Source organism: Mycobacteroides franklinii (assembly GCF_002013895.1).
Taxonomy (GTDB): domain Bacteria; phylum Actinomycetota; class Actinomycetes; order Mycobacteriales; family Mycobacteriaceae; genus Mycobacterium; species Mycobacterium franklinii.
In genome coordinates, this window is sequence record NZ_MAFQ01000001.1 from 390,536 (window position 1) to 448,206 (window position 57,671).

General features: G+C 63.8%; 51 protein-coding genes, 1 tRNA gene and 3 rRNA genes (2 of these 55 running past the window's edge). 40 read left to right on the top strand and 15 right to left on the bottom strand.

Annotated features, from left to right (window positions below):
- Positions 1-631, top strand: the 3' portion of a protein-coding gene (locus B4393_RS02140; RefSeq protein WP_078332728.1) for an MFS transporter. Its footprint begins 587 nt before the window's first position; only the last 631 of its 1,218 coding nucleotides appear in the window; the start codon falls outside the window, past its left edge; it ends in the stop codon at positions 629-631.
- An 8-nt stretch (positions 632-639) separates the two neighbouring features.
- Here B4393_RS02140 and B4393_RS02145 read toward each other — a convergent pair whose 3' ends face one another.
- Positions 640-1,230: a TetR/AcrR family transcriptional regulator C-terminal domain-containing protein gene (locus tag B4393_RS02145; RefSeq protein WP_078332729.1), complete on the bottom strand. Its 591-nt coding sequence runs from the start codon at positions 1,228-1,230 to the stop codon at positions 640-642.
- Between the two features lie 79 nt (positions 1,231-1,309).
- Here B4393_RS02145 and B4393_RS02150 point away from each other — a divergent pair, with 79 nt between their 5' ends.
- Positions 1,310-2,509 carry an FAD-dependent monooxygenase gene (locus B4393_RS02150; RefSeq protein ID WP_078332730.1) on the top strand — a complete coding sequence of 400 codons (1,200 nt, stop codon included), beginning with the start codon at positions 1,310-1,312 and terminating at the stop codon, positions 2,507-2,509.
- 23 nt (positions 2,510-2,532) lie between these two features.
- A complete protein-coding gene (locus tag B4393_RS02155) occupies positions 2,533-3,108 on the top strand; it encodes a permease (protein ID WP_078278675.1) in 576 nt (191 codons plus the stop codon).
- 7 nt (positions 3,109-3,115) lie between these two features.
- On the opposite strand, the gene B4393_RS02160 is transcribed toward B4393_RS02155, so the two are convergent.
- Positions 3,116-3,188, bottom strand: a tRNA-Arg gene (locus B4393_RS02160).
- A 121-nt stretch (positions 3,189-3,309) separates the two neighbouring features.
- Here B4393_RS02160 and argS point away from each other — a divergent pair.
- From argS to rho, 6 genes are all read left to right on the top strand, one after another.
- Positions 3,310-4,962 (top strand): arginine--tRNA ligase, encoded by a 1,653-nt coding sequence (argS, locus tag B4393_RS02165; RefSeq protein ID WP_078332994.1) that lies wholly within the window; start codon positions 3,310-3,312, stop codon positions 4,960-4,962.
- Positions 4,959-6,380, top strand: a complete 1,422-nt coding sequence (gene lysA / locus B4393_RS02170; protein WP_078332731.1) for a diaminopimelate decarboxylase — start codon at positions 4,959-4,961, stop codon at positions 6,378-6,380. The genes argS and lysA overlap by 4 nt, the downstream gene beginning before the upstream one ends.
- Positions 6,377-7,681, top strand: a complete 1,305-nt coding sequence (locus B4393_RS02175; protein WP_078332732.1) for a homoserine dehydrogenase — start codon at positions 6,377-6,379, stop codon at positions 7,679-7,681. The genes lysA and B4393_RS02175 overlap by 4 nt, the downstream gene beginning before the upstream one ends.
- A complete protein-coding gene (gene thrC, locus B4393_RS02180) occupies positions 7,678-8,745 on the top strand; it encodes a threonine synthase (protein ID WP_078332733.1) in 1,068 nt (355 codons plus the stop codon). Before B4393_RS02175 ends, thrC begins: the two co-directional genes overlap by 4 nt.
- Positions 8,742-9,761 (top strand): homoserine kinase, encoded by a 1,020-nt coding sequence (gene thrB / locus B4393_RS02185; RefSeq protein ID WP_078332734.1) that lies wholly within the window; start codon positions 8,742-8,744, stop codon positions 9,759-9,761. The genes thrC and thrB overlap by 4 nt, the downstream gene beginning before the upstream one ends.
- Before the next feature lie 328 nt (positions 9,762-10,089).
- Complete coding sequence (gene rho / locus B4393_RS02190) at positions 10,090-12,021, top strand: transcription termination factor Rho (RefSeq protein WP_078332735.1); 1,932 nt, start codon at positions 10,090-10,092, stop codon at positions 12,019-12,021.
- Between the two features lie 221 nt (positions 12,022-12,242).
- Here rho and B4393_RS02195 read toward each other — a convergent pair whose 3' ends face one another.
- Together B4393_RS02195 and B4393_RS02200 are read right to left on the bottom strand one after the other, a co-directional pair.
- Positions 12,243-12,458, bottom strand: coding sequence for a hypothetical protein (locus B4393_RS02195; RefSeq protein ID WP_078278665.1), 216 nt, complete (start codon positions 12,456-12,458; stop codon positions 12,243-12,245).
- Between the two features lie 165 nt (positions 12,459-12,623).
- Positions 12,624-13,031: a hypothetical protein gene (locus B4393_RS02200; protein WP_078332736.1), complete on the bottom strand. Its 408-nt coding sequence runs from the start codon at positions 13,029-13,031 to the stop codon at positions 12,624-12,626.
- 253 nt (positions 13,032-13,284) lie between these two features.
- Here B4393_RS02200 and rpmE point away from each other — a divergent pair, with 253 nt between their 5' ends.
- The 15 genes from rpmE to B4393_RS02275 all read left to right on the top strand — a co-directional run bounded on the left by rpmE (position 13,285) and on the right by B4393_RS02275 (position 26,069).
- The gene (rpmE, locus tag B4393_RS02205) at positions 13,285-13,509 is read left to right on the top strand and encodes a 50S ribosomal protein L31 (protein WP_043077146.1); all 225 of its coding nucleotides are present in this window, start codon (positions 13,285-13,287) and stop codon (positions 13,507-13,509) included.
- A 94-nt stretch (positions 13,510-13,603) separates the two neighbouring features.
- Entirely contained in the window at positions 13,604-14,674 is a 1,071-nt protein-coding gene (gene prfA / locus B4393_RS02210; protein ID WP_070935825.1) for a peptide chain release factor 1, read from the top strand.
- Entirely contained in the window at positions 14,674-15,516 is an 843-nt protein-coding gene (gene prmC, locus B4393_RS02215; RefSeq protein WP_078332737.1) for a peptide chain release factor N(5)-glutamine methyltransferase, read from the top strand. Before prfA ends, prmC begins: the two co-directional genes overlap by 1 nt.
- Positions 15,517-15,525: 9 nt before the next feature.
- Positions 15,526-16,206, top strand: a complete 681-nt coding sequence (locus B4393_RS02220; RefSeq protein WP_078332738.1) for an L-threonylcarbamoyladenylate synthase — start codon at positions 15,526-15,528, stop codon at positions 16,204-16,206.
- Between the two features lie 15 nt (positions 16,207-16,221).
- Positions 16,222-17,439, top strand: coding sequence for a glycosyltransferase family 4 protein (locus tag B4393_RS02225; RefSeq protein ID WP_078332739.1), 1,218 nt, complete (start codon positions 16,222-16,224; stop codon positions 17,437-17,439).
- A 261-nt stretch (positions 17,440-17,700) separates the two neighbouring features.
- Positions 17,701-18,126, top strand: coding sequence for an ATP synthase subunit I (locus B4393_RS02230; protein ID WP_070936824.1), 426 nt, complete (start codon positions 17,701-17,703; stop codon positions 18,124-18,126).
- A 7-nt stretch (positions 18,127-18,133) separates the two neighbouring features.
- Positions 18,134-18,907, top strand: a complete 774-nt coding sequence (atpB, locus tag B4393_RS02235) for a F0F1 ATP synthase subunit A (protein WP_078332740.1) — start codon at positions 18,134-18,136, stop codon at positions 18,905-18,907.
- A gap of 62 nt (positions 18,908-18,969) precedes the next feature.
- Positions 18,970-19,221 carry a F0F1 ATP synthase subunit C gene (locus B4393_RS02240; RefSeq protein WP_070935815.1) on the top strand — a complete coding sequence of 84 codons (252 nt, stop codon included), beginning with the start codon at positions 18,970-18,972 and terminating at the stop codon, positions 19,219-19,221.
- Between the two features lie 5 nt (positions 19,222-19,226).
- Complete coding sequence (locus tag B4393_RS02245) at positions 19,227-19,760, top strand: F0F1 ATP synthase subunit B (protein WP_070935813.1); 534 nt, start codon at positions 19,227-19,229, stop codon at positions 19,758-19,760.
- Positions 19,761-19,766: 6 nt separating this feature from the next.
- Positions 19,767-21,113, top strand: coding sequence for a F0F1 ATP synthase subunit B/delta (locus tag B4393_RS02250; RefSeq protein WP_078332741.1), 1,347 nt, complete (start codon positions 19,767-19,769; stop codon positions 21,111-21,113).
- A gap of 56 nt (positions 21,114-21,169) precedes the next feature.
- Positions 21,170-22,816, top strand: coding sequence for a F0F1 ATP synthase subunit alpha (gene atpA / locus B4393_RS02255; RefSeq protein ID WP_064628663.1), 1,647 nt, complete (start codon positions 21,170-21,172; stop codon positions 22,814-22,816).
- Between the two features lie 6 nt (positions 22,817-22,822).
- On the top strand, positions 22,823-23,755 hold the full coding sequence (locus tag B4393_RS02260; RefSeq protein WP_064628665.1) for a F0F1 ATP synthase subunit gamma: 933 nt from the start codon (positions 22,823-22,825) through the stop codon (positions 23,753-23,755).
- A 14-nt stretch (positions 23,756-23,769) separates the two neighbouring features.
- Positions 23,770-25,200 (top strand): F0F1 ATP synthase subunit beta, encoded by a 1,431-nt coding sequence (gene atpD / locus B4393_RS02265; RefSeq protein ID WP_064628667.1) that lies wholly within the window; start codon positions 23,770-23,772, stop codon positions 25,198-25,200.
- A gap of 34 nt (positions 25,201-25,234) precedes the next feature.
- Positions 25,235-25,600, top strand: a complete 366-nt coding sequence (locus B4393_RS02270) for a F0F1 ATP synthase subunit epsilon (RefSeq protein WP_070935807.1) — start codon at positions 25,235-25,237, stop codon at positions 25,598-25,600.
- Positions 25,601-25,652: 52 nt separating this feature from the next.
- Positions 25,653-26,069, top strand: a complete 417-nt coding sequence (locus B4393_RS02275) for a DUF2550 domain-containing protein (protein ID WP_070936823.1) — start codon at positions 25,653-25,655, stop codon at positions 26,067-26,069.
- A gap of 25 nt (positions 26,070-26,094) precedes the next feature.
- On the opposite strand, the gene B4393_RS02280 is transcribed toward B4393_RS02275, so the two are convergent.
- Positions 26,095-26,670, bottom strand: a complete 576-nt coding sequence (locus tag B4393_RS02280) for a cob(I)yrinic acid a,c-diamide adenosyltransferase (protein ID WP_191987141.1) — start codon at positions 26,668-26,670, stop codon at positions 26,095-26,097.
- A 96-nt stretch (positions 26,671-26,766) separates the two neighbouring features.
- Between B4393_RS02280 and murA the strand changes: the two genes are divergently transcribed.
- The 5 genes from murA to B4393_RS02315 all read left to right on the top strand — a co-directional run bounded on the left by murA (position 26,767) and on the right by B4393_RS02315 (position 34,808).
- On the top strand, positions 26,767-28,020 hold the full coding sequence (gene murA, locus B4393_RS02285; RefSeq protein WP_070935805.1) for a UDP-N-acetylglucosamine 1-carboxyvinyltransferase: 1,254 nt from the start codon (positions 26,767-26,769) through the stop codon (positions 28,018-28,020).
- A 734-nt stretch (positions 28,021-28,754) separates the two neighbouring features.
- Positions 28,755-30,270: ribosomal RNA gene (locus B4393_RS02300) — 16S ribosomal RNA — on the top strand.
- A 298-nt stretch (positions 30,271-30,568) separates the two neighbouring features.
- Positions 30,569-33,682: ribosomal RNA gene (locus B4393_RS02305) — 23S ribosomal RNA — on the top strand.
- Between the two features lie 81 nt (positions 33,683-33,763).
- Positions 33,764-33,880: ribosomal RNA gene (rrf, locus tag B4393_RS02310) — 5S ribosomal RNA — on the top strand.
- Together the 16S, 23S and 5S rRNA genes form the textbook arrangement of a ribosomal RNA operon.
- Before the next feature lie 58 nt (positions 33,881-33,938).
- Positions 33,939-34,808, top strand: a complete 870-nt coding sequence (locus tag B4393_RS02315; RefSeq protein ID WP_078332745.1) for a DUF4436 domain-containing protein — start codon at positions 33,939-33,941, stop codon at positions 34,806-34,808.
- A 5-nt stretch (positions 34,809-34,813) separates the two neighbouring features.
- On the opposite strand, the gene B4393_RS02320 is transcribed toward B4393_RS02315, so the two are convergent.
- The gene (locus B4393_RS02320; protein WP_070935801.1) at positions 34,814-36,436 is read right to left on the bottom strand and encodes an adenylate/guanylate cyclase domain-containing protein; all 1,623 of its coding nucleotides are present in this window, start codon (positions 36,434-36,436) and stop codon (positions 34,814-34,816) included.
- 36 nt (positions 36,437-36,472) lie between these two features.
- Between B4393_RS02320 and nucS the strand changes: the two genes are divergently transcribed.
- Positions 36,473-37,171 (top strand): endonuclease NucS, encoded by a 699-nt coding sequence (gene nucS, locus B4393_RS02325; RefSeq protein WP_078332746.1) that lies wholly within the window; start codon positions 36,473-36,475, stop codon positions 37,169-37,171.
- Position 37,172: 1 nt separating this feature from the next.
- Entirely contained in the window at positions 37,173-37,481 is a 309-nt protein-coding gene (locus B4393_RS02330) for a hypothetical protein (RefSeq protein WP_078332747.1), read from the top strand.
- A gap of 6 nt (positions 37,482-37,487) precedes the next feature.
- Here B4393_RS02330 and mce read toward each other — a convergent pair whose 3' ends face one another.
- Entirely contained in the window at positions 37,488-37,961 is a 474-nt protein-coding gene (mce, locus tag B4393_RS02335; RefSeq protein ID WP_070935795.1) for a methylmalonyl-CoA epimerase, read from the bottom strand.
- A gap of 60 nt (positions 37,962-38,021) precedes the next feature.
- Between mce and B4393_RS02340 the strand changes: the two genes are divergently transcribed.
- The 3 genes from B4393_RS02340 (at position 38,022) to B4393_RS02350 (ending at position 40,580) form a co-directional block, all read left to right on the top strand.
- A complete protein-coding gene (locus B4393_RS02340; RefSeq protein WP_078332748.1) occupies positions 38,022-39,200 on the top strand; it encodes an acetyl-CoA C-acetyltransferase in 1,179 nt (392 codons plus the stop codon).
- A 62-nt stretch (positions 39,201-39,262) separates the two neighbouring features.
- On the top strand, positions 39,263-39,616 hold the full coding sequence (locus B4393_RS02345; protein ID WP_078332749.1) for a DUF3817 domain-containing protein: 354 nt from the start codon (positions 39,263-39,265) through the stop codon (positions 39,614-39,616).
- A gap of 34 nt (positions 39,617-39,650) precedes the next feature.
- Positions 39,651-40,580: a tetratricopeptide repeat protein gene (locus tag B4393_RS02350; protein WP_078332995.1), complete on the top strand. Its 930-nt coding sequence runs from the start codon at positions 39,651-39,653 to the stop codon at positions 40,578-40,580.
- Between the two features lie 19 nt (positions 40,581-40,599).
- Here the strand turns inward: B4393_RS02350 and B4393_RS02355 are convergent, their stop codons facing one another.
- Genes B4393_RS02355 through B4393_RS02365 form a run of 3 tightly spaced genes read right to left on the bottom strand, consistent with a single transcriptional unit; the run spans position 40,600 to position 46,393 of the window.
- Positions 40,600-42,054, bottom strand: coding sequence for a neutral zinc metallopeptidase (locus B4393_RS02355; RefSeq protein ID WP_078332750.1), 1,455 nt, complete (start codon positions 42,052-42,054; stop codon positions 40,600-40,602).
- A 53-nt stretch (positions 42,055-42,107) separates the two neighbouring features.
- Positions 42,108-44,315 (bottom strand): 1,4-alpha-glucan branching protein GlgB, encoded by a 2,208-nt coding sequence (gene glgB / locus B4393_RS02360; protein WP_078332751.1) that lies wholly within the window; start codon positions 44,313-44,315, stop codon positions 42,108-42,110.
- Entirely contained in the window at positions 44,312-46,393 is a 2,082-nt protein-coding gene (locus tag B4393_RS02365) for an alpha-1,4-glucan--maltose-1-phosphate maltosyltransferase (RefSeq protein ID WP_078332996.1), read from the bottom strand. The genes glgB and B4393_RS02365 overlap by 4 nt, the downstream gene beginning before the upstream one ends.
- A gap of 75 nt (positions 46,394-46,468) precedes the next feature.
- Here B4393_RS02365 and glgP point away from each other — a divergent pair, with 75 nt between their 5' ends.
- Entirely contained in the window at positions 46,469-49,096 is a 2,628-nt protein-coding gene (gene glgP, locus B4393_RS02370; RefSeq protein ID WP_078332752.1) for an alpha-glucan family phosphorylase, read from the top strand.
- Positions 49,097-49,104: 8 nt separating this feature from the next.
- Here glgP and B4393_RS02375 read toward each other — a convergent pair whose 3' ends face one another.
- The 5 genes from B4393_RS02375 to B4393_RS02395 are packed head-to-tail and all read right to left on the bottom strand — an operon-like array spanning position 49,105 to position 55,135.
- Positions 49,105-50,553, bottom strand: a complete 1,449-nt coding sequence (locus tag B4393_RS02375; protein ID WP_078332753.1) for a neutral zinc metallopeptidase — start codon at positions 50,551-50,553, stop codon at positions 49,105-49,107.
- A gap of 19 nt (positions 50,554-50,572) precedes the next feature.
- Positions 50,573-52,630, bottom strand: a complete 2,058-nt coding sequence (locus B4393_RS02380; RefSeq protein WP_078278630.1) for an ATP-dependent DNA helicase — start codon at positions 52,628-52,630, stop codon at positions 50,573-50,575.
- Between the two features lie 8 nt (positions 52,631-52,638).
- The gene (locus B4393_RS02385) at positions 52,639-53,193 is read right to left on the bottom strand and encodes a nicotinamidase (RefSeq protein WP_078332754.1); all 555 of its coding nucleotides are present in this window, start codon (positions 53,191-53,193) and stop codon (positions 52,639-52,641) included.
- A gap of 25 nt (positions 53,194-53,218) precedes the next feature.
- Complete coding sequence (locus tag B4393_RS02390) at positions 53,219-53,812, bottom strand: TetR/AcrR family transcriptional regulator (RefSeq protein ID WP_078278628.1); 594 nt, start codon at positions 53,810-53,812, stop codon at positions 53,219-53,221.
- An 18-nt stretch (positions 53,813-53,830) separates the two neighbouring features.
- Positions 53,831-55,135: a nicotinate phosphoribosyltransferase gene (locus B4393_RS02395; protein WP_078332755.1), complete on the bottom strand. Its 1,305-nt coding sequence runs from the start codon at positions 55,133-55,135 to the stop codon at positions 53,831-53,833.
- A gap of 117 nt (positions 55,136-55,252) precedes the next feature.
- On the opposite strand from B4393_RS02395, the gene clpS reads away from it, so the two are divergent.
- The 5 genes in view from clpS to B4393_RS02420 are tightly spaced (at most 37 nt apart) and all read left to right on the top strand, a layout consistent with a single transcriptional unit that may run on beyond the window.
- On the top strand, positions 55,253-55,555 hold the full coding sequence (gene clpS / locus B4393_RS02400) for an ATP-dependent Clp protease adapter ClpS (protein WP_070935777.1): 303 nt from the start codon (positions 55,253-55,255) through the stop codon (positions 55,553-55,555).
- Positions 55,556-55,566: 11 nt separating this feature from the next.
- A complete protein-coding gene (gene aosR, locus B4393_RS02405; RefSeq protein ID WP_078332756.1) occupies positions 55,567-56,151 on the top strand; it encodes an oxidative stress transcriptional regulator AosR in 585 nt (194 codons plus the stop codon).
- Positions 56,152-56,170: 19 nt separating this feature from the next.
- Positions 56,171-57,163, top strand: coding sequence for a P1 family peptidase (locus B4393_RS02410; protein ID WP_078332757.1), 993 nt, complete (start codon positions 56,171-56,173; stop codon positions 57,161-57,163).
- 37 nt (positions 57,164-57,200) lie between these two features.
- The gene (locus B4393_RS02415) at positions 57,201-57,614 is read left to right on the top strand and encodes a M67 family metallopeptidase (RefSeq protein ID WP_078332758.1); all 414 of its coding nucleotides are present in this window, start codon (positions 57,201-57,203) and stop codon (positions 57,612-57,614) included.
- 18 nt (positions 57,615-57,632) lie between these two features.
- Positions 57,633-57,671 carry the 5' end (the start) of a MoaD/ThiS family protein gene (locus B4393_RS02420; RefSeq protein WP_070935767.1) on the top strand. The gene runs 234 nt beyond the window's last position, so only the first 39 of its 273 coding nucleotides appear in the window; its start codon is at positions 57,633-57,635; its stop codon lies off the right edge, out of view.

Genomic DNA, 57,671 nt, shown 5'->3' on the forward strand with positions numbered 1-57,671 from the left:
CCTGCCGGGGTTGACGGATATGAAGATCACCAATCCGTTGACCGAGCTGGGTGCGTTGCGCCGCGTGCAGGTGTGGTTCACCCTGCTCATCGGCATCGTGGGCTTCGGTGGCATGTTCGCCTTCTACACCTACATCAGCACCACCCTCACCAGCGTCTCCGGACTGCCCAAGGCTCTCGTTCCGCTCGCGTTATCGCTGTACGGAATCGGCATGGTCACCGGAAATGTGCTGGGCGGCTGGATGGCAGACCGCAGTGTGGTCAGGGCCATCACCATCGGCTTGGTACTGGTCGCTGTGATGCTGGTGATTTTCGCGGCAGTATCCAGAAATCCTTGGGCCGCGCTGGTGCTGGTGTTCGCCGTGGGAGTCGCGGGAACGTCACTGGTCCCCGCCCTGCAGACTCGGCTCATGGATGTGGCCGATGACGCGCAGACGCTGGCCGCCGCGCTGAATCACTCGGCGCTCAACATCGCCAATGCCGGCGGGGCCTGGCTCGGCGGCCTGGTCATCACCGCCGGATATGGCTATCGGGCCCCGTCTCTGGTTGGGGCGGCGCTTGCCGCGGCGGGCCTGGTGGTGTTGGCGCTCTCGCTGCTGTATGCCCGGTTCAGGACTGTGGGCACCGCCTGACCGGTGGGCTAAGTTCTCAAAAGCCGTCGTAGGCCGTAGTCAAATTGCTTGTCCTGCGCGGTGTTTCGAAGGGTGTCTAGTCCAGCCTTAACTAGCGGGAAACGTGTCTCGTCGATGTCGGTCCGCTTTGGGGCGTACTCGAGTTGTTGGGCGGCCTGTTCTTCGATCGCAAACCCGGTGACGTAATACTGCACCGAGAATGCGAGCAGTACCGCATCCCGCTCGGGCACAGCCGCGCTGCGGGCGGCTCCGATTGCGGCCTCGCCGAAGGCCAGCGTATGTGATTCGCGGACAAAGGTTCCCGCAAGAATTCGCGCGCCATCTCGATGCGAGAGTAGTGCCGCGCGTAGGCGGTGTGCCAGTTCGGCGAGTCGCTCCATGCCGACCGCGTTGCTGTGCGGGTCATCGGCGACGCCTGCCAAGAGATCATCGGCGAGTGCGTCGATCAAGGCGTGTTTGTTCTCGACATGCCAGTACAGCGTGCCGTGGTTTACCCCGAGCGAGGCCGCGAGCTTGCGCATCGTAAGCGCGTCCACGCCGTGGATCTCGATGTAGGCCCATGCACCATTCAGCACTGCTGCTCTGTCCAGACGTGCCATTGCGTCCTTCCTGACTCGCGAGCACGATAGCAAAAGAGCATACTTGACCAATGGTCAAGTATGCTCTTAACCTGTGGCTATGCGGCCAACTCGGAGAGATGACGCCAGCACCGTGCTGATCTGCGGTGCCGGCATCGCAGGCACGGTGCTGGCCTACCGGCTGGCTTGCGCGGGCTTGCGACCGACGGTGGTGGAACGGTCCGCGGGTCTGCGCCAGGCCGGAAATGCTGTCGATCTGCGCGGCCCCGCCGTCGAGGTCGTGGCCGACATGGGTGTACTCGTCGAGCTGGAAGCGCGCGCGACGCAATTAGGCGAGTTCTTCCGTATCGATTCGTCGGGCAAACGTGTCTTCACCATGGCGCCGGAGGTAATCGGTGGCGAGATCGAGCTGCTGCGAACAGAACTCAACGCGGTGCTGTTCGATGCCGCCCAAACCGGCGTCGAATACCGCTTTGGTGAATCGATTCGCTCGCTCCACGATCGGGGAGACGTCGTGGCCGTCACGTTCGACAGCGGCCGGCGCGGCGATTTCGACCTTGTCATCGGAGCCGACGGACTACATTCACGCACACGCGCACTGGCTTTTGGGCCCGAGACCGAGTTCGTTCGCCATCTCGGCTGTTATCAGGCGCATTTCACCACCGACAACATTCTCGGTCTGCACAATGCCGGGTTGTTGTTCAACCGCCCGGGGCGCAGCCTCGGGTGCTACACCGTGCACCAGAACAGGGAGCTGGTGATCGGACTGTTTTTCGAGTCGGCCCAACGTGTCTACGACCGCGCAGACGTGGCGGCGCAGCGGCATTGGATCAACCGCACGTTTGACGGCATGGGCTGGCGCGCCGCGGAACTGCTCGAGGCCATGCAGGTGTGCGATGACTTCTATTTCGACGCCATTGCGCAGGTTGCGCTTGCCAGTCCGTACCGGGGCCGGGTGGCCCTTGTCGGGGACGCCGCGTACGGACCTTCGCTGCTCTCTGGGATGGGGGCAACCCTGGCTATCGTGGGTGCAGCCGTTCTGGCCGACGAACTCTCATGCCGTTCCGGTGATCACCGGCAAGCCTTCGCGCGGTATGAGGCACGTATCCGCGATATGACCAGGCTGAGCCAGGAACTCGCGCGGGCGTCTCTGGGCTGGTTCATCCAGCCCGATGGCGCAGACGGCATCCCGCCGGACACCCAACTCGCGGCCGACACGGAATCCGATGTTCTTCGTGACCGCACGCTGGCCGCCGTGCGAGCGGCCTTGGGCAATCGGCCTTCCTGTGCGCGAAAGTAGTTTTGTTGGAATAGCCTTTCCGCATGGCTGGAAGCGGCGAAGCAAAAGTTGCGGGCAAAGAGTCTCTCTGGGCGCGATGGCGTGGGCGTGTCTTCGCCGGCGTCGGATTGCTGCTGGTGTTGGTGGCCGTGTACTTCGCGCTGTCGGCCTTCATCCCGCGATGGTGGGCGCAGCGCATCGCCGACATGTCCGGCCACGGCAGCTTCACCAAGGGGATTGGCAGTGGGCTCACACTCGGCCTGTTATGCACCGGAATTCCGCTGTTGCTGGCCTTGTGGGCGTTTCTGCTGCGCGGTCGCCGCGGCGGGAAATTCTTCGCGGGGGTATTGACGTTGCTGGCCGTCATTGTGGCGGTACCCAACCTGATGACGCTGACAATTGTGCTCGGGACCAGCAATTCCGCCCACGCTGGCGAGCGAGTTCTGGATGTCGAAGCACCCGGTTTCCGGGGGGCGACGGCCATCGGGGCGACCGTGGCGCTGTTGATCTTCCTGCTCATCACGTTCTTCGTCGTACGCAAGTGGCGGCGGCGAGTGAAATCCGAGAAGCAGCAGGTCCGAGACGCTGCCGCCGCGGCAGTTGATACCGCAACAGAATGATCGTGTGTGCCCTCGGCAGGAATCGAACCTGCGGCCTTCTGCTCCGGAGGCAGACGCTCTATCCCCTGAGCTACGAGGGCGTCAGGGCTTGGTAAGACTAGCTGGGACAGCCTAGCGCATCCAGACGCGCACCCCGAACACCGTTTCGGTCGCGGGTAAAGGATTCGGGGCCTGGATACCCCAGCCCATAGGATGATCGCCGTGACTCCCGCCGACCTCGCCGACCTGCTACGTTCCACCGCTACCACGGTGCTGGACGAGCGAGGTCTGGACACGTCGGCGATACCGGCCACGGTGACCGTTGAGCGGCCCCGTAATCCCGAGCACGGCGACTATGCCACCAACGTGGCCCTGCAGGTCGCCAAGAAGGTCGGCGTCACCCCTCGCGACCTCGCGACCTGGCTCGCCGAGGCCCTTACCTCCAATGAGGCCATCGCCGCCGCCGAGATCGCCGGACCCGGGTTCGTGAACCTGCGGATCGCCGCGGACGCGCAGGGCACCATCGTCGCGAACATCCTGGAGGCGGGGGAGACCTACGGTAATTCCGAGGCGCAGGGCACGCACACCATCAACCTGGAATTCGTCTCGGCCAACCCGACGGGGCCCATTCACATCGGCGGTACCCGCTGGGCCGCTGTGGGGGATGCCCTGGGGCGCCTGCTGACCCGTCAGGGCGCCAAGGTCACCCGCGAGTACTACTTCAACGACCACGGCGCGCAGATCGACCGGTTTGTCCGCTCGCTCATCGCCTCGGCCGAGGGCAACGAAGCACCCGAGGATGGGTACGCCGGCGACTACATCGCCGACATCGCCCAGCAGGTCCTGGCCCAGCGTCCCGAAGCGCTCTCGCTGCCCGACGATGAGAAGGCCGAGGCGTTCCGCGCGGTCGGCGTGGACCTGATGTTCACGCACATCAAGGAGTCGCTGCACGAGTTCGGTACGGACTTTGACGTTTTCACCCACGAGGACTCGATGCATACCTCCGGCCGGGTGCAGGAGGCCATCGCGCAGCTGCGTAAGACCGGCAACATCTACGAGAAGGACGGTGCGTCCTGGCTGCGGTCGAGCAACTTCGGTGACGACAAGGACCGCGTCGTGATCAAGAGCGACGGCAACCCCGCCTATATCGCCGGTGACATCGCCTACTACCTCGACAAGCGCGAGCGCGGTTTCGACCTGTGCATCTACATGCTCGGCGCCGATCACCACGGATACATCGCTCGGCTGAAAGCCGTTGCGGCGGCGCTGGGTTACGACGCCGACAGCGTCGAGGTGCTCATCGGTCAGATGGTCAATCTGGTGCGCGACGGCCAGCCGGTCCGGATGTCCAAGCGTGCGGGCACCGTCATCACCCTCGACGACCTGGTCGACGCCATCGGAGTCGATGCCGCCCGCTACGCGTTGATCCGGTCCTCGGTGGACACCTCGATCGATATCGACCTGGAGCTATGGGCCTCCGCATCGAGTGAGAACCCGGTCTACTACGTCCAATACGCCCACGCGCGGCTCTGCGCACTGGCACGCAACGCTGCCGATCTCGGCCTGCAGCACTCGATCGATCATCTCGAACTGCTCACCCATGAGAAGGAGGGTGCGCTCATCCGGGGTCTCGGCGAGTTCGGCAGGATCCTGCAGAACGCCGCGGTGCTCCGCGAACCACACCGCGTCGCGCGGTATTTGGAAGACATCGCCGGTGATTACCACCGGTTCTACGATTCGTGCCGGGTGCTTCCGCAGGGAGATGAGACACCCGGACCCCTCAACCAGGCGCGGCTCGCGCTGTGTCTGGCCACTCGCCAAGTCATCGCCAACGGCCTGGACATTCTCGGCGTGAGCGCACCGGAGCGGATGTGAGCGCACACCCGGCAGGCCCCCGCCACGCAGAAGGGGAGAAGAACGGCACCATGGCAGGACACCTCGCATCGGCCCCGGTCAACCCGACCGAGCTAGCGCCAAATGTATGGCCCCGCAATGCTTCCCGGGGCGCCAACGGTGAGGTTACCCTCGCGGGCCTTTCCGTCTCCTCGCTCGCCGAGCAGTACGGCACTCCGCTGTTCGTCATCGACGAAGACGATTTCCGGTCGCGCTGCCGCGACATGGCGGCGGCGTTCGGTGGCGCCGCGCGCGTGCATTACGCGTCGAAGGCGTTCCTGTGCACCGAGATCGCACGCTGGATCAAGGACGAAGGGCTGGGACTGGACGTCTGCTCGGCTGGAGAACTGGCTGTCGCGCTGCGGGCCGATTTCCCGCCGGAGCGAATCGCGCTGCACGGCAACAACAAATCCGAGGCAGAGCTCGCACTTGCGGTTGAGGCGGGTGTCGGCCACATCGTCGTCGACTCGATGATCGAGATCGACCGCCTGGACGCCATCGCGGGCAAGGCCGGTGTGGTGCAAGACGTTCTGGTGCGGGTCACCGTCGGCGTCGAGGCGCACACCCACGAGTTCATCTCCACCGCACACGAGGACCAGAAGTTCGGGTTGTCGCTCGCGGGCGGGCAGGCACTGGAGGCTGTGCGGCGCGTCTTCGCCACCGACAACCTGCGACTCGTCGGATTGCACAGCCACATCGGCTCGCAGATCTTCGATGTCGACGGGTTCGAGGTCGCTGCACACCGGGTGATCGGACTGCTGCGTGATGTGGTCGCCGAGTTCGGTACCGAGAAGACGGCCCAGCTCAAGATCATCGATCTCGGTGGCGGCCTCGGCATCAGCTATGTGCCCTCCGACGACCCGCCGCCCATCGAGGACCTGGCCGCCAAGCTCGGTGTCATCGTGCGCACCGAGTCGGCGCTCGCCGGTCTGCCCGAGCCGCGTTTGGTGATCGAGCCGGGTCGCGCCATCGCCGGTCCCGGCACCGTCACGCTGTATCGCGTGGGCACCACCAAGGACGTGATTCTCTCGAACGGTCAGCGTCGCTACGTGAGCGTCGACGGCGGGATGAGCGACAACATTCGCACCTCGCTCTACCAGGCCGAGTATCACCCGCAGCTTGTTTCCCGCGATAGCGATGTCGCGCCGGTGCTGTCCCGAGTGGTCGGAAAGCACTGCGAAAGCGGCGATATCGTGGTCCGGGACGCATGGCTGCCCGAGGATGTGGCCCCGGGCGATCTGGTGGCGGTCGCCGCGACCGGTGCGTATTGCTACTCGATGTCCAGCCGGTACAACCTGCTGACCCGTCCGGCGGTCATCGCCGTGAAGGACGGAAAGGCGCGATTGATTCTGCGGCGTGAGACTGTCGAGGATTTGGTGAGTTTGGAGGTAAGTGAATGAGTGACGCGATAGGCGTAGCGATCCTGGGCCTGGGCAATGTCGGCAGCGAGGTAGCGCGCATCATCGAGAGCAGCGCAAGTGACCTCGCTGCCCGCATCGGTGCCCCGCTGGAGATTCGGGGTATCGGCGTGCGCCGTGTCGCCGATGACCGCGGTATTCCGGTGGAGCTGCTCACCGACGATATTGACGCCCTGGTCGCGCGTGAGGACGTGGACATCGTCGTCGAACTCATGGGTCCTGTCGAGCCCGCGCGGCGCGGCATCCTGGGTGCGCTCAACGCAGGCAAGTCAGTGGTGACCGCCAATAAAGCGCTATTGGCGCAGTCCGCCGGCGAGCTCGCCGAGGCTGCCGAAAAGGCAAGGGTTGACCTCTATTTCGAGGCGGCTGTGGCCGGCGCGATCCCTGTTATCCGCCCACTGACGCAGTCCCTGGCCGGCGATTCGGTGATCCGGGTGTCCGGAATCGTCAACGGCACCACCAACTACATCCTGTCCGCCATGGACAACACCGGTGCCGGTTACGACACGGCACTGGCCGAGGCGGGCGAGCTCGGATACGCCGAGGCCGACCCGACCGCGGACGTAGAGGGCTACGACGCTGCCGCCAAGGCCGCGATTCTCGCGTCGATCGCCTTCCACACCCGGGTCAGCGCCGATGATGTGTACCGCGAGGGCATCACGAAGATCAGCGCCGACGACTTCGATTCCGCGCGGGCTCTGCAGTGCACCATCAAGCTGCTGTCCATCTGCGAACGGCTCACGGACAACGAAGGGCATCAACGCGTTTCGGCCCGGGTCTACCCGGCGCTGGTGCCGTTGACCCATCCGCTGGCGAGCGTCAGCGGGGCGTTCAACGCCGTCTTCGTCGAGGCTGAGGCCGCAGGCGAGCTCATGTTCTACGGCCAGGGTGCAGGCGGCGCACCGACCGCCTCCGCGGTGCTCGGCGATCTGGTGATGGCGGCGCGCAACCGGGTGCAGGGTGGGCGTGGCCCGCGCGCGTCTCGCTATGCCAAGCTGCCCATCGCGCCGATCGGTCTCATCCCGACGCGCTATTACGTGCGGATGCGGGTGGCCGACAAGCCCGGCGTGCTCGCCACCGTCGCCACAGAATTTTCCAAGCGCGAGGTCAGCATCGCTACCGTCCGGCAGGAGGGTGAGGTTGACGAGACGGGCGCACGGCTCGTCGTGGTCACCCACAAGGCGACAGACGCGGCGCTCTCGGAAACCGTTGCCGCACTTGCCGATCTGGACGTGGTGCTGGGTGTCGCGAGCGTCATCCGGCTGGAAGGAACACAAGAGTGACCGTTCACACCCCTTGGCCTGGCCTCATTGCCGCCTACCGGGATCGCCTGCCGATCGGAGATAACTGGCAGCCGGTGACCCTGCGCGAGGGCGGCACACCGCTGCTTCCCGCGGCTCGGTTGTCCGAGTTGACCGGCTGCACCGTGCACCTGAAGGTCGAAGGTCTGAACCCCACCGGTTCGTTCAAGGACCGCGGGATGACCATGGCCGTGACCGATGCGCTGGCTCGCGGCCAGCGGGCGGTGCTGTGCGCCTCGACCGGGAACACCTCGGCCTCGGCCGCCGCGTACGCCGCCAAGGCCGGCATCACCTGCGCAGTGCTGATCCCGCAGGGCAAGATCGCGATGGGCAAGCTGGCCCAGGCTGTTATCCACGGCGCTCGGATCATCCAGGTAGACGGCAACTTTGACGACTGCCTGGAGCTGGCGCGCAAGACGACGGCGGACTATCCGACCATCGCGCTGGTGAACTCGGTGAACCCGGTGCGCATCGAGGGACAGAAGACCGCAGCCTTCGAGATCATGGATGCCCTCGGCACCGCCCCCGATATTCATGCACTGCCGGTCGGTAATGCGGGGAACATCACCGCGTACTGGCGCGGATACAACGAGTACTACCGCGACGGTCTCTCGGACCGGTTGCCCAAAATGCTGGGCGTCCAGGCGGCCGGTGCGGCGCCGCTGGTGAACGGGGCCCCCGTCGCCAACCCGGAGACCATCGCGACCGCCATCCGGATCGGATCGCCGGCCTCGTGGTCGGGTGCGGTTGCCGCGCAGCAGGAATCCGGCGGCAAGTTCCTGGCTGTCACCGACGAGGAAATCCTCAATGCCTATCGGCTGGTGGCCTCCAGCGAGGGTGTGTTCGTGGAGCCGGCATCTGCGGCCAGCATCGCGGGTCTGCTGAAGTCGGTCGCCGACGGTTGGGTACCGAAGGGTTCCACCGTGGTCTGCACCGTGACGGGGAACGGGCTGAAGGATCCCGACAACGCGCTGAGTGGAATGCCCGAGGTGACTCCCATCCCGGTGCAGGCGAGTGCGGTCGCCGAGGCTCTGGAACTGGCGTGAACGACATCCTGCCCGCGGGGCTGACCACCACCGTTGTGGTGCCCGCGTCGAGTGCGAACCTGGGGCCGGGGTTCGACAGCCTCGGTATCGCACTGTCCCTGTATGACGAGATCGAGGTCATCACAACCGAATCCGGTCTCAAGGTGGTCGTCGAAGGTCAGGGCGCCGGTGAGGTCCCGCTGGACGGCAGTCACCTGGTGGTGCGGGCGATCGAGCGTGGGCTCGCCGCCGGAGGAGCTGCCGCCGCTGGCCTGATCGTTCAGTGCCGCAACAAGATTCCTCACTCGCGCGGTCTGGGTTCTTCGGCTGCGGCTGCCGTCGCGGGCCTGGGGGCCGCGAACGGGCTGCTGGCCAAGGCCGGGCGCCAGGTGCTGTCCGATGACGTGCTGGTGCAGCTGGCCTCGGAGTTCGAGGGGCATCCCGACAATGCGGCGGCCAGCGTGCTCGGGGGTGCGGTGGTGTCGTGGATGAGCAGCTCGCGCGAAGACAATCAGGCCGCGATGAGCAGCTCGCGCGAAGACAGTTGGGCCGGGATGAGCAGGTCGGGCGAAGACGGCCAGCCGGGGCCGGGAAGCTCCGGCGCAACCCCCGTCTACGCGGCCACTCGCCTCGATGTGCACCCCGATATCAGAATTGTTGCGGCCATTCCGCAGGAACAGTCCTCGACCGCGCAGACTCGCGTATTGCTGCCGGAAACTGTTACGCATGTAGACGCACGATTTAACATTAGCCGGGTGGCGCTACTGACCGTCGCCCTGACCGCGCGGCCGGATCTGCTGATGACGGCAACCGAGGATCGGCTGCATCAGCCGCAGCGCGCATCGGCGATGCCGGCGTCGGCGGAGGTCCTCAGGTATCTGCGCAACCAGGGCGTCCCGGCGGTTCTTTCGGGTGCCGGGCCTGCGGTGTTGGCGCTGACTACGGGCGATCTGCCCGATTCTGCGGTGAAATACGCTGAAGACCAAGGTTTCTCACTTGTGGCAATGTCGGTCTCGGCGGGTGTGTCGGTTCGATAGCCGACGTTATGGCTGGTGAGCCGGGGGACTCGCCGGGGGGCGCTGGTTGCTTGATGCCCGGCTGAGGGTTATCCTCGGTATCAGTCCCAGCAATTGCAGCTTCTGCGCACCTGCGCCGAGAACGAGGACGATCACAAATTCTTCCTGATTTTTCAGTTGTCGCCGACAGGCGGCGATATTGGGCAAGGTCGATGGTGAGCTGCCATTTCTCCGGACCTCGCGTGGCCCTATCTCTGTGGGCCCGCACCATGAACTTCGCGGCCAGCAACCTAACTGGTCGAAGTGAGACCCCTCGCCCCATGTTTGGCGGGGGAAGGAAAGGAAATCCGTGACCGATACGGACCTCATCGTGACCGAAGCCGCCCCGGAAACTCCGGAGGCACCCACCGCAGCCTCATCCGATCGCTCTGCGAAGGAGCGTCGGGGTGACGGACTGGGTGCGCTGTCGACGATGGTGCTTCCGGAGCTGCGTGCGCTGGCCAGCCAGGTAGGCGTCAAGGGCACCTCCGGAATGCGTAAGGGCGACTTGATCGCCGCCATCCGTGAGCATCAGGGCGCGCTCGGCGCACCGAAGAACAACAATCAGTCGACTGCGGCTCAACAGCCGCAGGCCTCCTCGGCGCCGGCCGAGGTCGCCCCGAAGGAATCGGCCCCGAAGGAGCAGGCTCAGTCCGAGTCGGCCCAGACTGCCCTCGATCTTCCTACCGAGGCACCGAAGTCTGCGCCGTCCGCGGACTCCGGCCAGGATTCCGCGGGCAAGAGCGCCGAAAATGGCTCGGCGCCCCGCGAGGGTCGTGGCGAGCGCCGTCGCAACCAGAACAACAACCAGAACCAGAACAATCAGTCGGCCGAGGGCGAACGCAAGCAACAGAACGGCACCCGCGACAACGCTGACAACGCCGAGAGCCCCGGGCGCGAAGGCGGCTCGGGGAACCAAAACTCGGAGAACCAGGACAACAGCCAGAACCAGGGCAACCGCGGCGATGACGGCGACGGCCGCGGCCGTCGTGGACGTCGAACCCGTGAGCGCCGCCGTGGCCGCGATCGCAACACCACCAGCGAGGGCGGCGAGACCGAACTGCGCGAGGACGACGTCGTGCAGCCGGTGGCCGGAATTCTCGACGTGCTCGACAACTATGCGTTCGTTCGTACCTCCGGCTACCTGGCCGGCCCCAACGACGTCTACGTCTCGATGAACCTGGTCCGCAAGAACGGATTGCGCCGCGGTGACGCCATCACCGGCGCGGTGCGGGTGCCTCGTGATCCGGACGCCGGGAACCAGAACCAGCGGCAGAAGTTCAACCCGCTGGTGCGTCTGGACTCCGTCAACGGGGGCCCGGTCGAGGACGCCAAGAAGCGTCCCGACTTCACCAAGCTGACCCCGCTGTACCCGAACCAGCGGCTGCGGCTGGAGACCACCACCGAGAAGCTGACGACTCGTGTGATCGACCTGATCATGCCGATCGGTAAGGGGCAGCGTGCGCTGATCGTGTCGCCGCCGAAGGCCGGTAAGACCACGATCATGCAGAACATCGCCAACGCGATCTCGGCCAACAACCCCGAATGCCATCTGATGGTGGTGCTGGTCGACGAACGGCCCGAAGAGGTCACCGACATGCAGCGTTCGGTCAAGGGTGAGGTCATTGCCTCCACCTTCGATCGCCCGCCGTCAGATCACACTCAGGCGGCCGAGCTCGCCATCGAGCGCGCCAAGCGCCTTGTCGAGCAGGGCAAGGACGTCGTGGTGCTGCTGGACTCGATCACTCGCCTGGGCCGCGCGTACAACAACGCCTCGCCGGCCTCGGGCCGCATCCTGTCCGGTGGTGTCGACTCCACCGCGCTCTACCCGCCCAAGCGATTCCTGGGCGCGGCGCGCAATATCGAGCACGGCGGCTCGCTGACCATCATCGCCACGGCGATGGTCGAGACCGGCTCCACCGGTGACACGGTGATCTTCGAGGAGTTCAAGGGCACCGGCAACGCCGAGCTCAAGCTCGACCGCAAGATCGCCGAACGCCGCGTGTTCCCGGCCGTCGACGTGAACCCGTCGGGTACCCGCAAGGACGAGCTGCTGATGAGCGGTGACGAGTTCGCGATCGTGCACAAGCTGCGCCGCGTGCTCTCGGGTCTGGATTCACATCAGGCCATCGACCTGCTGATGAGCCAGCTACGCAAGACCAAGACCAACTACGAATTCCTGCTCCAGGTGTCCAAGACCGCACCCGGCGGGATGAACGCCGACGAGCCGCAGTACAGCTAGAGCGAGAGATCACCGATGCAGATCGGTGATCTCTCGCAGTCTCGTCAAGGTGGCCGCCCAGCGGTCGTAGCCTTTGGCGTCCACGTGTCAATGCTCGACAATCGCCCCTTGCCACAAGACTTTTCGGAAGCCCGTGCGACTTCCGTCCGAATATCTCGGCGGTTCGCCCCTACTCAACCGAAGCCCTCAACAGCCGCTGCATGCCCGCGTACGGGCGTGGCTCACGGCTGCGGAATGGCCGGAATCTGAGGAATGGGTGGAGCCTGGGGGATGGGCGGTACCCCATTCCCGTCAGGGATGGGCGGTGCCTGCGGAATGGGCGGTGGTGTCGGGGGACCGATCGGGTCGGCGTTCGCCAGACCCTGTGCTCCCGCGAAGGTGGCCAAACCCATGGCCGCCGCGGATGCGGTGGTGACAATCAATCTCTTGATATTCATGCGTTGTCCTTCCGAATCGGATTTCCTCGTCGGCTTCCCTAATCGGCTTTCCGGATCAGCACTGATTCGTACTTCACGCGCCACCATCCAACGTACGCGTCCGCTACGGGGAGTGCGGGGGACCGGATGTGCCCATAGCCCGGGCCTCCGCACGAAAACGGCTCGTTACAGCGGTATCCAGACGCCCAGGAACCAGAATCCCCACTGGTTGAATCCAGGATCCCAGGCGGGTGTCACCGTCTGGCCCCAGTAGTCGAACGGCGGGGGCGGGGGGCCGTCCGGCGGCGGCAGTGGGCCGTTCCACACCGGGGGCGGAGGTGCGCCCCAACCCCAGGGATGCTGTCCGTCCCAGCGGTGATCGTCGCCGCCTCTCCAGTTGCCTACGCGGTCGCCGCCGCGCCAATCGCCCGGGTTGCCCCGATGGTCGCCGCCCGGGTCATGCCGGTCGGCGCTTACCGCGGCGGGTTGTGTCGGCGGAGGTGCCGCATTGGCGACTCCGGTGCCGAGGCCGAGGGCGCCGAAGCTCAGAGCGCCGACTAGTACGCCCTTGGCGATCATTTTCCTGATGGTCATCTCGAAACTCCCTTCACTTCGTCCCGACTGATTAGAACGTTAGGAATGCGAACTATTTATCGGCTGCGACTGTGCTGGGAAGATGCTGCGGTGCGAAGCCGTCGATTCCGGTAGGCCCGGAATATCGCGCCGGTGATCGTCGTTTAGGTTCTACGTAACTGAGCTGGCATAATGGCTACTCAGCCTTTGAAGGGTTCCGGTTCACGTCGTAACGCAGGCGACCCGGCGGCCACAAACACGAAGAGGAAACACCATGAAATCGGGTATTCACCCCAACTATGTCGAGACCAACGTGGTCTGCGGCTGCGGAAACACCTTCACGACGCGCAGCACCAAGGACAGCGGCCACATCGTGGTCGAGGTCTGCTCGCAGTGCCACCCGTTCTACACGGGTAAGCAGAAGATCCTGGACAGCGGCGGCCGCGTCGCCCGGTTCGAGGCTCGCTACGGCAAGCGCAAGGCCGCAGCCGACAAATAGCTTCCTTGCCGACGCCCGGATCTGCCCTATGTGCAGTCCGGGCGTCGGTTTTTTTGTATGACGACCACGCGTTTGAACATTGGGAGGACAGTCCATGGGCGAGACCCCGCTGATCGACGCGATGCTGGCCGAGCACGCTGAGCTGGAGAAGCAATTGGCCGACCCGGCGCTGCACGCCGACGCGGGTGCTGCGCGCAAGGCTGGCCGGCGGTTCGCGATGCTGTCGCCGATCGTCGCCACCCATCGCAGGCTGGCCAGCGCCCGTGACGACCTGGGCACCGCCCGTGAGCTCTCGGCCGATGATCCGTCGTTCGCCGATGAGGTGACCGAGTTGGAGTCGTTGATCGCCGAGCTGGAAACGCAACTGTCGGACATGCTCGCCCCGCGTGATCCCCATGACGGTGACGACATCCTCCTTGAGGTGAAATCTGGCGAGGGCGGCGAGGAGTCGGCGCTGTTCGCTGCCGATCTGGCCCGGATGTACATCCGTTACGCCGAGCGGCACGGTTGGAAGGTCACGGTTCTCGACGAGACCGAATCCGATCTCGGTGGGTACAAGGACGCGACCCTGGCCATCGCCAGCAAGGGGGACAGCGCCGACGGTGTCTGGTCACGGCTGAAGTTTGAGGGCGGTGTACATCGCGTGCAGCGTGTGCCCGTCACCGAATCCCAAGGGCGCGTTCATACCTCGGCGGCCGGCGTGCTGGTCTACCCCGAACCCGAAGAGGTCGAAGAGATTCAGATCGACGAATCGGATCTGCGCATCGACGTTTACCGCTCCTCGGGTAAGGGCGGGCAGGGCGTCAACACCACCGACTCGGCGGTCCGCATCACGCACCTGCCGACGGGAATCGTCGTGACCTGTCAGAACGAGCGCTCGCAGCTGCAGAACAAGGCGCGCGCCATGCAGGTGCTGGCGGCGAGGCTCCAGGCTCTCGCCGAAGAGCAGGCACAGGCCGACGCGTCGGCCGGTCGTGCCAGCCAGATCCGCACCGTAGACCGCAGCGAGCGGATCCGCACCTACAACTTCCCGGAGAACCGCATCACCGATCACCGCGTCGGATTCAAGGCCCACAACCTGGACCAGGTGCTCGACGGCGATCTGGATGCGCTGTTCGACGCGTTGGCGGTGGCAGACCGGAAGGCCAGGCTGCAGGAGGCCTGATGAGCCACTTGCGTGGACTGATCGCCGAGGCGGTCGAATCCCTCTCGCGGGCAGGAGTTTCCAGTCCGCAGGTAGATGCCGAAGAGCTCGCCGCGTATCTGCTCGGGGTCTCGCGGACACGGCTGCGGTTCGCCGAGAGTGCTCCAGAATTTGCTGAGAGATATCGCGACCTGGTGGCTCGGCGGGCCCAACGAATTCCCTTGCAGCACTTGATGGGAACCGCCGCTTTTGGCCCGATCGAGGTGCACGTGGGTCCCGGGGTGTTCATTCCGCGCCCCGAGACTGAGTCGCTGTACGCATGGGCGGCAGCGGAATTGATGCCGAATGCGACGGTGCTGGAGCTGTGTGCCGGATCGGCGGCGCTCGCCATCGCCTTGTCGCACGATCAGCCGACGGCTCGCATCATCGGGATCGAGCTTGATGAGGACGCTCTGACCTACACCCGGCGGAACGCCGTTGGCACCCGGGTCGAGGTGATTCAGGCCGACGTGACCTCGCCCGAGTTGCTGACCGACCTGAACGGCACGGTCGATCTGATTGTCGCCAACCCGCCCTACATCCCCGAGGATGTCGAACTGGAGCCCGAAGTGGCGCAGCATGATCCGCCGTTGGCACTCTTCGCGGGTGCTGATGGGCTGGCAATCATCGCGCCGATCGTGACCGCGGCGGGTCGTCTCCTGACCCCGGGAGGTGTCATCGGCGTTGAGCACGATGACAGCAATGGCGATGGCACGTGCGAGTTATTCACGGCCAGCGGCCTATTCGATGAGATTGTGCAGCGGCACGACCTTGCGGGGCGACCGAGATTCGTCACCGCTCGCCGGAAAACCTCGGCGTCCTAGACTGGACGCGTGACCGTCGTCTACGACTGCCAGGACGCTGCGACCCGCCAAGCAGGGATCGACGCGGCGGTGAGTGCGCTCAAGGCAGGTGAACTGGTGGTCATGCCCACCGACACTGTCTACGGGTTGGGTTGTGACGCATTTGATTCCAACGCGGTGACGGCGCTGCTGGCCGCCAAGGGGCGTGGTCGCGACATGCCCGTCGGCGTGCTCGTCGGCTCGTGGCACACCATCGACGGACTGGTGTTCGCGGTTCCGTCGGCCGCGCGCGAGCTCATCGAGGCATTCTGGCCCGGGCCACTCAGCATCATCGTGCGGCACGCGCCCTCGTTGTCCTGGGACCTGGGGGACGCCCAGGGGAGCGTCATGCTGCGTATGCCCATGCATCCGGTGGCCATCGAACTGCTGCGCGCCGTGGGCCCGATGGCGGTGTCCAGCGCGAACGTGTCAGGCCGGCCCGCCGCACTCACCGCCGCCGAGGCCCACGATCAGTTGGACGACAACGTTGCGGTCTACCTGGACGGCGGTACCGCCGAGCTGGGGGCCGCCTCGACCATCGTCGATCTCACCGGGCCGGTTCCGCTGATCGTGCGGGAAGGACCGATCGCCCGGGAACAGATAGTGAATGTCATCGGCGGCGAGATCGGCCCCGGCGGGCTGGGCGAGTCGGGGGAGCCCACAGAATCGTGAAGTACGGTCGGATGCGTGAGTGAGCTGCTGGCCCTCGCCGATCGCGGCGCGGGTGTCCCTCTGCGTGAACTTGCCCTGGTTGGGCTGACCGCAGCCATCACAACGTTCTTCTGCACCGGTGGAGTGCGAATGTTCGCAACCCGAGTGGGCGCGGTGGCCTACCCGCGCGAGCGTGACGTGCATCTGCAGCCGACTCCGCGCATGGGTGGTCTCGGCATGTACTTCGGGGTGTGTGCCGCAATCTTTCTGGCCTCGCAACTGCCAGCCCTGACAAGGGGTTTCGTCTACTCCTCGGGTATGCCTGCCGTCGTCGTCGCGGGCGGCATCATCATGGTCGTCGGCCTCATCGACGATAAATGGGGCCTGGACGCGTTGACCAAGTTCGCGGGTCAGGTCACCGCCGCCAGCGTGCTGGTCACCATGGGCGTGGCCTGGAGCATGATCTACATCCCGTTCGGTGGGGTGGGGACCATTGTTCTGGACCAGATGTCCTCCATCCTGGTCACGCTGGCGTTGACGGTGTCGATCGTCAATGCGATGAATTTCGTCGACGGTCTCGACGGCCTTGCCGCCGGCCTGGGGCTCATCACCGCGGCGGCCATCTGCATCTTCTCGATCGGACTGTTGCGCAGCCACGGCGGTGACGTCCTCTACTACCCGCCCGCGGTGATCTCGGTGGTGCTGGCCGGGGCGTGCCTGGGGTTCCTGCCGCACAACTTCCACCGGGCCCGCATCTTCATGGGGGACTCGGGGTCGATGCTTATCGGCCTGATGCTGGCCGCGGCGTCGACGACGGCGGCGGGCCCCATCTCACAGAGCTCGTACGGCGCCAAGGACATGTTTGTTCTGCTGTCGCCGTTCCTATTGGTCATCGCGGTGCTGCTGGTGCCGGCGCTGGACGCGTTGTTGGCCATCATCCGGCGCACCCGCGCGGGCCGCAGCCCCTTCAGCCCGGACAAGATGCATCTGCATCACCGGCTGTTGCAGATCGGTCACTCGCATCGCAAGGCGGTGCTGATCATCTATCTATGGGTGGCGATCATCGCCTTCGGAGCCGCCAGCACCATCTTCTTCGAACCCCGTTACGCGGGCGCCGTGGTCGTGGGTGCGATCGGTATCGCCATAGTCGCGACGGTCATTCCCTTGCTACGTCGTGAAGACCCCGATCCCGTCTTGGTGACCGCCCCGGACTCGAGTCCGGCGGCGGAACCGGTCGTGTACGACGAAAAGTAGTAGGGGTGCATTAACCGTCTCTACCATGTGATACGGTTCTGCCATACCCGAAAACTCACGGGTGCCGGCCACCCCGGATCGGCGGAATTTCTGGAAAGTCTTTCTAGACATTTCAGGCTCCACCGGACGGATCAACTGACCGACAGGGAGCTGCCCATTGAGGTGAGTTCAGCGAGCCCTCAGACCTCCTATAAGGTCTGGAACCGACGAACGCAGTTTTTTGTTCCGCCACCCCGACAAAGATGTGAGGTGACACCCCAGGTGACAACGCCCGACGCCCCGCTGGTTCTTCCGGCATTGGCGTTTCGACCGTTTCGTCTGGCGGCTTTGTGTGGCGTACTCGGTGCCCTGGCTCTGCTGGCCTCCGCGCTCATGGGGCAGTGGCAGTTCGGCGTCTTCTTCGTTACTGGGCTTGGACTCGGATTGGTGAACGCTCTCCTCGTTCGCCAGTCTGCGGAAGTGATTACCGCGCAAGACAATCCAAGCAAGCAAAAGATGGCCATCAATTCCGCTGCGCGGTTGATGATCATCACCGTCCTCGCCCTGGTGCTCGCCTTCGTGTTCCGCCCTGCTGGTGTTGGGGTGTTCTTCGGGGTTGCGTTGTTCCAGGTGCTGCTGGTGTTGACCACCGCTGTGCCGGTGTGGAAAGGGATCCGTTCAGTGAATCAGCCGCAGGCGGAGGTATAAGCCCAGCATGATTACGACATTCCAGGCAGAAGCCGCCATCGAAGTTGGCCACCACAAGCATTGGACCTGGCACGGTGACTTCTGGCCCTACGAGGTGACGTTCAATGTCGACACCATCGTCGCCACCGCCCTGGCCGGGGTGGTGGTGATCGCGCTGGCTCTCTTCCTGCGCGCGAAGGTCACATCGACCGGTGTGCCCAACGGTGTGCAGCTGTTCTTCGAGGCGGTGACCGTTCAGTTCCGCAACCAGGTCGAGTCGGCCATCGGGATGCGGATTGCGCCCTTCGTGCTGCCGCTGGCGGTGACGATCTTCGTCTTCATCCTGGTGTCCAACTGGATCTCGGTGCTGCCGGTGCAGTACACGGACGAGACCGGTAAGACGGCCGAACTGCTGGCCCCGCCCGCCTCGGACATCAACTACGTGCTGGCGCTCGCGCTGTTCGTCTTCGTCTGCTATCACATCGCGGGCTTCGCGCGCCGCGGCCTCATCGGCCACCCGATCAAGCTGCTCAAGGGCCACACCTGGGTCACCGCGTTCATCAACCCGATCGAGGAGCTGGCCAAGCCCATCTCGCTGTCACTGCGACTCTTCGGCAACATGTTCGCCGGCGGCATCATGGTCGCGTTGATCGCGATGTTCCCGGCATGGATCATGTGGGCGCCCAACGCCATCTGGAAATCGTTCGACCTGTTCGTCGGCCTTATCCAGGCCTTCATCTTCGCTCTGTTGACTGTCCTGTACTTCAGCCAGTCGATGGAACTGGACGACGAACACCACTAATTACATAGACCAACCTGTATAGACCCTGGTAGCACAGCTACCACTTAATAAGGAGGAAGAAAATGGCGGATCCCCAGATTATCCAGGGCGCCCTCATCGGCGGCGGCTTGATCATGGCCGGCGGCGCCATCGGTGCCGGTATCGGTGACGGTATCGCCGGTAACGCCCTTATCTCGGGTGTGGCCCGTCAGCCCGAGGCTCAGAGCCGGCTGTTCACGCCGTTCTTCATCACCGTCGGTCTGGTTGAGGCTGCCTACTTCATCAACCTGGCCTTCATGGCGCTGTTCGTCTTCGCGACCCCCGGCGCCAGCTAATCGGCATGGGTGAATTGCACAGTGCCGCCTCTGCCGTCACGGCAGTCGCGGCGGAAGCCGCCGCAGAGGGTGGGAAGCAGAACAACTTCCTCATCCCCAACGGCACCTTCTTTGTCGTCCTGGCGATCTTCTTGATCGTCCTGGCGGTCATCGGAACCTTCGTGGTGCCGCCGATCCAAAAGGTGCTCAAGGCACGCGAGGACACGGTCGCCAAGACGGCCGAGGACAACCGGAACGCCGCTGAGCAATTCACCGCCGCCGAGGCTGACTACAAGGATGAGCTGGCCAAGGCGCGCGGTGCCGCAACAGCGGTGCGTGACGAGGCCAGGGCCGAAGGACGCGGAATTCTCGAGGACATGCGTCAGCGGGCCAACGCCGAAGCGACCGCCGTGAATACGACGGCCGCGGAACAGTTGGCCCGTCAGGGCGAGGCAACCTCCGGTGAGCTGGCGGCGAGCGTCGACAGCCTGTCCCGGACCCTCGCCGAACGTGTTCTCGGCGTGAGCCTTTCGGAACCAGCGAGCGCAGGGCGAGGCTAAACACAGATGTCGACATTTATCGGACAGCTCATCGGTTTCGCTGTCATCGTGTTCCTGGCGGTCAAGTACGTGGTGCCGCCGGTACGCACGTTGATGGCCAAGCAGCAGGACGCGGTGCGCCAGCAGCTCGCCGACAGCAAGACGGCAGCGGACAAGCTGGTCGAGGCCGAGGGTGCACATGCCAAGGCCATCGAAGATGCCAAGGCGGATGCCGCCAGCATCGCCGAGGAAGCCAAGGCCGACGCGGTGCAGATCTCCAAGCAGCTGCGCGAGCAGGCTGACGCAGAGGTCGAGCGGATCAAGGTGCACGGCCAGGAGCAGATCGTGCTCCAGCGCCAGCAGCTGATCCGTCAGCTCCGCGGTGACCTCGGTGCCGAATCTGTCCGTCGCGCCGGCGATCTGGTTCGCGCGCATGTCGGCGATGCCGCGGCGCAGTCCGCCACCGTCGACCGTTTCCTTGATGAACTGTCACAGATGGCCGGCAGTGTGAACACCGAGCGGCGTCCGTTGGCCGCCGGTGGTGCGGGCCTGCACGCCGCCAGCCGCGAATCGCTGGCCGAGCAGGTAAAGGCCTTCCAGGCCAACGCTGTCTCGCTCGACAGCCTCACACTCAACGCACTCGCCGACGACCTGACCGCGGTGGCCGAGCTCTTGATCAAAGAGTTGGTGCTGCGCAAGCACCTGTCCGAGCCGGTTGACGCCAGTGAGCAGTCCGCCAAGATCGCCCTGGTCGACTCGTTACTCGGTTCCAAGATCGGACGGCCGGCACTCGAGGTCGTGCGTGCGGCCGTGGTCGCCCGGTGGTCCGCCTCCGGCGACCTCATCACCGCGATCGAATACATCGCCCGACTCGCGCTGTTGGAGCGGGCCGAACGCGATGGCCAGATCGACGACGTCGAAGACCAGCTGTTCCGCGTCAGTCGCATCCTCGACGGGGAACCGCAGCTGAGTGCGCTGCTGGGTAACACCGCCGCACCTGCCGCCGATCGTGTGGCATTGCTGAAGAACGTGCTGGCCGGTCGGTCCAACCTGATCGTGACAAGCCTTCTCGCGCAGACAGTGCGTCTGCTGCGCGGCAAGCGTGCCGATGTCGCCGTACTCGAGGTCGCCGAATTGGCGGTGGCGCGTCGCGACGAGTCGGTCGCGCACGTGAAGTCCGCCGCTCCGATCAGCGACGCACAGACCACACGGCTTGCCCAGGTGCTCGGGCAGATTTACGGCCGCACCATCGCGGTGCAGTTGGATGTGGATCCCGAATTGCTCGGCGGACTCATCGTCAACATCGGTGACGAGGAGATCGACGGCAGCTTGTCCAGCCGGCTCTCGGCCGCCGCCCTCCATCTGCCCAACTAAGTAACCACCAGACTTACCCCGCAAGAAGAGCCAGGAACAGGAAGACGAGAAAAGCCATGACAGAGTTGACGATCTCCTCGGCGGACATCTCCGGCGCGATCGAGCAGTACGTCGCGACGTTCTCTGCCGACCCATCACGCGAAGAAATCGGCATCGTCTCCGACACCGGTGACGGCATCGCCCACGTCGAGGGTCTGCCCTCGGTCATGACTCAGGAACTCCTCGAGTTCCCCGGCGGCGTGCTGGGTGTGGCGCTGAACCTCGATGAGCGCAGCGTCGGCACCGTTATCCTCGGTGACTTCCACGGCATCGAAGAGGGCCAGCAGGTCAAGCGCACCGGCGAGGTGCTGTCGGTACCGGTAGGCGACGCCTTCCTCGGCCGCGTCATCAACCCGCTCGGTCAGCCGATCGATGGTCGTGGCGACATCGAGGCCGAGACCAACCGTTCCCTCGAGCTCCAGGCCGCCAGTGTGGTCGAGCGCCAGAGTGTTTCGGAGCCGCTGCAGACCGGCATCAAGGCCATCGACTCGCAGACCCCGATCGGCCGCGGCCAGCGCCAGCTGATCATCGGCGACCGCAAGACCGGCAAGACCGCGGTCTGCGTCGACACCATCCTGAACCAGAAGCAAGCCTGGGAGACCGGCGACCCGCAGCAGCAGGTGCGCTGCATCTACGTCGCCGTCGGCCAGAAGGGTTCGACCGTCGCCGCGGTGCGCCGCACCCTGGATGAGGCCGGTGCCCTGGAGTACACGACCATCATCGCCGCCCCGGCCTCTGACGCCGCCGGCTTCAAGTGGCTCGCCCCGTACACCGGTTCGGCTCTCGGCCAGCACTGGATGTACCAGGGCAAGCACGTCCTCATCGTGTTCGACGACCTCACCAAGCAGGCCGAGGCCTACCGCGCCATCTCGCTGCTGCTGCGTCGCCCGCCGGGCCGCGAGGCGTACCCGGGTGACGTCTTCTACTTGCACTCGCGCCTGCTGGAGCGTTGCGCGAAGCTTTCCGATGCGCTGGGTGCCGGCTCGCTGACGGGTCTGCCGATCATCGAGACCAAGGCCAACGACATCTCGGCCTACATCCCCACCAACGTCATCTCGATCACCGACGGACAGTGCTTCCTGCAGACCGACCTCTTCAACCAGGGTGTGCGCCCGGCCATCAACGTCGGTGTGTCGGTGTCCCGCGTCGGTGGTGCCGCTCAGATCAAGGCCATGAAAGAGGTCGCGGGAAGTCTCCGCTTGGAGCTTTCCCAGTACCGCGAGCTGGAGGCCTTCGCTGCCTTCGCCTCCGACCTGGACGCCACCTCGAAGGCTCAGCTGGAGCGTGGAGCGCGCCTGGTCGAGCTGCTCAAGCAGCCGCAGAACTCGCCGTACCCGGTCGAGGAGCAGGTTGTCGCGATCTACCTCGGTACCGGTGGTCACCTCGACTCGGTACCGGTCGGCGACGTGATCCGCTTCGAGCAGGAGTTCCTGGACCACGTGCGCGGCTCACACGCCGACATCTTGGCCGACATCAAGGAGACCAAGAAGTTCTCCGAGGACACCGAGACCAAGCTCACCGACGCCGTCAACGCGTTCAAGAAGAGCTTCGCCGCCACCGACGGCAGCTCGGTAGAGGTCAAGGGTGCTGCGACCCAGGCTCTGGACGAGTCCGAGGTTGGCCAGGAGACCGTGCAGGTCCGCAAGCCGGCTCCCAAGAAGTAATCAACCATGGCAGCACAAATCCGAGAATTGCGCAGGCGGATCAAATCCGCCGGTTCGATCAAGAAGATCACCAAGGCGCAGGAGTTGATCGCGACATCGCGCATCTCCAAGGCGCAGGCGCGCGTGGTGGCGGCCCGGCCGTACGCGACCGAGATCACCAACGTGCTCACCGCACTGGCCGATGACGCCGCGCTAGACCATCCGCTGTTGGTGGAGCGGGCCGAGCCCAAGCGGGCCGGGGTGCTGATCGTGTCGTCGGACCGCGGGCTCTGCGGTGGCTACAACGCCAACGTGTTGCGTGTCGCCGAGGAGCTGTTCGCGCTGCTGCGCGAGCAGGGCAAGACCCCGGTGATCTACGTGATCGGCCGTAAGGCGTTGAACTTCTACCGGTTCCGCGGTCGCAAGGTCACCGAGTCCTGGACCGGCTTCTCCGAGCGTCCCGAGTACTCGCATGCTCAGGAAATCGCGGGCGTACTGGTGGATGCCTTCCTGGCAGGCGCCGATGACGACGGTGACGACCCGGGTCTGGACGGCATCCTCGGCGTTGACGAGCTACACATCGTCTACACCGAATTCAAGTCGATGCTGACCCAGTCGGCCGTCGCCAAGCGGATCGCGCCGATGGAGGTCGAGTACGTCGACGCTCCGGCCGGGCCCGCGACGCAGTACTCGTTCGAGCCTGACGCCACAACGCTTTTCGCGTCGCTGCTGCCTCGTTACCTGGCCACCCGGGTGTACGCGGCGCTGCTGGAGGCGGCAGCCTCGGAGTCGGCATCCCGCCGGCGCGCCATGAAGGCCGCCACGGACAACGCCGATGAGCTCATCAAGGGGCTCACCCTGGAAGCCAACCGCGCTCGCCAGGCTCAGATCACCCAGGAAATCAGTGAAATCGTTGGCGGCGTGGACGCGCTTGCCTCGGCCGCCGCAAGCGAACATTAGGAAGAGACGAGTAGATGACCGCACCAACTGCTAACAAGACCGTCGGGCGAGTTGTTCGCGTTACCGGCCCGGTCGTTGACGTGGAGTTCCCGCGTGACGCCGTGCCGCCGCTCTTCTCCGCCCTCCACGCCGAGATCACCTACGCGGCGATGGCCAAGACGCTGACCCTCGAGGTCGCACAGCACCTGGGTGACAACCTGGTGCGCACCGTGTCCATGCAGCCGACCGATGGTCTGGTTCGTGGTGTCGACGTCGTCAACACCGGCAACACCATCGCCGTGCCCGTCGGGGACGGCGTCAAGGGCCACGTCTTCAACGCCCTGGGCAACTGCCTCGATGAGCCCGGCTACGGCAGCGACTTCGAGAAGTGGTCAATCCACCGCAAGCCCCCGGCGTTCGATCAGCTCGAGCCGCGCACCGAGATGCTGGAGACCGGCCTGAAGGTCGTCGACCTGCTGACCCCGTACGTGCGTGGTGGAAAGATCGCGCTGTTCGGTGGTGCCGGTGTCGGTAAGACCGTTCTGATCCAGGAGATGATCAACCGCATCGCCCGCAACTTCGGTGGCACCTCGGTGTTCGCCGGCGTGGGTGAGCGTACCCGTGAAGGTAACGACCTGTGGGTCGAGCTTGCGGATGCCAACGTGCTCAAGGACACCGCCTTGGTGTTCGGCCAGATGGACGAGCCGCCCGGCACGCGTATGCGCGTCGCGCTCTCGGCCCTGACCATGGCCGAGTACTTCCGCGACGAGCAGGGCCAGGACGTGCTGCTGTTCATCGACAACATCTTCCGGTTCACCCAGGCCGGTTCCGAGGTGTCGACCCTGCTGGGCCGCATGCCTTCTGCCGTGGGTTACCAGCCGACGCTGGCCGACGAGATGGGTGAGCTGCAGGAGCGCATCACCTCGACCCGTGGTCGCTCGATCACCTCGATGCAGGCCGTCTACGTGCCCGCCGACGACTACACCGACCCGGCGCCCGCGACCACGTTCGCGCACCTGGATGCCACCACCGAGCTTTCTCGTGCGGTGTTCTCCAAGGGCATCTTCCCGGCCGTGGACCCGCTGGCTTCGTCGTCGACGATTCTGTTGCCGTCCGTGGTTGGCGACGAGCACTACCGCGTCGCGCAGGAAGTCATCCGTATCCTGCAGCGCTACCAGGATCTGCAGGACATCATCGCCATCCTCGGTATCGACGAGCTGTCGGAAGAGGACAAGCAGCTGGTGGGCCGCGCACGTCGTATCGAGCGCTTCCTGAGCCAGAACATGATGGCTGCCGAGCAGTTCACCGGTCAGCCGGGTTCGACCGTGCCGCTCAAGGAGACCATCGAGGCGTTCGACAAGCTCACCAAGGGCGAGTTCGATCACCTGCCCGAGCAGGCGTTCTTCCTCATCGGTGGCCTGGACGATCTGGCCAAGAAGGCCGAAAGCCTCGGCGCCAAGCTGTAGTTCGTCACTTAGCCATCTGAAGGAGGTGCATTGAATGTCCGAGATTGACGTCGAGATTGTCGCCGTCGAACGTGAGATCTGGTCGGGTAAGGCAACATTCGTCTTTACCCGCACGACCTCCGGCGAAATCGGCATCCTGCCGCACCACATACCGTTGGTGGCGCAGCTGGTGGACGATGCGGCGGTGAAGATCGAGCGCGAAGGTAGTGACGATCTGTGGTGGGCGATTGACGGGGGATTCCTGTCGATCACCGATACCAAGGTGAGCATCCTGGTCGAATCCGCGCAGGCTCGTGCGGATATCGACGAGCCCAAGGCCAAGACCGATTCCGGTTCCGACGACCCACGGGTCGCGGCGCAGGGACGCGCGCGCTTGCGTGCACTCGGCCAGACGGTTTAGCACTACACCACTTCGTATAAGCATAAGGAAGCCGCTTTTGAGCGTGACGGCGATGATCGAGATATCGGTCATCGCCGTCCTCGCTTTGGCGGTGGCTGCGTTGAGCTTCCGTCTGCTCAAGTTGCGCAACGGAGGCACCGCGGCTCTCTTGCGCGATATGCCGGAAACGGGGGAGGGCCGCTGGCGCCATGGCGTCATGCGGTATCGCGAGTCTCAAGCCGAGTTCTATCGGCTGTCCAGTGTGCGGCTCTGGCCCGATCGCCAGCTGTCCCGGCGCGAGCTTGAAATTATCGACCGCCGGATCCCGCGCGGAGATGAGTACGACATCATGACCGCCGAGATCGTGGTGTTGCTGCTGCGCGACGGTGCGCGCGACTACGAGATGGCGCTGGATCGCGGTGCGTTGACCGCGTTCATGTCCTGGGTGGAGTCGCGTCCGTCACGGCGGGCGGAACGCCGCACCCGCTGAGCGGAAACGTGACCAGCCGCGGACGTCACGCGGGCTGTGCCGGTCCGCCGGGCTTCCAGAGTGTGTCTTTTCCGCCGTTGGCCACCCGCGACAAGATGAACAGCAGATCCGAGAGCCGATTCAGATACTTGGCGGTCAGCACGTTGGTGCTGTCCGGATAGGTATCGATCGCCGCCCAGGCTGAGCGCTCGGCCCGTCGCGCGACGGTCCGCGCCACGTGTAACAACGCGGACAGCGGGGTGCCACCTGGCAGTACAAAGGAATTCAGCTTCGGCAGGGCTTCGTTGTACTCGTCACACCAGCCCTCCAACCGGTCGATATACGACTGGGTGATCCGTAGTGGTGGATACGGGGGATCGGGTACAACGGGGGTGGAGAGGTCCGCGCCGGCATCGAACAAGTCATTTTGGATCTGGAGTAGCAGGGCGCCGATGGCCTGGCTGGGGTTTCCAAGTACTACCGCAGCGCCAATGGCGGCGTTGGCCTCGTCGCAGTCGGCGTAGGCGACGAGCCGCGGGTCGTTCTTCGGTACACGGGAGAAGTCGCTCAAGCCCGTGGTTCCGTCGTCTCCGGTGCGGGTATAGATGCGAGTGAGGTGCACACCGCTCGATGTCGGTCGCTCTTGCTGGCGGTCCGTCCCGCTCACCGGGGCCTCATCGGTCATGCGTCGTGACGTTACCCGGCTACGCTGTCGGGCGTGAGCGAGCATTTCTTGGTGACCGGCGGCGCCCGGCTGACAGGCAACGTGGCAGTGACCGGCGCCAAGAACAGTGTGCTCAAGCTGATGGCAGCCACCCTGCTGGCCGAGGGAACGAGCACTATCACCAACTGTCCGGACATCCTGGACGTGCCACTCATGGCCGAGGTGCTGCGGGGATTGGGTGCGACGGTTGAGCTAGAAGGTGATGTCGTCAGGATCACTTCACCGGATGAGCCCAAGTACGACGCCGACTTCGCGGCGGTCAGGCAGTTTCGCGCCTCGGTCTGTGTCCTGGGGCCCCTGGTGGGCCGATGCCGGCGGGCCAAGGTGGCGTTACCGGGCGGAGATGCGATCGGGTCGCGGCCTCTCGACATGCATCAGGCGGGCCTGCGGCAGCTCGGAGCGGAGTGCACCATCGAGCATGGGTGCGTGGTCGCGGAGGCAAAAGCCTTGCACGGGGCCGACATTCAGCTTGAATTCCCTTCTGTCGGCGCCACGGAGAACATCTTGATGGCGGCAGTGCTTGCCGATGGTGTCACCACCATCCACAACGCGGCGCGTGAACCTGATGTGGTGGACCTGTGCACCATGCTGGTCCAGATGGGTGCGCAGATAGAAGGCGCGGGAACGTCGACACTGACGGTGAACGGCGTGCCGACCCTTCATCCCACCGAGCATCGCGTCATCGGAGACCGAATCGTCGCTGCCACTTGGGGTCTCGCGGCCGCAATGACGCGCGGCGATGTGACCGTCACGGGTGTGGATCCCGAGCATCTGCAGTTGGTGCTGCACAAACTGCATGATGCGGGCGCCACGGTCACGCAGAACGACAACGGTTTCCGTGTCGTTCAGTACGAGCGTCCCAAAGCGATCAACGTGGCCACGCTGCCGTTCCCAGGATTTCCAACTGACTTGCAGCCCATGGCAATTGGCCTTGCCGCGATAGCCGACGGCACATCCATGATCACCGAAAACGTCTTCGAGGCCCGATTCCGCTTTGTCGAGGAGATGATGCGGCTGGGGGCAGATGCGCGGACCGATGGACACCATGCGGTGGTTCGGGGTATCCGGCAACTGTCCAGTGCTCCGGTCTGGTCGTCGGACATCCGTGCCGGCGCGGGCCTGGTGCTGGCGGGTCTAGTGGCGGATGGCGTCACGGAGGTATACGATGTCTTTCATATCGACCGCGGTTACCCGTTGTTCGTGGAGAACCTCCAGAGCTTGGGTGCCGAAGTCGAGCGGGTCAGCTAGCGCTGACCAAGCCCCTAACCCGAAGTTGACTCAAGTCCATCGGACTTGGTACAGTGGTGGGGTTGCCCTGAAAGAGCGAGGCCGGGACGAGGAAGCAATTCCAAAATTCCGGTTCTAGGTTGGTGCGCAGTTGACCAGCCAAAACCCGGAGTACGACTCAAGTTCATTGAATTTGATTTAGCTCTCGGGTTGTTCATGAAGAGCAAAAGCCGAAATTGACGAAGTAATTCGGAAATGTCGGCGATCGGATGGTGTGCAAGTGACCAGCCAAAACCGGGAATTTGCTTCGAGTTCACGAACTTGATACGGTTTCCCAGTCACTCGGAAGAGTGAAAGTCGGAATTCAGGAAGAAATTCCAGAATGTCGGCGATCGGATGGTGTGCAGGTGACCAGCCAAAACCGGGAATTTGCTTCGAGTTCACGAACTTGATACGGTTTCCCAGTCACTCGGAAGAGTGAAAGTCGGAATTCAGGAAGAAATTCCAGAATGTCGGCGATCGGATGGTGCGCAGGTGACCAGCCAAAACCGGGAATTTGACTCAGGTTCACGAACTTGATACGGTTTCCGAGCCGCCCGGAAGGGCGGAGGCGAGAATGAGGGAAGAAATTCCGGAATTCGGTGCCACAACAAATTGAATGTGTTGTTTGAGAACTCAATAGTGTGTCAGTGTTTATATAGACATTTTATGTCGATAACAATTCTTTTGACAGTTGTTTTGTCGGGATTAAATTTTGTTTGGAGAGTTTGATCCTGGCTCAGGACGAACGCTGGCGGCGTGCTTAACACATGCAAGTCGAACGGAAAGGCCCTTCGGGGTACTCGAGTGGCGAACGGGTGAGTAACACGTGGGTGATCTGCCCTGCACTCTGGGATAAGCCTGGGAAACTGGGTCTAATACCGGATAGGACCACACACTTCATGGTGAGTGGTGCAAAGCTTTTGCGGTGTGGGATGAGCCCGCGGCCTATCAGCTTGTTGGTGGGGTAATGGCCCACCAAGGCGACGACGGGTAGCCGGCCTGAGAGGGTGACCGGCCACACTGGGACTGAGATACGGCCCAGACTCCTACGGGAGGCAGCAGTGGGGAATATTGCACAATGGGCGCAAGCCTGATGCAGCGACGCCGCGTGAGGGATGACGGCCTTCGGGTTGTAAACCTCTTTCAGTAGGGACGAAGCGAAAGTGACGGTACCTACAGAAGAAGGACCGGCCAACTACGTGCCAGCAGCCGCGGTAATACGTAGGGTCCGAGCGTTGTCCGGAATTACTGGGCGTAAAGAGCTCGTAGGTGGTTTGTCGCGTTGTTCGTGAAAACTCACAGCTTAACTGTGGGCGTGCGGGCGATACGGGCAGACTAGAGTACTGCAGGGGAGACTGGAATTCCTGGTGTAGCGGTGGAATGCGCAGATATCAGGAGGAACACCGGTGGCGAAGGCGGGTCTCTGGGCAGTAACTGACGCTGAGGAGCGAAAGCGTGGGTAGCGAACAGGATTAGATACCCTGGTAGTCCACGCCGTAAACGGTGGGTACTAGGTGTGGGTTTCCTTCCTTGGGATCCGTGCCGTAGCTAACGCATTAAGTACCCCGCCTGGGGAGTACGGTCGCAAGACTAAAACTCAAAGGAATTGACGGGGGCCCGCACAAGCGGCGGAGCATGTGGATTAATTCGATGCAACGCGAAGAACCTTACCTGGGTTTGACATGCGCAGGACGTATCTAGAGATAGGTATTCCCTTGTGGCCTGCGTGCAGGTGGTGCATGGCTGTCGTCAGCTCGTGTCGTGAGATGTTGGGTTAAGTCCCGCAACGAGCGCAACCCTTGTCCTATGTTGCCAGCGGGTAATGCCGGGGACTCGTAGGAGACTGCCGGGGTCAACTCGGAGGAAGGTGGGGATGACGTCAAGTCATCATGCCCCTTATGTCCAGGGCTTCACACATGCTACAATGGCCAGTACAGAGGGCTGCGAAGCCGCAAGGTGGAGCGAATCCCTTAAAGCTGGTCTCAGTTCGGATTGGGGTCTGCAACTCGACCCCATGAAGTCGGAGTCGCTAGTAATCGCAGATCAGCAACGCTGCGGTGAATACGTTCCCGGGCCTTGTACACACCGCCCGTCACGTCATGAAAGTCGGTAACACCCGAAGCCAGTGGCCTAACCTTTTGGAGGGAGCTGTCGAAGGTGGGATCGGCGATTGGGACGAAGTCGTAACAAGGTAGCCGTACCGGAAGGTGCGGCTGGATCACCTCCTTTCTAAGGAGCACCATTTCCCAGTCGAATGAACTGGGAACATAAAGCGAGTATCTGTAGTGGATACATGCTTGGTGAATATGTTTTATAAATCCTGTCCACCCCGTGGATAGGTAGTCGGCAAAACGTCGGACTGTCTTAAGAATTGAAACGCTGGCACACTGTTGGGTCCTGAGGCAACACATTGTGTTGTCACCCTGCTTGGTGGTGGGGTGTGGTCCTTGACTTATGGATAGTGGTTGCGAGCATCTAAACATAGCCTCGCTCGTTTTCGAGTGAGGCTGGTTTTTGCAATTTTATTAGCTAAGTTCTTAAGGGCACATGGTGAATGCCTTGGCACTAGAAGCCGAAGAAGGACGTAGGAGGCTGCGATAAGCCTCGGGGAGCTGCCAACCGAGCTTTGATCCGAGGATGTCCGAATGGGGAAACCCAGCACGAGTGATGTCGTGTTACCCACTGCTGAATATATAGGCTTTGGGAGGAAACGCGGGGAAGTGAAACATCTCAGTACCCGTAGGAAGAGAAAACAACCGTGATTCCGTGAGTAGTGGCGAGCGAAAGCGGAAGATGGCTAAACCGCATGCATGTGATACCTGGTAGGGGTTGTGTGTGCGGGGTTGTGGGAGTTGTACTTGTCGGTTCTACCAGGCCGGCGGACAGTAAAAAAGTGTCGTGATTAGCGGAAGTGGTCTGGGACGGCCCGCCGCAGACGGTGAGAGTCCGGTACGCGAAAATCCGACACCTGTCTCGTACTTCATCCCGAGTAGCAGCGGGCTCGTGGAATCTGCTGTGAATCTGCCGGGACCACCCGGTAAGCCTAAATACTCTCTAGTGACCGATAGCGGATTAGTACCGTGAGGGAATGGTGAAAAGTACCCCGGGAGGGGAGTGAAATAGTACCTGAAACCATGTGCCTACAATCCGTCAAAGCCTCCTTGTGGGGTGATGGCGTGCCTTTTGAAGAATGAGCCTGCGAGTCAGGGACACGTCGCGAGGTTAACCCGTGAGGGGTAGCCGTAGCGAAAGCGAGTCTGAATAGGGCGCCCATAGTGGCGTGTTCTGGACCCGAAGCGGAGTGATCTACCCATGGCCAGGGTGAAGCGGCGGTAAGACGCCGTGGAGGCCCGAACCCACTTAGGTTGAAGACTGAGGGGATGAGCTGTGGGTAGGGGTGAAAGGCCAATCAAACTCCGTGATAGCTGGTTCTCCCCGAAATGCATTTAGGTGCAGCGTCGCGTGTTTCTTGTTGGAGGTAGAGCTACTGGATGGCCGATGGGCCCTACTAGGTTACTGACGTCAGCCAAACTCCGAATGCCAACAAGTTAGAGCGCGGCAGTGAGACGGCGGGGGAGAAGCTCCGTACGTCGAGAGGGAAACAGCCCAGATCGCCGGCTAAGGCCCCTAAGCGTGTACTAAGTGGAAAAGGATGTGCAGTCGCGAAGACAACCAGGAGGTTGGCTTAGAAGCAGCCACCCTTGAAAGAGTGCGTAATAGCTCACTGGTCAAGTGATTGTGCGCCGACAATGTAGCGGGGCTCAAGTACACCGCCGAAGCCGCGGCATTCATGCAATACATTCCCTTCGGGGCAGTGGCATGGATGGGTAGGGGAGCGTCCTGCACCCAGCGAAGCTGCGAAGTGATTCAGCAGTGGAGGGTGCGGGAGTGAGAATGCAGGCATGAGTAGCGACAGGCAAGTGAGAAACTTGCCCGCCGAATGACCAAGGGTTCCTGGGCCAGGCTAGTCCTCCCAGGGTAAGTCGGGACCTAAGGCGAGGCCGACAGGCGTAGTCGATGGACAACGGGTTGATATTCCCGTACCCGTGTGTGCGCGCCCATGATGAATCATCGGTACTAACCACCCAAAAGGTTCTAGATCAATCTCTTCGGAGTGCGACGTGAACCCGCTGCGTGGGACCTTCGGTGGTAGTAGTCAAGCGATGGGGTGACGCAGGAAGGTAGCTGTACCGGTTAGTGGTTATACCGGAGCAAGCCCGTAGGGCGACATCTAGGCAAATCCGGATGTCATAAGCCTGAGAGGTGACGCATAGCCGATTGAGGCGAATTCAGTGATCCTATGCTGCCAAGAAAAGCCTCTAGTGAGTTCACACACGGCCCGTACCCCAAACCAACACAGGTGGTCAGGTAGAGAATACTAAGGCGTACGAGATAACTATGGTTAAGGAACTCGGCAAAATACCCCCGTAACTTCGGGAGAAGGGGGACCTCGCTTGGTGACCGGACTTGCTCCGCGAGCTGGACGAGGTCGCAGAGACCAGTGAGAAGCGACTGTTTACTAAAAACACAGGTCCGTGCGAAGTCGCAAGACGATGTATACGGACTGACGCCTGCCCGGTGCTGGAAGGTTAAGAGGACCCGTTAACCCTTGGGTGAAGCGGAGAATTTAAGCCCCAGTAAACGGCGGTGGTAACTATAACCATCCTAAGGTAGCGAAATTCCTTGTCGGGTAAGTTCCGACCTGCACGAATGGCGTAACGACTTCTCAACTGTCTCAACCATAGACTCGGCGAAATTGCACTACGAGTAAAGATGCTCGTTACGCGCGGCAGGACGAAAAGACCCCGGGACCTTCACTATAGCTTGGTATTGGCGTTTGGTTCGGTTTGTGTAGGATAGGTGGGAGACTGTGAAGTAGGCACGCCAGTGTTTGTGGAGTCATCGTTGAAATACCACTCTGATCGTATTGAACCTCTAACCTCGGACCGTATATCCGGTCCAGGGACAGTGCCTGGTGGGTAGTTTAACTGGGGCGGTTGCCTCCTAAAATGTAACGGAGGCGCCCAAAGGTTCCCTCAACCTGGACGGCAATCAGGTGTTGAGTGCAAGTGCACAAGGGAGCTTGACTGCGAGACCTACAAGTCGAGCAGGGACGAAAGTCGGGACTAGTGATCCGGCACCTCTGAGTGGAAGGGGTGTCGCTCAACGGATAAAAGGTACCCCGGGGATAACAGGCTGATCTTCCCCAAGAGTCCATATCGACGGGATGGTTTGGCACCTCGATGTCGGCTCGTCGCATCCTGGGGCTGGAGCAGGTCCCAAGGGTTGGGCTGTTCGCCCATTAAAGCGGCACGCGAGCTGGGTTTAGAACGTCGTGAGACAGTTCGGTCTCTATCCGCCGCGCGCGTCAGAAACTTGAGGAAACCTGTCCCTAGTACGAGAGGACCGGGACGGACGAACCTCTGGTGTACCAGTTGTTCCACCAGGAGCACGGCTGGATAGCTACGTTCGGACAGGATAACCGCTGAAAGCATCTAAGCGGGAAACCTATTCCAAGACCAGGTTTCTTACCCTTTTAGAGGGATAAGGTCACCCACAGACTATGGGTTCAATAGGCCAGACCTGTAAGCGTAGTAATACGTTCAGGGAACTGGCACTAATCGACCGAAAACTTACTAATAAAACCGCAACCACTATTCTTCGTCTTTTGACGATCACACTCCACCACCAGATAACTTGTGTGTTAATCACACGAAAGAGTTACGGCGGCCACAGCGAGAGGGAAACGCCCGGTCCCATCCCGAACCCGGAAGCTAAGCCTCTCAGCGCCGATGGTACTGTTCTTAACACGGAACGGAAGAGTAGGACACCGCCGAACATAAATTGGAAATGCCCCCCAGGAAACTGGGGGGCATTTTCATTTCTACGGTAGATTTCTGCAGGTGTTCAAGGGCCGCTTCAAGTTGAAGCCCACTGTCACCACGGTGGGTGCAGTGGTACTCGTGCTGGTCATTTACGTGGGATTCCTCGCGATTTATCGAATACTGGATCATCACTCGGGGCCGCCGTCGGCCGATCTGGATTTGTCTCGCGACAACGAGACCGTGGTGGTCATTGATCTGCAGGACCTGCGAACGGTAAACAATCGGCTCGATGCCGAGGTGGTGGTGCTACCGGCGAAAACGACCCTCGATGCCTTCGGTTTGTTGAATGCCGACATGTCCGTTCGCTTGGTTTCCTCGCTGGACTACGGCGAGCGGTATTTTCCGCGGGGCACGCTGCCGGCGGCTATGGATGACACTCTGATTGCGACGGGCGATGCCCAGTCGTGGCCGTTTGATGAGTACTCGACGGGAAATCTGCGCGCGGAGGTCATGGTGGGCAATGGCGAAGGACGCCGTCCTGTGCCCGCGCGTATCGAAGTGATCGGAAGTTTGGGTGGTTGGCGGGTGTCGACGGATACGTCGCAGGCGCCGGCGGGCAAGGGGGATCAGACGACCGTCAGATTGGTGCGGGCCCGTGGCACCCTGGCTTTCGATGTCGGTATCTGTCTGGTCTTGATCACCCTGCCGACGATGGCACTGATTGTCGCGATCGAGACCGTACGCGGGGTGAAGAAATTCCATCCGCCCCTGACAACATGGTTCGGAACGATGCTGTTCGCGATCGTTCCGCTGCGGAACATCCTGCCCGGCGCTCCGCCTCCGGGCGCCTGGATAGACCAGGCTTTGGTGCTCTGGGTGCTTATCGCACTGGTGGTGGCGATGGTGCTCTATGTCGAAGCGTGGTGGAAGCAGTCAGACTAGGCGGCTCAGGCCACCGGTACCGCAAGCTCGGTGGGCTCGGTACGGCCGCGCAGCGTCACCGTATCGCCCGAGCGCCAATGCAAGGCTTCGCGATGGTGCGCACGTAACACGGTGTTGAGGGACGCCACCAGATGCCCCGGTACAGCCTTGGACAATTCGCAGAGCCTGGCCGCCTCATTGACGGGATCGCCGATCACCGTGTACTCGAATCGGTCATGGGCGCCGATGTTTCCAGCCACTGCTTGTCCCGAGGCCACGCCGATACCGGCCTGACATTCGGGCACTTCGATACGGAGGCGGCGGGCGATGGCGCGCGCGGCGGCCAGTGCCTGGCTCTCTGGGCGGTCCAGTCGGACCGGGGCCCCGAAGACCGCGAGGGTTGCGTCGCCCTCGAACTTGTTGACCATGCCCTCGAATCGGTCGATCTCCTCGACGACGACGGTGAAGAACCGGTTGAGCAGCGCGACTACTTCGACGGCGGGGCGGCTGGCTGCCAGGCGGGTGGATCCGACGATATCGGCGAATAGCACTGCGACATGGCGCTCTTCGCCGCCGAGCTCCGGTTTCTGCTGCTCGGCGGCCGCGGCGACCTCGCGGCCGACATGCTTGCCAAAGAGGTCGCGAACGCGCTCGCGTTCCCGGAGCCCCTCCACCATGGTGTTGAAACCAGCCTGGAGCTCACCGAGCTCGGTGCCGTCATAGACGACGAGATTGATATCCAGGTCATTTTGCTCGACTCGCTTGAGGGCCGCCTGCACCTCTTTGACCGGTGTAGAAGTCATCCAGGATGCGATCCAGATGAGGATGAGGCCGAACACGACCGGGAAGGACGAAAGAATGATGACCGCGACCGCTAGCTGATCGATGGTGAAGTTACCGAAGATCAGCGAGCCGAAGGCGGTCAGCATGATGCCCGCGGCGGGGACGCCCGAGCCCAGTGTCCATGCCAGGACCGTGCGAACCATGATTCCGGAGGCGAGCCTGCGGTTGCGCGGCCCTGCTTCCAGGGCGCGTGCGGCGACGGGGCGCATTGCGAACTCGGTGAAGAGGTAGTTTGCGGCACAGACGACCATCCCGCTGAATCCGACGGCGAAGAAGATCTTGGGAATGTAGAGAGGATTTTGCAGTCCGTAGAGCGTGGTGAAGAGGGCGGTTCCTCCTACCCACAGGATCGCCTCGACGACAGTCAGCCGCCACGGCACCGCAAAAGTGTTGCGCTGGTCTGCCTTCGTCGGTGTGCGCTCGTCTATGGCCCAGCGCACCGCCTTGAAAATGCGTCGCGTGCCCCAGATCGCTCCGATGAGCACGGCCAGGGAGACGTACACCGGTACCACTATGAAGTTGAGCCATATCGGCGCGTCGAACACGTTGGGGTCTGGGATCGCGACAATCACCAGGAGAAGGACGACTCCGATCCCGATGAGGTTGGCGGCCACCACGAACACCGTGAGGATCAGCTGGATTCGGATTCTCTGGATCAGCGTGCTCTCGTCATACCGGCCGAGCAGCCAGGATCCGTAGCCGGCGCCGGCCTCGAGTCGGCCGGTCTGCCCAGTGACGGCGGCGAGCGCCGCGCCCACTCGCCGCGATAATGCGCGAATCGAATCCTTTGCCCCGATATTGGCCATAGTTGTCGTCAGCCTAACGCCCTATACAGTGGGCCGGTGCGTCTCGTCGTAGCTCAGTGCACTGTTAATTACGTTGGTCGGTTGACAGCCCACCTCCCGTCTGCCAAGAGGCTGCTGCTCATCAAGGCCGACGGCTCGGTGAGCGTGCACGCCGATGATCGCGCATACAAGCCGCTCAACTGGATGAGTCCGCCGTGCTGGCTCACCGAGACTGAAGACGAGGGTGGCGACGATGCGGGAGAGACCGGCGCCTCGACCGTCTGGGTGGTGGAGAACAAGGCAGGCGAGCAGCTGCGGATCACCATCGAGAACATCGAGCACGATTCCGCGCATGAGCTCGGAGTCGATCCCGGGCTCGTCAAGGACGGGGTGGAGGCGCATCTACAGGAGTTGCTCGCTGAACATGTCGCCTTGCTGGGCGACGGATACACCCTGGTGCGCCGCGAGTACATGACTCCTATCGGTCCGGTGGATCTGCTGTGCCGCGATGCCGATGGTGCGACGGTGGCGGTGGAGATCAAGCGCCGCGGTGAGATCGACGGTGTCGAGCAGCTGACCCGCTATCTCGAACTACTCAACCGCGACACCACGTTGGCGCCGGTCGCTGGCGTCTTCGCGGCGCAACAGATCAAGCCACAGGCCCGCACACTTGCCGAGGACCGCGGGATACGCTGTCTCACACTGGATTACGACGCAATGCGGGGAATGGACTCGGACGAGTTCCGATTGTTCTGACATGGTCCGACACGGAAAGCGTCGTCAACCGCCGCACCGCGACACCCCGGCGGCGCTCTCGATCGGGGGCGACCAGGTTGAGCAGGGCACCGATGGTTTCGACTATCACGTGCGCCGGATCGCCGGAGCACGCGCCCTCAAGGTGTACCGCTGCCCCGGATGTGATCACGAGATTGCGATAGGGGTCGCGCATGTCGTGGTGTGGCCCGCCGGGGACAACCCGGACAGAGCAATGGATGACCGTCGGCACTGGCATACGCCATGCTGGGGCAACCGCGCGAATCGAGGTCCGACGCGCCGATGGAGCTGACGAGAGCTAGTGCGACTGCGTTGGCTGGACGAGCTCGATGAGCACGCCGCCAGTGTCCTTGGGATGCAGGAAGTTGATCCGTGAGTTCGCGGTGCCGATGCGCGGCTCGTCGTACAGCACCCGCACGCCGGCGGCGCGGAGCTGGTCGGTCAGCGCATCGATATCGGTGACGCGGTAGGCCAGCTGCTGCAGTCCGGCGCCCTTGGTGTTCAGGAACTTCGCGATGGGCGAGGCCTCGTTGAGCGGGGCCATCAGCTGGATCTGTGTACTGCCGGGCTCGGCTCCGGGGAAGGACAGCATGGCCTCGCGGACACCCTGACCCTCGTTGATCTCCTCGTGCACCAGGATCATGCCCAGGTGCTCGTGGTACCACTCGATGGCGACATCGAGGTCGGGCACGGCGACACCGACGTGGTCGACAGCGGTTACCAGCCCGGTCGATAGGATCGACGGGACATCAAGAGGAGACGATGTCGTCATAACGCAACGGTAACGCGTTGCAGAAAACGGCGTCCAATCGAGAAGTACTAGGGAGACCCGATGAGCACGTCTGTAATTGTTGCTGGAGCGCGTACGCCCGTTGGCCGGTTCCAGGGTTCTCTCAAGGATTTCTCGGGTGCCGAACTTGGTGGCGTCGCTATTGCGGGCGCCCTGGCGAAGGCCGGGGTGTCCCCGGCGGCCGTCGACTACGTGATCATGGGCCAGGTGCTCACCGCCGGCGCGGGGCAGATCCCGGCGCGTCAGGCCGCGGTTGCCGGCGGAATCGGCATGGACGTCCCGGCGCTCACCATCAACAAGGTGTGTCTTTCCGGTGTGGACGCCATTGCCCTGGCTGACCAGCTGATTCGGGCCGGGGAGTTCGAGGTGGTGGTCGCCGGCGGGCAGGAATCCATGACCAATGCGCCGCATCTGCTGCCCAAGAGCCGGTCCGGGTTCAAGTACGGCGACGTGACACTCATCGATCACATGGCTTTTGACGGTCTGCATGACGCATTCACCGACCAGGCGATGGGCTTGCTCACCGAGCAGCGCAATGTCTCCGACAAGTTCACCCGCGAAGAGCAGGACGAGTTCGCGGCGCGCTCCCACCAGAACGCTGCCCGCGCGTGGAAGGACGGCGTCTTCGCCGACGAGGTGGTCTCGGTGCAGATCCCGCAGCGCAAGGGCGATCCGATCGAGTTCGCCGAGGACGAGGGCATTCGTGCCGACACCACCGCAGCTTCTCTGGCGGGGCTGCGCCCGGCGTTCAGCAAGGACGGCACCATCACCGCGGGGTCGTCGTCGCCGATCTCCGATGGCGCGTGCGCCGTGGTGGTGATGAGCAAGGAGCGCGCGGAGCGCGAGGGCCTGGAGTGGCTCGCTGAGATCGGCGCGCACGGTGTTGTCGCCGGCCCCGACTCCAGCCTGCAGCTGCAGCCGGCCAACGCCATTCGGAAGGCTTGCGCGCGGGAAGGGATTTCCCCCGAGCAGCTCGACTTGGTCGAGATCAACGAGGCCTTCGCGCTGGTCGGGCTGGCCTCGATCAAGGACTTGGGCATCGATCCGGCCAAGGTCAACGTCAACGGCGGCGCGATCGCGATCGGCCACCCCATCGGAATGTCGGGTGCCCGGATCACACTGCATCTGGCGCAGGAGCTCAAGCGCCGCGGCGGCGGCATCGGCGTGGCGGCGTTGTGCGGCGGCGGTGGTCAGGGTGACGCCCTGATCGTGCGGGTGTGATTTACGACGCGCTGTAGTAGGTCCGCTGAAGTGCCGGGCAGCCCATCGGGCAGACTGAGGGCATGACTCAGCTTTTCGACCTGCGCAGCACCGCCAGCAGGTTCCGCACCGTGGCGTTGCTCGAAGCCCTCAGCTGGGCGGGTCTGCTCACCGGGATGTTCTTCAAATACGTGCCGGACCCGGGCAACGAGATCGGCGTGAAGGTATTCGGGTGGATCCACGGGATCGTCTTCATCGCGTACTTGGTGCTGGGGTTCCTGGCGGGGCGTGAATACCGCTGGAAACCGCTCACGTGGTTGCTCGCGCTGTTAGCTGGAATTGCCCCATTGTGCAGTGTGATTTTTGTCATATGGGCCGACAAGACGGGCAAATTGCCCGTTGCGGGCAGCGCGCCGTTGGGTGACGCGGCGCCGTAGTGCGCAGACCGCAACCCGTGACAGACTGGACGGCGTGACCCGACCACGTCCCGCGATGGCTGCGGCCATGTCCGGAGCCGTCGACCTTTCTGCTCTCAAACAGCGCGCGCAGGAGCCTGCCGCGCCTCGTGAGCCCGCAGCCGGTGGTGACTGGACCGTTGAAGTAACCGAGGCGAATCTCGAAGCCGAGGTGCTGGAGCAGTCCAACCGCGTGCCGGTCATCGTGCTGCTGGGTTCGCCGCGCAGCGAGGCTTCGGCGGCACTTGCCGCGACACTGGGTGATCTGGTGGCCGAGGACCGCGGAAAGTGGACCCTCGCGCGGGTGAATGTCGACACTAATCCGCAGATCGCACAGGTCTTCGGTGTGCAGGCCGTGCCGACCGTGGTGGCCGTGGCCGCCGGACGGCCCATCACCAGCTTCGCCGGACCGCAGCCGGCCGATCAGCTGCGGCGCTGGCTCGACTCGATCCTCGATGCGGTCGCCGGCAAGCTGCCCGACGCCGATACGCGCGAGGGCGACGAGGCCGAGGAGGCCGAAGACAGCATCGACCCCGAGCTGGCCGCCGCGCGTGACGCCCTGGATTCAGGAGATTTCGAGGCGGCCCGTACCGCCTATCAAGGTCTGCTGGATGCAGGCGCCACCGGTGTGGTGGCCGCCGAGGCGACGGCGTCGGTGCGCCAGATCGGGTTCCTGATCCGTGCGACGGGTCAACGCCAGGACGCGGTGCTTGTTGCCGATGCGGCTCCGCGTGACGTCGAGGCAGGATTGGCCGCCGCCGATGTGGAAGTGCTTTCCCAGTTGCCGGATTCGGCCTTCGATAGGTTGGTCGCGCTGGTTCGCGTGACCAGCGACGAGGACCGGGCCACGGTGCGCGCCCGCTTGTTGGAGCTTTTCGAGCTGTTCGATCCCGCCGATCCCGCGGTGGTTGCGGGGCGGCGCAAGCTCGCCAACGCCCTGTTCTAGTTCGGCCGACTGCCCCGAATCAGGGGAAGCGCTTGGCGCAGGTCTGGTCGTTGCCCAGCACGCCGATCCGATAGGCATCGATGCGGGAGAACCCGGCCGGTGCCGTCTGGCCCTTTACATCGCTGGAAGCTCTACCGCTGGAAAGCAATTCGGAGACGGCCTCATCGAGATCGCCGCCGGAGAGGATGACCGGCGCGCGCGGGGTCATGATGCCCTTACCCGCGGCCCGCGAGGTGAAATATCCCGTCAGGCACGCGGTCCGTAGTCCGGTCAAGATGCCCTCGGTCTCGAGCCCCGCGGCCTTCTCTGCTGCCAGCGCGTAGCGCGAGACGATCACACTGAACGCCGAGTAGTCACCGTTCACTTGCGCCGAGAACAGGGCGCGTTCGGTGGCAGGCTTTGCCATCTTCTGCAGGGCCGTGGGGTCCATGGCGATCGTGTTGTCCTGGGGGCAATACGAGGCCGGTGCCGTGCCCGAACCGTCGGAGCACTTTCCGTCGCCGTAGACCGCCTTGGGCGGGTTGTCCATGGGGAACACTTGCGAAGCCGCGGCCAACACCGCGCCGATGGTGTCCGGATTGATCGGCCAGTTGTCGCCGTTGGGGCCCACTCCCAAACCGCGGGGAAGCTCGCCGCGGCGTTTGAGGATCTCCTGGGAATCAATGCGTTTGCAGGCCATGGGGCCATCGGTGAAACCGAACTGGAAGGCCGACACCCGCTCGAACGCCGAGCCATGGATGGCCCACTTCTTGCTGGTGTCGTTGTCGCGGATCGCAATCATCGCGGCCATCACCTTGTTGAGCCCGTCGGCGGTGTTCAGGGTGAATCGCGGTGAATCGCCCTGAGTGACCCAGCGCAGGTAGGCCCCGGCGAAGCAGTCGGCCTGCTGTTCCTGGTTGAGAGCCAGGAGGTATTCGACCTGGTCCTTGCTTATCTTCGGATCATCGATCGGATTGATGAGCTGGGCGTGGAACTGGATCGAGTGCCCGTACTCGTGAGCCATGACGGTATTCATGGCCATATCGCCCATCTGCTTGCGCAGGAAGGGGAACAGCTGACCGCGATCCCAGGCGAACGAGTTGTCCAGCGGGCAGAACGCGGCGTTGATGAAGTCGGTCAGGTTGCCTTTGCAGAATTCAAGGTCGTCGTTGTTCTTACGCGAGTCGGCCGAGATGAGCCGGGACACGGGCCGGAAGTTCGCGAACGAATCTCCATAGAACTGCGTCCAGAAGTCCTCGATATCGGCCAGGGATACCTTGACGTAATCGTCGATCTCACCGTTGTCGGTGTTCTCGATCTTGCGCTTGGGAACCTGCACTCCGGGTTTCATGCCCGACGGGCCGTCGACCGCGGGCATACCCGCCACCCGCAGGGGGTCGGCGTAGATCGACTGTGCTTGCCCGCCGAGCGGACGGCCACACGATGTGATCACCAGCACCAACCCCACCAGCAGTGCCATCCAGCGTTTGGACATCCAAGCCACCCCTTTAGATACGCGCGCGTGCGTTTAGCGCATCCTAATGTTTTCTAGCGGGGCTCGGAGTCGGGTTCCAGCCAGATGGCAGCGGCCGGCGGAAGCGCCAGTGTGGCCGAGGCAGGACGCCCGTGCCAGGGGTTCGCTGACGCGATGACCTCGCCAAGGTTCCCCACTCCGCTGCCGTGATACTGGAGCGCATCAGTGTTGATGACCTCGCGCCAGCGGCCGGTGAGGGGCAATCCCACTCGGTAGCTGCTGTGCTCGACGCCGGCGAAATTGAAGATGCATGCCAGCACCGAGCCGTCGTCACCGAAGCGCAGGAAGCTCAGCACGTTGTTGGCCGAGTCGTTGGCATCGATCCACGAATACCCTTGGGGCGCGGTGTCTTGTGACCACAGTGCGCGCCGCTGCCGGTATGCCGCGTTCAGATCCGCGGTCAACGCCCCGATGCCCGACGAGTATCCGTCCTCGCGTAGCTGGAACCAGTCGACGCCGCGCTCGTCGGACCATTCGGCCCGCTGGCCGAACTCCTGCCCCATGAACAGCAGCTGCTTTCCGGGGTGGGCCCACATGTATGCCAACAGGCAGCGCAGACCGGCGGCCTTGGCATGGTCGTCACCGGGGATCCGGGTCCACAGCGTGCCCTTGCCGTGCACCACCTCGTCATGACTGATGGGCAATACGAAGTTCTCGCTGAACGCGTACAACATCGAGAAGGTCATCTCGTGATGGTGAAAGCTTCGGTGGATGGGATCGCGTCCCAGGTAACCCAGCGTGTCATGCATCCAGCCCATGTTCCATTTCATGGAAAAGCCAAGGCCGCCAAGGTTGGTCGCGCGGGTGACGCCCGGCCAGGAGGTGGACTCCTCGGCCACCGTGACGATTCCGGGATGCAGCTTGTGCACCGTGGCGTTCATCTCCTGCAGGAACTGCACGGCCTCAAGGTTCTCGCGGCCGCCGTAGATGTTGGGTGTCCAGCCGCCTTCGGGCCGTGAGTAGTCCAGGTAGAGCATCGATGCGACAGCATCGACACGCAGCCCGTCGATATGGAACTGGTCGAGCCAGAACAGGGCGTTGGCGACGAGGAAGTTGCGTACCTCGGGGCGCCCGAAATCGAAAACATATGTGCCCCAGTCCAGCTGCTCGGCACGGTGTGGATCGGCGTGCTCATACAAGGGTGTCCCGTCGAAGCGGGCCAACGCCCATGCGTCCTTCGGGAAGTGGGCCGGTACCCAATCGACGAGCACGCCGATGCCTGCCCGGTGCAGAGCATCGACCAGGTACCGGAAGTCGTCGGGCGCGCCGAGTCGCGAGGTGGGCGCGTAGTACGAGGTCACCTGGTAGCCCCAGGATCCTCCGAAGGGATGCTCGGCCACCGGCAACAGCTCGACGTGGGTGAACCCCTGTGCCAGGACGTATTCGGTCAGCTCGTAAGCCAGCTCGCGATAGGTGAGTCCGGGGCGCCACGACGCCAGGTGCACCTCGTAGGTGCTCATCGGTTCGAACACCGGATTGCGCGAGGTGCGCCGCGACATCCATTCGCCGTCCTCCCAGGAGTATGACGAGGTGGTGACCCGAGACGCGGTGGCCGGGGGCAGCTCGGTGGCGAAGGCGAACGGGTCGGCCCGATCGGTCACCGATCCGTCTACGCCGTGTACTCGGAACTTGTACAGCGCGCCGAGTGTCATGCCCGGCCAGAACAGCTCCCAAACCCCGGAGGATCCGAGAGTTCGCATGGGGGCGTCATTTCCGTTCCACCCGTTGAAATCCCCGATGAGCGAGACGCCGCGTGCGTTGGGAGCCCAGACCGCAAACGAGATGCCGCTGACCTCGCCATCGGCGGTGACGAATGAGCGCGGATGTGCGCCAAGGATTTCCCAGAGCCGCTCGTGCCGGCCCTCGTTGAACAGGTGAAGGTCCACCTCGCCGAGCGTGGGCAGGAATCGGTACGCATCCGCGATGACGAGTGAGGCGCCGTCATAATCGACATCCAGGCGGTAGTCCAGGAGGTTCAGGAAGGGCAGTGCCACGGCGAACAGTCCGGACCCGAGATCGGTCATCGGATGAGTTTCGTCACCGACCACCGCGGCGACGGCGCTGGCACCCGGCTTGAACGCACGAATGACGGTGTATCCCTTGCCTTTCTTGCTGGGATACTCATGAGCGGCCAGGATCGAATGCGGGTTGTGATGGGTGCCGGCCACCAGCCGGGTGATATCGGCGGCGTCCGGTTTCAGGAATGCGGTGGATGCGCTCATGGGCGGTACACCAGCTGAGATCGGGCCGATTCGCGTACCTGCGGCAGGTTGAGGATGTGCGCCACTTGTCGAGAAGGGGTGAGCGGGTCGAGCCGCACGTAGTTGGCCTGGCCCCAGCGGTACTGCTCGCCGGTGAGTTCGTCGCGCACCCAGAAGGTCTCGTGCCACTCAAGACCGAGCGCGGGCAGGTCGAGCCAGATGGTGCCGTCCTCGGGGCCGAAAGGATCCAGATTCACGACGACCAAGACCGCGTCACCGGTCACCGGGTCGAACTTCGAGTACGCCAACAGCGCATCGTTCTCGACGTGATGGAAGGTGATGTTGCGCAGCTGGTGTAGGGCCGGGTGCAGCCGGCGGATCTCATTGAGCTGAGTGATGAACGGCTCCAACGATTCACCCCGCGCCGCCGCACCCTGGTAGTCGCGGGGGCGCAGCTGGTACTTCTCTGAATCAAGGTATTCCTCGCTGCCCTCGCGCAGTGGAACGTGTTCGTAGAGTTCGTATCCGGAGTACACGCCCCACGTGGGGCTCAGGGTGCTGGCCAGGACGGCGCGGATCGCGAACATGCCCGGGCCGCCGTGCTGCAGACTGGCGTGCAGGATGTCCGGGGTGTTCACAAAGAGATTCGGGCGCGCCAAGTCTGCCTGCGCGGCGATCTCTCGGCCGAAGTCCTCGATCTCGGATTTGCCGGTGCGCCAGGTGAAGTAGGTGTACGACTGCGTGAAGCCGAGTTGGGCCAGACCGTAGAGCCGGGCCGGCCGAGTGAATGCCTCGGATAGGAACAGGACATCGGGGTCCGCCGCCTTGACCTCCCCGATCAGCCATTGCCAGAAGTCGGGCGGCTTGGTGTGTGGGTTGTCTACTCGGAATATCTTGACGCCGTGTGCAACCCAGTGTTGAACCACGCGCAGTACCTCGGTGTAGAGGCCCGCCGGATCGGTGTCGAAGTTCAGGGGATAGATGTCCTGATACTTCTTCGGAGGGTTCTCCGCATAGGCGATGGTGCCGTCGGGAAGCTCGGTGAACCATTCGGGATGCGCGCTCACCCAGGGATGATCTGGCGCGCACTGCAGCGCGAGATCCAGTGCCACCTCCAGGCCCAGTTTGTGTGCGGTGGCGACGAACCGGTCGAAGTCCTTGAGATTTCCAAGCTCCGGATGGATTGCGTCGTGGCCGCCCGCGGTGCTGCCGATGGCCCACGGTGAGCCCACCTCACCGGGATCGGCGACGGGATTGTTGTTGCGGCCCTTGCGGTTTATCTCGCCGATCGGATGAATCGGCGGCAGGTAGACCACATCGAATCCCATTTCCGCGACCCGGGCGAGATCGGCGGCAGCGGTCGCGAGGGTGCCATGCATGGGCCGTCCGTCCGGCCCCACCCCGCCGGTGGAACGTGGGAACAGCTCGTACCACGAGCCGTAGAGCGCACGGGTGCGATCCACCCAGATGCCGTACTGGGTTCCACGGGTCAGCAGGTCGCGCAGCGGGAACTCGTCGAGCAAGGAGACGGTTTCCCCGGAGAGCGCGTGCTGAAACCGTGCCCCCGGATCGTCCGGGGTGCGCAACGCTTCCGCCGAATCCAGCAACGGCTGGCGGCGCTTGCGTGGCACTCCGGCCGCCGCGCGCTCGAACAACCGGGCGCCAATCTCCAGATCGTTGGCCAATTCGGTGGCACCCTGCCCGGCCTCCAGCTTGGCCGCGACGTTGTGACGCCAGGTTGCGATCGGATCACCCCACCCGTCGACCCGGAAGGTCCATAACCCCTCCCGATCCGGGATGAAGCTGGCATGAAATCGATCCAGGGCCCCGCCGGCGTGCATCGGGATATGCACCGGCTTGATGCGCGTCGCGGTCGTGTCCTTATCGCGAGGGGCCGAGATGCGGCGCAACGGTCCCTCCGCGAGCTGCGGGTAACTGGGTCCCAGGCAGCGCACCACCAAGGTGGCGGCGACAGCGTCATGGCCTTCGCGCCAGACGGTCGCCGCGACGGGTACCACCTCGCCCACGACGGCCTTGGCCGGATAGCGACCACCCGAGATGACGGGGGCGACATCGTCGATGCCTATGCGTCCGGTCACCACGTCCACCGTAGTAGACGGGCTATCTTGCCGCCGGGCATGCGCGCAACCGAAATCTCAGTAAGGTTCTGAAGGGTGAAAGCCCTACGTCGATTCACTGTTCGTGCCCATCTTCCGGAGCGGTTGGCGGCGTTGGGCGAGTTATCCAACAACCTGCGCTGGTCATGGCACCAACCCACGCGGGATCTCTTCGCCGATATCGACCACCAACTGTGGGAGCAGACCAACCACGATCCGGTCGCGTTGATGGGGTCGGTGCCGGCGCAACGGCTCGACGAGCTGGCCGCCGATGACGGATTTGTCGACAGGGTGGGAGCCCTGTCGGGTGATCTGCACGACTATCTGAACCGGCCGATGTGGTACCAGCGCCAGCTGGAGCGCAGTGAGGACGACGGCGATGAGACCGCGGACAGTGGGGCTCTACCCACTGCGATCGCGTACTTCTCGATGGAGTTCGGTGTCTCCGAGGTACTGCCGAACTACTCCGGTGGTTTGGGCATCCTGGCGGGCGATCACCTCAAGGCCGCGTCCGATCTGGGGCTGCCGCTCGTCGCGGTGGGGCTGCACTACCGGTCCGGGTACTTCCGGCAGTCGTTGACCGCCGATGGCTGGCAGACCGAGCAGTATCCGCTCATCGACCCCGCCGGTCTGCCGTTGCGGCTTTTGGCGCATGACGACGGCACCCCGATTCTCATCACGGTGCCCATGCCGCAGGATCGGGAGCTCTCGGCCCGGATCTGGATCGCCCAGGTGGGCCGGATTCCTCTGCTGCTCTTGGATTCCGATATCGCCGAGAACGATCGCGAACTGCGTTACGTCACCGACCGGTTGTATGGCGGTGATCAGGACCACCGCATCAAGCAGGAGATCCTGGCCGGTATCGGCGGTGTGCGCGCCATTCGTGCCTACGTCGAGTCCACCGGCTCGCCATCGCCGGAGGTGTTCCACACCAACGAGGGGCATGCCGGGTTCCTGGGGCTGGAACGCATCCGCGAGTACATCGGACAGCACGGACTGGATGTCGAAACTGCCCTGACCGTGGTGCGGTCCAGCACCGTATTCACCACGCACACACCGGTTCCGGCGGGTATCGACAGATTCCCCGTCGACCTGGTGCGTCGGTACTTCGGGGAATCCGGGGATTCCACACTGCTGCCGGGCGTGCCGGTGGACCGGATCATCGCTTTGGGGGCGGAGGACGACCCGTCCACGTTCAACATGGCTCATATGGGGCTGCGATTGGCGCAGCGTGCCAATGGCGTATCCCTGCTGCACGGCCAGGTGAGCCGGTCGATGTTCAACGGACTGTGGCCGTCATTCGATGCCTCAGAGGTCCCCATCGGGTCGATCACCAATGGCGTTCACGCGCCCACCTGGGCGGCGCCGCAATGGTTGGAGCTGGGACAGCAGCTGGTCGGTGCCGAGGCGTTCAACGACGCCAGTGGATGGGAACGCATTCACGAGGTTGATCCCGGCCACATCTGGTGGATCCGATCGCAGCTGCGTGAGCAGCTGATTCAGGACGTGCGTCGGCGCATCCGCGCATCCTGGCTGCAGCGCGGCGCTGCCGAGGCCGAATTGGGCTGGGTGGACAGCGCGTTCGACCCGGGCGTGTTGACCATCGGCTTTGCCCGCCGGGTCCCGACGTACAAGCGGCTCACCTTGATGCTGCGCGATCCGGAACGACTGCGCGAGCTGCTGCTCGACGAGAAGCAGCCGGTGCAGCTCATCGTGGCGGGCAAGTCGCACCCGGCCGATGACGGCGGCAAGGGCCTCATCCAGCAGATCGTCAGGTTCGCCGACCAGGCCGACGTGCGGCACCGCATCACCTTCCTCCCCGATTACGACATGTCGATGGCCCGATATCTGTATTTCGGATGCGATGTGTGGCTCAACAATCCGTTGCGTCCGTTGGAGGCGTGTGGAACGTCGGGGATGAAGAGCGCACTCAACGGCGGATTGAACCTGTCCATCCGCGACGGCTGGTGGGACGAGTGGTATGACGGCGAAAACGGTTGGGAGATACCGACCGCCGACGGGGTCACCGACGATCACCGCCGCGACGATCTGGAGGCCGCGGCGCTCTATGAGCTGCTGGCACAGAAGGTGGCACCCAAGTTCTACGAGCGCGATGAGCACGGCACACCACAGCGGTGGGTCGAGATGGTTCGTCACACCTTGGAAAAGTTGGGCCCGAAGGTATTGGCGTCCAGGATGGTTCGCGATTACACGGTCGGCTACTACGCTCCCGCGGCCAGGTCGCTGCGCGCCACGGTAGGCGCGGGGGACTCGTTCACCCCGGCCAAGGAGTTGGCGCGCTATCGGGAACGGGTGCAACAAGTGTGGCCGTCTCTGGTCATCACGGAGGTCGACAGTTCGGGTCTGCCCGATACCCCGCTGCTGGGGTCACCGTTCACGCTTACCGCTTCGGTACAGCTGGCCGGGCTGGCTCCTTCGGAGGTCGCGGTGCAGGCCGTGATCGGGCGAGTTGACCTGGACGACAAGCTTTCCGATTCGGAGATCGTCCCGATGACGCACACCGGTAGCCGGGGCGGCGGCGTGGAGACGTTCTCGACCACCACCACCTTGCCGGTCTCGGGGTCTGTGGGTTACACGGTGCGGGTGCTCCCGCACCACCCACTGCTGGCAAGCGACAGCGAGCTGGGGCTGGCGGTGTTGGCCGCCAGCGACCTGGAACATTAACGGCCCGATCAGCTGTAGCGGGTAAGGCAGCGGTCGGTGGATCCGGCTACGCCGTCGCGGAACGCCTCGATCCGCGAGAAGCCGGCCGGGACGGTGGTTCCGTTGACATCGCTGGCGACCATGCCGTTGGTCAGCAAGCCTGACACCGCTTCGTCGAGGTCGCCGGCACCGAGCACCATCGGATTCGGTTCCTGAGTGGGCGTGGTCGGCCTGGCCATTGCCGCCGATGCCACACCCGTCAGGCAGGCGGTGCGCAACGCGCTCTGCCCGTTGTCGAGCGATAGACCGTGCTCATTCTCGATCGCCAGCGCGTACCGGGATATCACCACCGAGTACGCGGTGAAATCGCCGGTTACCTGCCCCTGGTCGTGGGTGGGCCGCGCGAGATTGGTCAGTTGCCGCAGATCCAGGGCGATGGTGTTGGAGTTCGGGCAGTACACCGCCGGCGGCGATGGCACGCGGTGGCCGGGCTCGTCGCATGTGGCGCCTGTCATCGAGAGACGCGGGGGCGCTGTGTTTCCCGTCGGCGTATAGACGGTCCGCAGCACCGTCATCAGTGTGCCCAGGGTGTCGGCGGAAACGGGTATCTCCGCGGATTCTCCGGACGTCAGGTTCACCGGTAGCCCGCCGCGCCGCTTGGTGATCTCGGCCATGTCGATCCGGCTGCATTCGGTTGCGCCGTCCATGAACCCGCGCTGGAACGCCGACACGCGCTCGAACGCCGATCCGTGTGAGTCGACGGCGTCGCCGGCCTCGATGGGGTCGTCCCGGAAGGCGATGAGTGCCGCGATGACGTTGTTGAGGCCGTCGCCGGTGCTCAGGGTGAAGCGCGGCGAGCTGTCCTGCGCCACCCACCGCAGATATGTGCCGGCGAGGCAATCGGCCATCTGCTCGCCGACCAGCGTCTGTGTCCGCGAATCGACCATCTCCGATTGGTGCGCGACGGCGTGCCCGTACTCGTGGGCCAAGGTCATGGGAACCGCCATGGGGCCGAACATTCGCACCAGTTTGGGTAGCAGCACGCTGCGGTCCCAGCCGAGGCTGTTCTGGTTGAGGCAATATCCGGCGTTGTCGAAACCGATCGTCGGACTGTCACAGAACTTCGTGGCATCGGGGCCGTCGCTGCTCCACGACACCAACGATGCGACGGGATGAAACGTGGCCCAGAACGTCTTGGGATAGGCCTCTTGCCAGAAGTCCTCGATATCGGAGATCGCGTTGACCGCGAGCCGGTCCATCTCACCGTTATCGGTGCCGCGCACGGCTCTGTTGACCGGTTTGGGGTTGGGGCGCAGGCCGGAAGGACCATTGACGACGGGGAGCCCGGCGATTTGGTAGGCGTTGCCGAGCTGTGAAACTGGGGTGCCGTCAACGGCATTCGAGCATGCCGGCAGCCCGAGGACGCAGCTGGCCAGGATCGCCGTCGGGATGTGGAACCACCTGCCCGGAATCGACATGGCCATCTCTCTGTACTGGCTATCCCTGTGTGGGGGAGCCTCCTCCAGCATAGGTCGCGTTGTGCTTGGTCATCAGGCGTTGCAGTGCCGCGGTGACCACCGACAGATCATGTGTGGACCAGAACGGTGGCAGTGATGCGCGCAAAAATCCGCCGTATCCCGCCGTCGCCATCCGCGAATCGAGCACCGCGACAACACCTCTGTCATGTGCGCTGCGCAGTAGTCGTCCGGTTCCCTGAGCCAGCAGCAGTGCTGCCTGGGTACCCGCCACCGCCATGAACCCATTGCCGCCGCGCGAGCTGATTGCTCGTTGCCGGGCGGCGCGGAGCGGATCGTCGGGGCGGGGGAACGGGATTCGGTCGATGAGAACCAAGGACAGCGAGGGGCCAGGCACGTCGACGCCCTGCCACAGCGACAGGGTGCCGAACAGGGAGGTCTCCGGATCCGCGCTGAACTGTTCGACGAGAACCGATGTCGCGTCGTCCCCCTGACACAGCACCGGGGTGTCGAGCCGGGTACGCATCTCCTCGGACGCCTCCTTGGCGGCGCGCATCGAGGAGAACAGTCCCAAGGTGCGGCCCCCTGCCGCGCGGACGAGGGTTTCGATCTCGTCGAGAGTGGCCGCACCGAGACCGTCGCGCCCGGGGGCGGGCAGGTGCCGTGCCAGATAGAGAATGGCGGACTTCTCGTGCTGGAAGGGGGATCCGACATCGATACCGTGCCAGGTGGCCCTGGTCGCGGTGGTGGAGTCAGTGTCCGCGCCCTTGCCGGGTTCTCGGGCGGGCAGCCCCCAGGAGGCCGCCATCGCGTCGAATTTCCCGCCGAGGGCCAGGGTCGCGGAGGTGAGGACGACGGTGCGCTGCCCGAATAGGCGGGTACGCAGCAGCCCCGCGACCGACAGCGGGGCAACTCGCAAGACCGGGCGTATCGTGCCCCGATTGTCCTCATGATCCAGCCACACCACATTGGGTCGTGCGGTGATGTCCGGTTCGGCCCAGCAGCTCAACGCGAGGGAAGCCGCATCGACGATATCGTCCAGTGCGGCAACTGCTTCGGTACGTGCCGAGGCCGTGGCAGGATCGGTGGACTGACCCGTGGGGATCTCGGTGCGTGCCGCGGCGGCGGCATCGCGCAGCGCGGTCAGGTAGGTGACGGTTTCCTCGTCCGCGCGGTCGATGGTGCCGGGCCTGCTGTCGTGGATGAGCGAGGAGAATGTCGCCGAACTCGCTTCGAACCGGCTCGCCGTCTCGGGTGACACCAGCCGGCCGATGCGCCGGATGGTGACGGTGAGCCCGACTGCCGAGAGTTCCTGGGTGGCAACGCTTGTGACTCTGTCGACAAGGTCGTGCGCCTCATCGACGATCACCGCGTCATGCTCGGGCAGGATGTTGATATCGGCGATGGCATCGATGGCCAGCAGTGCGTGATTGGTGACCACGACATCGGACTGTCCGGCATCGAGCCGTGCCAGCTCGGCGAAGCATTCCGTGCCGAACGGGCACCGGGTGGCGCCGAGGCATTCGCGCGCCGACACGCTGACCTGCGACCAGGACCGGTCGGGCACGCCGGGCTTGAGCTCGTCCCGATCCCCGGTTTTGGTGGTGTCCGCCCATTCGTTGAGCCGTTGGACGTCGCGGCCCAGGGCGCTGGCCGCGAAGGGCTCGAACAGGGTGTCGGGCGCCTCTTGGTCGGACGCGGCGCCGTTGTGCAACTTATTGAGGCACAGGTAATTCCCCCGTCCCTTGAGGATCGCGAACCTCGGCTTGCGGGTCAGTGAAGGTGTCAGCGCCTCGGCGAGGCGAGGCAGATCGCGATCCACCAGCTGGCGTTGTAGCGCAATGGTCGCCGTGGAGACGACCACCGGCGACGACGTTTCGATCGCGTGCGCCAGGGCCGGCACCAGGTATGCCAGGGACTTCCCGGTGCCGGTACCTGCCTGGACCACCAGATGCTCGCCGCTATGCAGGGAATGTTCGACGGCGGTGGCCATGGTGAGCTGTCCGGCGCGTTCGGTGCCCCCGAGTGCCGCGACAGCGGTGGCAAGCAGGCCCGTCGCGGATGCGGATGCGTCGCCCAGTTTCTGATTCAGCGGATCACCTCGACGCCGGCACCCTGGAGCTCGTCCAGTGCGCGATCCGCCGATTCTGCGTCAATACCAACGCAATACGCGGTAAGTACCCGAGTATGCAGTCCCTCGCGTGCCGCATCGCGGGCGGTGGCGGCCACACAGTAGTCGGTGGCGATGCCGACCACGTCGACGCTGTTCAGCTGGCGGCTCTGTAGCCATGTCGACAGTGTGGTGCCGTCGGTGGAGACGCCCTCGAATCCCGAATATGCCGCGCTGTATGCGCCTTTGGAGAACACCTCATCGACGGGGGCCAGGTCCAGGTCGGGATGAAATTCGGCGCCGGGCGTGCCGGCCCGGCAATGCGGGGGCCAGCTCGTCTGGAAATCTGGCGTGTCGGAGAAGTGATCGCCGGGGTCGACGTGGTGGTCGCGAGTTGCCACCACTGCGTCGTAGGCGCCGGAGCCAGTGAGGGCGTTCAGCGTCTGGGCAAGGGCGGCGCCGCCGGGTACGGACAGCGAGCCGCCTTCGCAGAAGTCGTTCTGCACGTCGACGACGATAAGTGCCCTACCCATGGATCGACGGTACCCCGGTCGGGGCTCAATCGAAGATTGCCGACACCTGGCGGCCCATGCGCGAGATGTAGTCGATGAGCTCGTCGCGGCTGATGGCCAGATCTCCGCGCAGATAGTCGATGATGGCGCCCGAGGCGGCGCCGACGAGCGATACCGACAGGAAGCGGCGGCGTCCCGGATCATCGACGTCGATCAGCGCCTTCTCGGCAAGTGAGGCGAAGGCAAGGGAACCCGCGAACCCGGCGCTGCCGAGGGTCGGCTCGGTGAACGGGGCCACCATCAGGATGCGTCCGTAGACGGGGTTGTCGACAGTGGCCCCGATGAAGGTCTCCACTGCGCGAGTCTCCAAATCTTCGCCCTCTGCGGCGAATTCGGTGACAACTCGCATCACCGATTCGAGCACGTCCTGGTACACCGCACGCACGAAGTCGTCTCGGTCACCGAACTCTTCGTAGAAATTGCGTTCGGACACACCGGAAGATCGACACACGGTGCGGATGGTCAGGGCCGGCCCGTCGATGGCGCCGAGCGCGGCGATACCCGCGTCGAGCAGTGCGCGTCGACGCGTCGCTCGACGCTCCTCGGGAGTGGTTCCCGCCCATTGCCTTCTGGCTGCCATGTGACCTCCGACCCCGAATTATCCCACCAGGCGGGTGACGATCGCAGCATCCCCGTGGGAAAGGCCCAACCCCTCCCACGGCAGGCTCAACAGTCCGGTGCGTACGCGCTCGCGCGCGTCTTCGAGTGAATCGGTCGCGACGGGCGTGCCGGCGCGCACCAGCGCGCTCGTCAGTGTCCGGTGCGGCTCGGTGACCATCGGTTGACCGGTGGCCGCGCGGTACACCACTTCTTCGGTGATGGTGCCCGTCGGCTTGGCGATGCGCAGGGCACACTTGTGACCGCCGTGAGATTCCTTGTGGCTGCTGCGTTTAGCCACGGGGATGCCGTCGATTTCGACGAGCTTGTAGACCATGCCGGCGGTCGGTATGCCCGAGCCGGTCACCACCGAGGTGCCCACCCCGTAGATGTCGACGGGCTCGGCGCGTAGCGCCGCGATGGAGTATTCGTCGAGGTCTCCGGAGACGACAATGCGGGTTCGGTGCGCGCCCAGCGTGTCCAATTGCGCGCGAACCTGCCGGGCCAGCACCCCCAGATCGCCCGAATCGATGCGCACCGCTCCGAGTCCGGGTCCTGCCACGGCGATGGCGTTCTCCACTCCTGCGGTGATGTCGTAGGTGTCGACCAGCAAGGTGGTGCCGACGCCGAGCGCCTCCACCTGGGCCCGAAATGCCTCCCGCTCGGCCTCGCCGGGACTCATGCCGTCCTTGGCGTGCAACAGTGTGAAGGCATGCGCGGCAGTGCCCCGTGCGGGCACACCGTAGCGGCGCTGCGCCTCCAGATTGGACGTCGACTCGAATCCCGCGAGATAGGCCGCGCGGGCACAGGCCACCGCCGCCAGCTCGTGGGTGCGCCGAGACCCCATCTCGATGAGCGGGCGGCCCCCGGCCGCCGACACCATGCGGGCGGCAGCCGAGGCGACGGCGCTGTCGTGGTTCAGGATCGACAGGGTCAGCGTCTCAAGAATGACGCACTCGGCGAAGCTGCCGCGCAGGGTGAGCACGGGGGAGCCGGGGAAGTAGAGCTCGCCCTCGGGGTAGCCGTCGATATCGCCACTGAATCGGTATGCGGCGAGGTACTCAAGCGAATCACCGTCCAGAAATGTGGATAGCGATTTCAATTCGTCGGATCCGAATCGGAACTCGGCGAGTGCCTCGAGCAACCGGCCGGTCCCGGCGACCACCCCGTATCGGCGGCCGTCGGGGAGCCTTCTGGCGAACACTTCGAAGGTGGCGCGACGCCCCGCAGTGCCGTCGCGTAGTGCTGCGGCAAGCATGGTGAGCTCGTATTTGTCGGTAAGCAATGACGTGGACGGGTGCGTCATGTGCGTCACGTTAGCGGGATGTGCCGGGGTATGACCGGCTGCTCGCTGGTCTCGGGCAGTCGCGGGAAACTCAGAACTTCGTACTGACAGAGTTGGCGGTCCCGGTATTCTGGGGCCATGGGTGCGCCGGCGCGAGCCTTGCCAGGGACTATCGCGGAGAGGTCTGTCGAACATGTCGACCAGACCCAGTCGCCGTGGGTCACCATCGTCTGGGATGACCCGGTGAACCTGATGAACTACGTCGCCTACGTGTTCCAGCAGCTTTTCGGTTACAGCGAGACAGAGGCCACCAACTTGATGCTGCAGGTCCATCACGAAGGCAAGGCCGTGGTGTCGTGCGGTGCGCGCGAGTCGATGGAGATCGATGTCAGCAAGCTGCACGCTGCGGGCCTGTGGGCCACCCTGCAGCAGGACCGATGAGCCGCTGATTCGTGCGAAAATGGAAGCGCGTCAACGCCTCCGATGGAATTCGGTTGCGCTCGGAGATGGAGCCGCATGAGGCGGCACTGGTCCAGTCGATGGTCACATCGATGCTTGCGATGCTGGACGAGCGCGAATCGGCAGCGCCCAGCGACGAACTGGCACAGCTGACCGGTATTCGTACCGGAAACACCGAGGCCCCCACCGACGTCACCCTGGGACGGCTCCTGCCGGACTTTCACCGGCCCGACCAGGATGGCACCAGCAGCATCGAGGCGGTCACCGGGCTGAACAGCGCATTGCGCAGTTTGTACGAGCCGGAGATCATCGATGCCAAACGTGAGGCCGGTCAACGGTTGTTGCGCACACTTCCCACTGACGGCGGACGCTTTGAGCTGTCCGAAGCCGATGCGCGGGCGTGGTTGACCGCGTTGAACGATGTGCGGTTGGCGCTGGGGGCGATGCTCGGGATCGACAGCGATGGACCGCAGGAGCTGCCCGTCGACGATCCGATGGCCGGGCATATGGACATCTACCACTGGCTGACCGTGATGCAGGAGCTGTTGGTGCTCGCGTTGATGGGGAAATCGCCCTGATGGTGAGGAAGTTGCGCAGATGAGCCAGTTCTCTGGGGCGATCACCGACGTTCCGGGAATCCTGGTGGGTCATCACCAGCGGGTGGACGCCGATGCCACCCTTGGATCGGGCTGGGCCACCGGGACCACCGTGGTGCTGACGCCGCCGGGGACTACGGGCGCTGTCGATGTGCGCGGTGGCGCGCCGGGAACCCGCGAGTCCGATCTACTGGATCCCGCCAACACGGTCTCGACTGTCGACGCCGTCGTGCTCACCGGGGGAAGCGCCTACGGACTGGCGGCCGCCGACGGGGTGATGCGCTGGCTGGAGGAGCGGGGCAGGGGAGTGGCATTGCCCGGTGGCACGGTGCCCATCGTCCCGGGGGCGGTCATCTTCGATCTGCCGGTAGGTGCCTGGAAGGACCGGCCCGACGCCGAATTCGGCTACCGAGCGGCAGAGCTCGCCGATGATGCGCCCGACTGGGGTGCGGTCGGTGCTGGTGCCGGAGCCAGGGCCGGAACACTCAAGGGCGGCGTTGGATCGGCCAGTGTGAGCTTGGGCAACGGAATCATCGTCGGTGCCGTCGTCGTTGCGAATCCCGTTGGACTGGTGATCAATCCGGCGACGGGCCTACCTTGGACCGCCGATATTCTGTCCGAGCTGAGCGCTCCGCCGGCCGACGAGGTCGAGAAGTTGCGCGGCTTGCCGGACAAATCCGTATCGCTGAACACCACGATCGGTGCGGTGGCAACGAATGCCCGCTTGAGTAAGGCGCAGTGCCGCCGTGTCGCCATCGCCGCCCACGACGGGTTGGCCCGGGCCATCAGGCCCGCGCATACCCCAATGGACGGGGACACGCTGTATGTGCTCGCGACAGGAACGAGCGAGGGTGATGCCGATGCCCTCACTGCCGCGGTGGGGATCGCCGCCGCCGACTGTGTCGAGCAGGCTGTGGTGCGCGCGGTGGTGGGCGCCGCGAGCGTGGCCGGAATACCCGCATATCGTGACGTGTTGCCTGGAGCGTTTTCGTAGTGGCCGTCGCGGCCCCAGAGGGTAGGAAGGACCGGTAGTGCTTCGTATACGTGCCGACCTGGTCGACGCCATGGTCAAGCATGCCCGTGCCGACCACCCCGACGAGGCGTGTGGGGTGCTGGCGGGTCCGGACGGCTCCGACCGCGCCGAACGGCATGTGGCCATGATCAACGCCGAGCGATCTCCGACTTTTTATCGCTTTGATTCCGGTGAGCAGCTTCGGGTTTGGCGAGAAATGGATGACGCCGACGAGGTGCCGGTGGTTATCTATCACTCCCACACCGCAACCGAGGCCTACCCCAGCCGCACCGATATCAACCTGGCCGCGGAGCCCGATGCCCATTACGTCTTGGTGTCCACCCGTGATCCCGAGCAGCACGAGCTGCGCAGCTATCGGATCGTCGATGGGGTGGTCACCGAAGAGGACATCGCCATCGTCGAGCAGTATTAGAGAAAAGGACCGTCCACCATGTCGATTCAAGTATCGATCCCGACCATCCTGCGCGTG

Excerpts from the sequence above, each read along its gene's own strand:
- B4393_RS02145 (WP_078332729.1), bottom strand. The coding sequence starts at position 1,230 with ATGGCACGTCTGGACAGAGCAGCAGTGCTGAATGGTGCATGGGCCTAC.
- prmC (WP_078332737.1), top strand. The coding sequence starts at position 14,674 with ATGAGCCACTTGCGTGGACTGATCGCCGAGGCGGTCGAATCCCTCTCG.
- B4393_RS02340 (WP_078332748.1), top strand. The coding sequence starts at position 38,022 with ATGAGCACGTCTGTAATTGTTGCTGGAGCGCGTACGCCCGTTGGCCGG.
- B4393_RS02395 (WP_078332755.1), bottom strand. The coding sequence starts at position 55,135 with ATGACGCACCCGTCCACGTCATTGCTTACCGACAAATACGAGCTCACC.
- B4393_RS02390 (WP_078278628.1), bottom strand. The coding sequence starts at position 53,812 with ATGGCAGCCAGAAGGCAATGGGCGGGAACCACTCCCGAGGAGCGTCGA.
- B4393_RS02410 (WP_078332757.1), top strand. The coding sequence starts at position 56,171 with ATGAGCCAGTTCTCTGGGGCGATCACCGACGTTCCGGGAATCCTGGTG.
- B4393_RS02320 (WP_070935801.1), bottom strand. The coding sequence starts at position 36,436 with ATGGCCAATATCGGGGCAAAGGATTCGATTCGCGCATTATCGCGGCGA.
- B4393_RS02250 (WP_078332741.1), top strand. The coding sequence starts at position 19,767 with ATGTCGACATTTATCGGACAGCTCATCGGTTTCGCTGTCATCGTGTTC.
- B4393_RS02240 (WP_070935815.1), top strand. The coding sequence starts at position 18,970 with ATGGCGGATCCCCAGATTATCCAGGGCGCCCTCATCGGCGGCGGCTTG.
- B4393_RS02175 (WP_078332732.1), top strand. The coding sequence starts at position 6,377 with ATGAGTGACGCGATAGGCGTAGCGATCCTGGGCCTGGGCAATGTCGGC.
- B4393_RS02200 (WP_078332736.1), bottom strand. The coding sequence starts at position 13,031 with ATGACCATCAGGAAAATGATCGCCAAGGGCGTACTAGTCGGCGCTCTG.
- mce (WP_070935795.1), bottom strand. The coding sequence starts at position 37,961 with ATGACGACATCGTCTCCTCTTGATGTCCCGTCGATCCTATCGACCGGG.
- B4393_RS02270 (WP_070935807.1), top strand. The coding sequence starts at position 25,235 with ATGTCCGAGATTGACGTCGAGATTGTCGCCGTCGAACGTGAGATCTGG.
- prfA (WP_070935825.1), top strand. The coding sequence starts at position 13,604 with ATGGGCGAGACCCCGCTGATCGACGCGATGCTGGCCGAGCACGCTGAG.
- atpD (WP_064628667.1), top strand. The coding sequence starts at position 23,770 with ATGACCGCACCAACTGCTAACAAGACCGTCGGGCGAGTTGTTCGCGTT.
- atpA (WP_064628663.1), top strand. The coding sequence starts at position 21,170 with ATGACAGAGTTGACGATCTCCTCGGCGGACATCTCCGGCGCGATCGAG.
- B4393_RS02245 (WP_070935813.1), top strand. The coding sequence starts at position 19,227 with ATGGGTGAATTGCACAGTGCCGCCTCTGCCGTCACGGCAGTCGCGGCG.
- B4393_RS02385 (WP_078332754.1), bottom strand. The coding sequence starts at position 53,193 with ATGGGTAGGGCACTTATCGTCGTCGACGTGCAGAACGACTTCTGCGAA.
- B4393_RS02260 (WP_064628665.1), top strand. The coding sequence starts at position 22,823 with ATGGCAGCACAAATCCGAGAATTGCGCAGGCGGATCAAATCCGCCGGT.
- clpS (WP_070935777.1), top strand. The coding sequence starts at position 55,253 with ATGGGTGCGCCGGCGCGAGCCTTGCCAGGGACTATCGCGGAGAGGTCT.
- B4393_RS02375 (WP_078332753.1), bottom strand. The coding sequence starts at position 50,553 with ATGTCGATTCCGGGCAGGTGGTTCCACATCCCGACGGCGATCCTGGCC.
- rpmE (WP_043077146.1), top strand. The coding sequence starts at position 13,285 with ATGAAATCGGGTATTCACCCCAACTATGTCGAGACCAACGTGGTCTGC.
- B4393_RS02155 (WP_078278675.1), top strand. The coding sequence starts at position 2,533 with ATGGCTGGAAGCGGCGAAGCAAAAGTTGCGGGCAAAGAGTCTCTCTGG.
- B4393_RS02150 (WP_078332730.1), top strand. The coding sequence starts at position 1,310 with ATGCGGCCAACTCGGAGAGATGACGCCAGCACCGTGCTGATCTGCGGT.
- B4393_RS02195 (WP_078278665.1), bottom strand. The coding sequence starts at position 12,458 with ATGAATATCAAGAGATTGATTGTCACCACCGCATCCGCGGCGGCCATG.
- B4393_RS02275 (WP_070936823.1), top strand. The coding sequence starts at position 25,653 with ATGATCGAGATATCGGTCATCGCCGTCCTCGCTTTGGCGGTGGCTGCG.
- B4393_RS02330 (WP_078332747.1), top strand. The coding sequence starts at position 37,173 with ATGGTCCGACACGGAAAGCGTCGTCAACCGCCGCACCGCGACACCCCG.
- B4393_RS02355 (WP_078332750.1), bottom strand. The coding sequence starts at position 42,054 with ATGTCCAAACGCTGGATGGCACTGCTGGTGGGGTTGGTGCTGGTGATC.
- atpB (WP_078332740.1), top strand. The coding sequence starts at position 18,134 with ATGATTACGACATTCCAGGCAGAAGCCGCCATCGAAGTTGGCCACCAC.
- glgB (WP_078332751.1), bottom strand. The coding sequence starts at position 44,315 with ATGAGCGCATCCACCGCATTCCTGAAACCGGACGCCGCCGATATCACC.
- B4393_RS02345 (WP_078332749.1), top strand. The coding sequence starts at position 39,263 with ATGACTCAGCTTTTCGACCTGCGCAGCACCGCCAGCAGGTTCCGCACC.